The sequence below is a fragment of the Saccharothrix sp. BKS2 genome (assembly GCF_047689505.1).
Taxonomy (GTDB): Bacteria; Actinomycetota; Actinomycetes; order Mycobacteriales; family Pseudonocardiaceae; genus Actinosynnema; species Actinosynnema lopnurensis.
In genome coordinates, this window is record NZ_JAUQOL010000005.1 from 461,372 (window position 1) to 519,042 (window position 57,671).

45 protein-coding genes, 4 pseudogenes and 1 riboswitch (2 of these 50 running past the window's edge) are annotated in these 57,671 nt (G+C 71.7%); of the genes and pseudogenes, 26 read left to right on the top strand and 23 right to left on the bottom strand.

The window, feature by feature from the left end:
- The 4 genes in view from Q5530_RS13140 to Q5530_RS13155 are tightly spaced (each overlapping or abutting the next) and all read left to right on the top strand, a layout consistent with a single transcriptional unit that may run on beyond the window.
- A protein-coding gene (locus tag Q5530_RS13140) for an inositol monophosphatase family protein (protein ID WP_415362466.1) crosses the window boundary here: on the top strand, positions 1-586 show its 3' portion. Its footprint begins 140 nt before the window's first position; only the last 586 of its 726 coding nucleotides appear in the window; the start codon falls outside the window, past its left edge; it ends in the stop codon at positions 584-586.
- Positions 583-1,653, top strand: a complete 1,071-nt coding sequence (locus Q5530_RS13145) for a glycosyltransferase (RefSeq protein ID WP_415362467.1) — start codon at positions 583-585, stop codon at positions 1,651-1,653. The genes Q5530_RS13140 and Q5530_RS13145 overlap by 4 nt, the downstream gene beginning before the upstream one ends.
- Complete coding sequence (locus Q5530_RS13150) at positions 1,650-2,699, top strand: glycosyltransferase family 2 protein (RefSeq protein WP_415362468.1); 1,050 nt, start codon at positions 1,650-1,652, stop codon at positions 2,697-2,699. The genes Q5530_RS13145 and Q5530_RS13150 overlap by 4 nt, the downstream gene beginning before the upstream one ends.
- Positions 2,696-3,922 (top strand): MFS transporter, encoded by a 1,227-nt coding sequence (locus tag Q5530_RS13155; RefSeq protein WP_415362469.1) that lies wholly within the window; start codon positions 2,696-2,698, stop codon positions 3,920-3,922. Before Q5530_RS13150 ends, Q5530_RS13155 begins: the two co-directional genes overlap by 4 nt.
- 991 nt (positions 3,923-4,913) lie before the next feature.
- On the opposite strand, the gene Q5530_RS13160 is transcribed toward Q5530_RS13155, so the two are convergent.
- The 4 genes from Q5530_RS13160 to Q5530_RS13175 all read right to left on the bottom strand — a co-directional run bounded on the left by Q5530_RS13160 (position 4,914) and on the right by Q5530_RS13175 (position 6,718).
- Entirely contained in the window at positions 4,914-5,048 is a 135-nt protein-coding gene (locus tag Q5530_RS13160) for a hypothetical protein (protein ID WP_415362470.1), read from the bottom strand.
- Between the two features lie 156 nt (positions 5,049-5,204).
- Positions 5,205-5,354, bottom strand: coding sequence for a hypothetical protein (locus tag Q5530_RS13165; protein WP_415362471.1), 150 nt, complete (start codon positions 5,352-5,354; stop codon positions 5,205-5,207).
- A complete protein-coding gene (locus Q5530_RS13170; protein ID WP_415362472.1) occupies positions 5,351-5,524 on the bottom strand; it encodes a hypothetical protein in 174 nt (57 codons plus the stop codon). Before Q5530_RS13170 ends, Q5530_RS13165 begins: the two co-directional genes overlap by 4 nt.
- Before the next feature lie 237 nt (positions 5,525-5,761).
- Positions 5,762-6,718, bottom strand: a complete 957-nt coding sequence (locus Q5530_RS13175; RefSeq protein ID WP_415362473.1) for a helix-turn-helix domain-containing protein — start codon at positions 6,716-6,718, stop codon at positions 5,762-5,764.
- A 190-nt stretch (positions 6,719-6,908) separates the two neighbouring features.
- On the opposite strand from Q5530_RS13175, the gene Q5530_RS13180 reads away from it, so the two are divergent.
- Positions 6,909-7,289, top strand: coding sequence for a hypothetical protein (locus tag Q5530_RS13180; RefSeq protein ID WP_415362474.1), 381 nt, complete (start codon positions 6,909-6,911; stop codon positions 7,287-7,289).
- Positions 7,290-7,365: 76 nt separating this feature from the next.
- Here Q5530_RS13180 and Q5530_RS13185 read toward each other — a convergent pair whose 3' ends face one another.
- The 5 genes from Q5530_RS13185 to Q5530_RS13205 all read right to left on the bottom strand — a co-directional run bounded on the left by Q5530_RS13185 (position 7,366) and on the right by Q5530_RS13205 (position 15,468).
- Positions 7,366-7,902, bottom strand: coding sequence for a hypothetical protein (locus Q5530_RS13185; protein WP_415362475.1), 537 nt, complete (start codon positions 7,900-7,902; stop codon positions 7,366-7,368).
- 118 nt (positions 7,903-8,020) lie between these two features.
- Positions 8,021-8,551: a transporter substrate-binding domain-containing protein gene (locus tag Q5530_RS13190; RefSeq protein WP_415362476.1), complete on the bottom strand. Its 531-nt coding sequence runs from the start codon at positions 8,549-8,551 to the stop codon at positions 8,021-8,023.
- 483 nt (positions 8,552-9,034) lie between these two features.
- Entirely contained in the window at positions 9,035-9,871 is an 837-nt protein-coding gene (locus Q5530_RS13195) for a MerR family transcriptional regulator (RefSeq protein ID WP_415362477.1), read from the bottom strand.
- Positions 9,872-10,056: 185 nt separating this feature from the next.
- Complete coding sequence (gene ileS / locus Q5530_RS13200) at positions 10,057-13,203, bottom strand: isoleucine--tRNA ligase (RefSeq protein WP_415362478.1); 3,147 nt, start codon at positions 13,201-13,203, stop codon at positions 10,057-10,059.
- A 513-nt stretch (positions 13,204-13,716) separates the two neighbouring features.
- Positions 13,717-15,468, bottom strand: coding sequence for a S8 family peptidase (locus Q5530_RS13205; RefSeq protein ID WP_415362479.1), 1,752 nt, complete (start codon positions 15,466-15,468; stop codon positions 13,717-13,719).
- Positions 15,469-15,633: 165 nt separating this feature from the next.
- On the opposite strand from Q5530_RS13205, the gene Q5530_RS13210 reads away from it, so the two are divergent.
- From Q5530_RS13210 to Q5530_RS13220, 3 genes are all read left to right on the top strand, one after another.
- Complete coding sequence (locus Q5530_RS13210) at positions 15,634-16,593, top strand: helix-turn-helix transcriptional regulator (RefSeq protein ID WP_415362481.1); 960 nt, start codon at positions 15,634-15,636, stop codon at positions 16,591-16,593.
- A 173-nt stretch (positions 16,594-16,766) separates the two neighbouring features.
- The gene (locus Q5530_RS13215; protein WP_415362482.1) at positions 16,767-17,096 is read left to right on the top strand and encodes a helix-turn-helix domain-containing protein; all 330 of its coding nucleotides are present in this window, start codon (positions 16,767-16,769) and stop codon (positions 17,094-17,096) included.
- Complete coding sequence (locus Q5530_RS13220; RefSeq protein WP_415362483.1) at positions 16,982-17,500, top strand: helix-turn-helix domain-containing protein; 519 nt, start codon at positions 16,982-16,984, stop codon at positions 17,498-17,500. The genes Q5530_RS13215 and Q5530_RS13220 overlap by 115 nt, the downstream gene beginning before the upstream one ends.
- Before the next feature lie 37 nt (positions 17,501-17,537).
- Here the strand turns inward: Q5530_RS13220 and Q5530_RS13225 are convergent, their stop codons facing one another.
- Complete coding sequence (locus Q5530_RS13225; RefSeq protein ID WP_415362484.1) at positions 17,538-18,692, bottom strand: hypothetical protein; 1,155 nt, start codon at positions 18,690-18,692, stop codon at positions 17,538-17,540.
- A gap of 495 nt (positions 18,693-19,187) precedes the next feature.
- Here Q5530_RS13225 and Q5530_RS13230 point away from each other — a divergent pair, with 495 nt between their 5' ends.
- Positions 19,188-22,187 carry a tetratricopeptide repeat protein gene (locus Q5530_RS13230; protein ID WP_415362485.1) on the top strand — a complete coding sequence of 1,000 codons (3,000 nt, stop codon included), beginning with the start codon at positions 19,188-19,190 and terminating at the stop codon, positions 22,185-22,187.
- 556 nt (positions 22,188-22,743) lie between these two features.
- On the opposite strand, the gene Q5530_RS13235 is transcribed toward Q5530_RS13230, so the two are convergent.
- Both Q5530_RS13235 and Q5530_RS13240 read right to left on the bottom strand, forming a co-directional pair.
- A complete protein-coding gene (locus Q5530_RS13235) occupies positions 22,744-23,235 on the bottom strand; it encodes an RICIN domain-containing protein (protein ID WP_415362486.1) in 492 nt (163 codons plus the stop codon).
- 211 nt (positions 23,236-23,446) lie between these two features.
- Complete coding sequence (locus tag Q5530_RS13240) at positions 23,447-23,926, bottom strand: hypothetical protein (protein WP_415362487.1); 480 nt, start codon at positions 23,924-23,926, stop codon at positions 23,447-23,449.
- Positions 23,927-23,985: 59 nt separating this feature from the next.
- Between Q5530_RS13240 and Q5530_RS13245 the strand changes: the two genes are divergently transcribed.
- Positions 23,986-24,462: a hypothetical protein gene (locus Q5530_RS13245; protein ID WP_415362488.1), complete on the top strand. Its 477-nt coding sequence runs from the start codon at positions 23,986-23,988 to the stop codon at positions 24,460-24,462.
- A 27-nt stretch (positions 24,463-24,489) separates the two neighbouring features.
- On the opposite strand, the pseudogene Q5530_RS13250 reads toward Q5530_RS13245, so the two are convergent.
- Positions 24,490-24,546: pseudogene (locus Q5530_RS13250) on the bottom strand (FAD-linked oxidase C-terminal domain-containing protein); the annotation flags it as partial.
- Between the two features lie 62 nt (positions 24,547-24,608).
- Here Q5530_RS13250 and Q5530_RS13255 point away from each other — a divergent pair.
- From Q5530_RS13255 to Q5530_RS13280, 6 genes and pseudogenes are all read left to right on the top strand, one after another.
- Positions 24,609-24,947 (top strand): annotated as a pseudogene (locus tag Q5530_RS13255) (helix-turn-helix domain-containing protein); the annotation flags it as partial.
- A gap of 547 nt (positions 24,948-25,494) precedes the next feature.
- A complete protein-coding gene (locus Q5530_RS13260) occupies positions 25,495-25,926 on the top strand; it encodes a hypothetical protein (protein ID WP_415362489.1) in 432 nt (143 codons plus the stop codon).
- Between the two features lie 603 nt (positions 25,927-26,529).
- Positions 26,530-28,086: a glycoside hydrolase family 76 protein gene (locus Q5530_RS13265; RefSeq protein WP_415362490.1), complete on the top strand. Its 1,557-nt coding sequence runs from the start codon at positions 26,530-26,532 to the stop codon at positions 28,084-28,086.
- A gap of 413 nt (positions 28,087-28,499) precedes the next feature.
- Positions 28,500-30,878: pseudogene (locus Q5530_RS13270) on the top strand (ricin-type beta-trefoil lectin domain protein); the annotation flags it as partial.
- 150 nt (positions 30,879-31,028) lie between these two features.
- Positions 31,029-33,803, top strand: coding sequence for a carbohydrate-binding protein (locus Q5530_RS13275; RefSeq protein WP_415362491.1), 2,775 nt, complete (start codon positions 31,029-31,031; stop codon positions 33,801-33,803).
- A 31-nt stretch (positions 33,804-33,834) separates the two neighbouring features.
- Entirely contained in the window at positions 33,835-35,535 is a 1,701-nt protein-coding gene (locus Q5530_RS13280) for a ThuA domain-containing protein (RefSeq protein WP_415362492.1), read from the top strand.
- Positions 35,536-35,635: 100 nt separating this feature from the next.
- Here the strand turns inward: Q5530_RS13280 and Q5530_RS13285 are convergent.
- Positions 35,636-35,746, bottom strand: a pseudogene (locus Q5530_RS13285) (VOC family protein); the annotation flags it as partial.
- A gap of 216 nt (positions 35,747-35,962) precedes the next feature.
- A riboswitch (cobalamin riboswitch) is annotated at positions 35,963-36,090 on the top strand.
- Between the two features lie 109 nt (positions 36,091-36,199).
- Between Q5530_RS13285 and Q5530_RS13290 the strand changes: the two are divergent.
- Entirely contained in the window at positions 36,200-36,574 is a 375-nt protein-coding gene (locus Q5530_RS13290; protein ID WP_415362493.1) for a hypothetical protein, read from the top strand.
- Between the two features lie 49 nt (positions 36,575-36,623).
- Here Q5530_RS13290 and Q5530_RS13295 read toward each other — a convergent pair whose 3' ends face one another.
- The 3 genes from Q5530_RS13295 to Q5530_RS13305 form a co-directional block, all read right to left on the bottom strand.
- Positions 36,624-37,541, bottom strand: coding sequence for a choice-of-anchor P family protein (locus Q5530_RS13295; RefSeq protein WP_415362494.1), 918 nt, complete (start codon positions 37,539-37,541; stop codon positions 36,624-36,626).
- Entirely contained in the window at positions 37,507-37,899 is a 393-nt protein-coding gene (locus Q5530_RS13300) for a hypothetical protein (RefSeq protein WP_415362495.1), read from the bottom strand. Before Q5530_RS13300 ends, Q5530_RS13295 begins: the two co-directional genes overlap by 35 nt.
- A gap of 274 nt (positions 37,900-38,173) precedes the next feature.
- Positions 38,174-38,923 (bottom strand): SDR family NAD(P)-dependent oxidoreductase, encoded by a 750-nt coding sequence (locus tag Q5530_RS13305; RefSeq protein ID WP_415362496.1) that lies wholly within the window; start codon positions 38,921-38,923, stop codon positions 38,174-38,176.
- Positions 38,924-39,024: 101 nt separating this feature from the next.
- Between Q5530_RS13305 and Q5530_RS13310 the strand changes: the two genes are divergently transcribed.
- Together Q5530_RS13310 and Q5530_RS13315 are read left to right on the top strand one after the other, a co-directional pair.
- Positions 39,025-39,648 carry a TetR/AcrR family transcriptional regulator gene (locus Q5530_RS13310; protein ID WP_415362497.1) on the top strand — a complete coding sequence of 208 codons (624 nt, stop codon included), beginning with the start codon at positions 39,025-39,027 and terminating at the stop codon, positions 39,646-39,648.
- A 235-nt stretch (positions 39,649-39,883) separates the two neighbouring features.
- On the top strand, positions 39,884-40,159 hold the full coding sequence (locus tag Q5530_RS13315) for a hypothetical protein (RefSeq protein ID WP_415362498.1): 276 nt from the start codon (positions 39,884-39,886) through the stop codon (positions 40,157-40,159).
- A 98-nt stretch (positions 40,160-40,257) separates the two neighbouring features.
- On the opposite strand, the gene Q5530_RS13320 is transcribed toward Q5530_RS13315, so the two are convergent.
- On the bottom strand, positions 40,258-41,802 hold the full coding sequence (locus Q5530_RS13320; protein ID WP_415362499.1) for a flavin-containing monooxygenase: 1,545 nt from the start codon (positions 41,800-41,802) through the stop codon (positions 40,258-40,260).
- 91 nt (positions 41,803-41,893) lie between these two features.
- Entirely contained in the window at positions 41,894-42,649 is a 756-nt protein-coding gene (locus tag Q5530_RS13325) for a ZIP family metal transporter (protein WP_415362500.1), read from the bottom strand.
- 172 nt (positions 42,650-42,821) lie between these two features.
- Here Q5530_RS13325 and Q5530_RS13330 point away from each other — a divergent pair, with 172 nt between their 5' ends.
- Positions 42,822-46,535 (top strand): hypothetical protein, encoded by a 3,714-nt coding sequence (locus Q5530_RS13330; RefSeq protein ID WP_415362501.1) that lies wholly within the window; start codon positions 42,822-42,824, stop codon positions 46,533-46,535.
- Positions 46,536-46,578: 43 nt separating this feature from the next.
- On the opposite strand, the gene argG is transcribed toward Q5530_RS13330, so the two are convergent.
- Both argG and Q5530_RS13340 read right to left on the bottom strand, forming a co-directional pair.
- On the bottom strand, positions 46,579-48,021 hold the full coding sequence (argG, locus tag Q5530_RS13335; RefSeq protein WP_415362502.1) for an argininosuccinate synthase: 1,443 nt from the start codon (positions 48,019-48,021) through the stop codon (positions 46,579-46,581).
- Positions 48,022-48,171: 150 nt separating this feature from the next.
- Positions 48,172-48,570: a MerR family transcriptional regulator gene (locus tag Q5530_RS13340; RefSeq protein ID WP_380642467.1), complete on the bottom strand. Its 399-nt coding sequence runs from the start codon at positions 48,568-48,570 to the stop codon at positions 48,172-48,174.
- Positions 48,571-48,727: 157 nt separating this feature from the next.
- On the opposite strand from Q5530_RS13340, the gene Q5530_RS13345 reads away from it, so the two are divergent.
- Genes Q5530_RS13345 through Q5530_RS13355 form a run of 3 tightly spaced genes read left to right on the top strand, consistent with a single transcriptional unit; the run spans position 48,728 to position 52,246 of the window.
- Complete coding sequence (locus Q5530_RS13345) at positions 48,728-50,080, top strand: hemolysin family protein (protein ID WP_415362503.1); 1,353 nt, start codon at positions 48,728-48,730, stop codon at positions 50,078-50,080.
- The gene (locus Q5530_RS13350; protein ID WP_415362504.1) at positions 50,077-51,123 is read left to right on the top strand and encodes a hemolysin family protein; all 1,047 of its coding nucleotides are present in this window, start codon (positions 50,077-50,079) and stop codon (positions 51,121-51,123) included. Before Q5530_RS13345 ends, Q5530_RS13350 begins: the two co-directional genes overlap by 4 nt.
- A gap of 31 nt (positions 51,124-51,154) precedes the next feature.
- Entirely contained in the window at positions 51,155-52,246 is a 1,092-nt protein-coding gene (locus Q5530_RS13355; protein WP_415362505.1) for a sporulation protein, read from the top strand.
- Positions 52,247-52,403: 157 nt separating this feature from the next.
- On the opposite strand, the gene Q5530_RS13360 is transcribed toward Q5530_RS13355, so the two are convergent.
- Positions 52,404-52,754, bottom strand: coding sequence for an ArsR/SmtB family transcription factor (locus Q5530_RS13360; protein WP_415362506.1), 351 nt, complete (start codon positions 52,752-52,754; stop codon positions 52,404-52,406).
- 57 nt (positions 52,755-52,811) lie between these two features.
- Here Q5530_RS13360 and Q5530_RS13365 point away from each other — a divergent pair, with 57 nt between their 5' ends.
- The gene (locus Q5530_RS13365; protein WP_415362540.1) at positions 52,812-54,968 is read left to right on the top strand and encodes a heavy metal translocating P-type ATPase; all 2,157 of its coding nucleotides are present in this window, start codon (positions 52,812-52,814) and stop codon (positions 54,966-54,968) included.
- On the opposite strand, the gene Q5530_RS13370 is transcribed toward Q5530_RS13365, so the two are convergent.
- Entirely contained in the window at positions 54,857-55,291 is a 435-nt protein-coding gene (locus Q5530_RS13370; RefSeq protein WP_415362507.1) for an STAS domain-containing protein, read from the bottom strand. The two genes, Q5530_RS13365 and Q5530_RS13370, sit on opposite strands and share 112 nt — an antisense overlap.
- 241 nt (positions 55,292-55,532) lie before the next feature.
- On the opposite strand from Q5530_RS13370, the gene Q5530_RS13375 reads away from it, so the two are divergent.
- A complete protein-coding gene (locus Q5530_RS13375; RefSeq protein WP_415362508.1) occupies positions 55,533-56,006 on the top strand; it encodes a hypothetical protein in 474 nt (157 codons plus the stop codon).
- 194 nt (positions 56,007-56,200) lie between these two features.
- Positions 56,201-57,671, top strand: the 5' portion of a protein-coding gene (gene dacB / locus Q5530_RS13380; protein WP_415362509.1) for a D-alanyl-D-alanine carboxypeptidase/D-alanyl-D-alanine-endopeptidase. 104 nt of this gene lie beyond the right edge of the window; 1,471 of the gene's 1,575 nt are visible here — the first part of the coding sequence; the start codon lies at positions 56,201-56,203; its stop codon lies beyond the right edge, outside the window.

Sequence of the window (57,671 nt, forward strand, 5' to 3'; positions counted from 1 at the left end):
AGCGATTTCGGAAGAGGACGCGCAACCGAGCGAGGTAGGCCCGCTCTCGGCTGATCTGCGGCTTTATGTCGACCCCATTGACGGCAGCCGGAACTGGGAGACCGGAAGCGGCCCCTTCGGTCCGAGCGTGTGCCTGCTGGACTCGGGAGGTCCACTGTGGAGTGCGGTGTACGACCTCGATGCCGGCCGGCTGGTGACGGCGGAACGCGGTCGTGGTGTCACCACCCGGTCGACGCTGCCGCACCATGACGTCGAACGCCGTCCACCGGTGGTATTGGGTGGACCTTCGTGGGCCCCGTACGAACCCGGTCTGCGGCATGCGGTCAACGGCGCCACGGCGCACGACCTATGCGCACTGGCCCTGGGTGAGTACGAGATCTACCTCGACACCACGAACACCGTTCGCCCGTGGGACTACCTGGGCGGTCTGCTCGTCCTGCGGGAGGCAGGCGGCTACTGCGCCGATCTAGACGGTCGTGTGCTCGTTCCGGATGCGGAAGAGCGCTTCACCCGCAGGCTCGTTGCCTTATCTCCGGCCATGACGAGGATGGTCCGCACGTCGAGTACGGGGAGGACCTCAACGTGAGAGTCGGTGTCATCGCGCCACCGTGGCTCGTTCCTGCCACGTCCTACGGCGGTGTCGAAAACGCGATCGATACGGTGTGCAGGGGCTTGGCGATGCTCGGCAACGACGTGTTCCTGTGGGCGGCTGAAGGATCGACGTGTCCTGTGAACACAAGCGGGTCGCAGGCCGCGACGGACAACGCGGCCGCGTGGCACTCGGCCCCGGAGGAGGCGGACCACGTCCTGAAGGGATATGAATGGCTGGACGGACATGCTGTCGACGTCGTGGAGGACCACACCTACCTCGGCCCGCTGATCGGGTCCCTGCTGACTCGCGCGCCCGTCGTCGCGGTGAACTCGTTGCCTTTCACTTCACCGCATCGAAAGGGATCGCATCCCGATTTGTCGCGCATCTATGCCGAAGCGGCTCGGCGCGCTCACGTGGTGGCGATTAGCGCCGACCAGGCGACAGGCGCGACTGCTCCGGTCGCGGCCGTCCTCCACCACGGGACTGGATTCGTCGAGGAGACCGCTCGGTTGCAAGCCAGGTCACCTGACCCCGACAGTTATGCGGCGGTGCTCGGGCGCATGTCACCGGACAAGGGAATCGTCGAATCAATCAGGGCAGGTCTGTACGCCGGACTCGGCGTTCGCATCGCGGCCCGGATGGAGGAACCCAGGGAGTTCGCCTACTTCCACGATCAGGTGGCGCCGCTAGTGGACGGGGACCGCGTCACCTATCTCGGCTGCCTGGGGCGTGCGAAGCGCGATTCCTTCCTCGCAGAAGCCGCCTGTTTGATCAACCTGGCGCAGTGGCCGGAGCCGTTCGGTCTGGTGACCATCGAGTCGATGGCCGTTGGGACCCCCGTCGTGGCAACTCGCGTGGGAGCGGCTCCGGAGCTCATCACGCCGGGGGTAACCGGTTTTCTCGTCGAATCCGAACTCGACGCGGCCGAAGCCGTGGCCGAGTGCGAATCTCTCGACCGGTCTGCGGTCTATCACGAGGCGCGGAGGCAGTTCAGCGCGACGGCGTGCGCACGCCGACGAATGACCTTCTACTCGGAAATCCTGAAGGGTGCCCATTCGTGACCGATGAATCCTCGGAGAGGGACACGGCGCAGGATGTGGCGGTCTCGATCCTCATCGTCAACTGGAACTCCGCCAGCGAGACCGCGAGCTGCGTCAAGTCCGTGCGCAGCCGTGGTCCGGCCGACCAGATCGAGTTCATCGTCGTCGACAACGCGTCGAGCACGTCGCTCGGACCGATCGAGCAGGTGCTCGGGCCTGCCGACGAATTGATCGTGTCGCCGGTGAACCTCGGCTTCGGTGCGGCCTGCAACCTCGCCGCCACCATCGCACGTGGACAGAAGCTGTTGCTGCTGAACCCCGATGCCCGGGTGGATGCAGGTGCCGTGATACGGATGGCGGATGCGCTGGATGCCGATCCAACGGTGGGTTGCGTCGGGATTCGCCACGTGTTCGAGGACGGTTCCCTCCAGTGGAGCACGGATGACGCGCCCAGCGTCGGTCGGGAGATCTTCTTCCTGACGCCCTTGGCCGATTGGAAGCCAGCCCGCCTACTGATCGGTTCTCCACGTCGGTGGTCCGATCACACCGAAGACCTCGACGTGGACTGGGTCAACGGTGCCTGTATGATGATCACGAGGAATGCCTGGGACGACGTGCACGGATTCGATGAGCGGTTCTTCCTGTTCGCGGAGGAACTCGACTTCTGTCGCCGAATTCGGGCTTCAAACCGAAGGGTGCGGTTTCTGTCCGATCCTACCGTGGTCCATCGCCTCGGTGGCAGCTTTTCTCACGGCAATGCCCGAGAACTGAGACTGGCGCTGCTGAACCAAGGCATGCTCCGCTACTTCCACAAACACCACTCATGGCCGACTTATATCGTGTTCGACATCGGCTTGAGATTCGTAGCGCTCGCCGGCATCACGTGGTCCGGCGCGGCGGCCTTCTGTGAGCGGTGGCGTGGACAGAAGCTGCCCTCCGAGGTGTGGGCCCGCCTGTGCCAGGGCGAGCCGGGAATATCCGGACGGGCTTGCATTCGAGCTTGGTGGCGAGTGCTTACCGTCCGCCGGGACGCCGTTCTCCGACCGTCATCGGAGTCCGCTGGATGATCACACTGGGACTGTACCGCTACGTCCGGCTCGCCCGCCTGGACGGCGCGAAGCCCCTGATGGTGTTCAGCGCGCTGGCTCGACTCGGTGCGGCGATGATTGGTGTCGGTGTGATCTCGATGATCGCGTTCCGGGACAATGGTTTCGACACCGCCGGCATCGTCACCGCAGCGGGCCTCGCATCGCTGGGCGTCTGTGGTCCGTTCGTCGGGCGGTTCATGGATCGCGTCCGCGGCGGAGCGTGGGTCTTCGCGGCCTGCGCGGCGTCGATGGCGAGCCTGCTGTTGGTGACGTGGCTGTCGTTCACGCACGCGCCGGCGTACGTGCTCGCCATCGCCTACCTCCCGTTCGGCGTGCAGCCCCAACTCGGCGGGCTGGTGCGGGCTCGATGGGTGGAACAACTCGGCTCGGACCGCAAAGCCGTGCACACCGCCAACGCTTACGAACAGATCGTCGAGGAGAGCTGCTACCTCATCGGACCGGCGTTAAGCGGAGGTCTGGCCGCCTGGTTCTTCCCCGAGGCTGGCACCCTTGTAGCAGCCGCGTTGTTCCTCATCGGGGCCGCGGGGTTCGCGTTTCTGGTCAACCACGAGCGCAGGCCGGACGACGACCACGTCCGAGATCCGAACCGCTCGGCTCGCAGGCCGCTGTCGGACATACGGCTGCTCGGCTTGGCCGTGTCGACAGGGTTGCTCGGTGGCGTCTTCGGGTCCTATGACGTTCTCGCAGTGGCATACGGTGACCAGGCTGGTGCGCGTGGGGTCGGAGGCATGCTCATCGCCGTGTTCGCCGTGGGCTCACTGGTCGGAGGCATAGTGAACGGCGCGTACGCCTCGGCACGACATCCATCGCGCCGACTGGTCGGGTGCCTGTTCGGGTTGTGTGTATCGCTCGCGTTCGCACCCTTCACGCAAACGATCCCTCTACAGTGCATTGTGGCGTTCGGTGCCGGTTTGTTCGTGGCGCCGTCGCTCGCGGCGTCAATGACGTGGGCTCAACAGATCGTGCGCCGAGACAGCTTGGTCGAAGGGATGGCAATCGTCACGACCGCAATCATGTTCGGCGTGTCGGTCTCGGCCTGGATTGCCGGTTTGGCCGCAACCGCGCTGTCGATGCCGTACGCCTTTCTTCTGTCGTTGGGGTTCGCCGTCCTGTCGCTGTCAGGCTGCTTGGTATGCCGCCACCTGAGCTCCCCCGATAAACCGAGGCGGTTGTTGAATTGAAAGTGATCGGTTGCCTGTAGATTCGTGCACTCGGCACGGTTTAACCCCGCAACGTCCGGCCTGTCGTGCCTATGAGCAGCAGCCCGCCGCAGTGCGGACCTGCCCGGACGGGAACTGTCCGGCGATCGAGGCACGCGCGAAGGCGAAGGGCGCGGCGATCGAGTGGGTCGACCAGTGCGGATTGCGCTCGGACACAGCCGCTCAGTCGTTCCTGGGAGCCGAGAGTGCCACGTCGATCGTTGCAGGTTACAGGGAACGGCTGCCGGGCGTCGTTAGATTCAATAGCTACATCGTCGATGTTCCCGTGAAGTCTCCGGAAGTCCGATGTCGAGCAGCATCCGGTTCTCGGTCGTGTCGACGCATGGGCCCGCAGTGAAGCGCCCCGGTCCGATGCCAGCAGGTCGGATGCGCATACACATCGCGCTGTTGTCGCCCATCGACCGGGCCCGGACGGCGGTCGCCGAACTGCCCACCACCCGTCGGCAGCCTGCTGGCGTCGTGTGGAGTCCGGTTCCCGAAGTCTCATCGATCCTCGCCGGGACTTCCGGTACCCCGCGCCGCCCTCAAAGGCACCCGGGAGTGGCCGCACCCGAGTAAAGCGGCGACGCCTGGAGGAACCCTCCAGGACACGCACTCAGCTCTTGCCCACCCCGCGCCAGGCCTGATCGGGAGTCGACGTGGTGTCGGGCAACAACTCGACCAAGGCCGCCTCGTGCGCGACGAATCCCACCCCCGAGTCAACGCCGCCCCGGGCAGGTCCGACAGACCTCGCGCGGGACCCGGTGTTGAACCGGTTGAGCGGTTGAGTCGGGTGGGTGGGGATTCACCGCCGCGGGGGGGAGGTGGCGCACCGACGCCCACCCGACCGGGTGGCGCGGCCCGTCAGCCGCTCCGCCTGCCGCAGCGCCTGGCGGACCACGGCGTTGCCGCGGTAGGGCCGGAGACGGCCGTGGAAGGAGTGCAGGGCCGAGCACATGCGCCCCGAGCGCACCTACGAGCACTCGTCGAGGAAGTACCGCCAGGTCGTGCACGCCTGTTCCGGGTCACCCCCGCGCAGTTGCAGCTCGGTCAGCTGGTGCGCGGTCAGCAGGCGCGAACGGCGCTCGGCCGCCAGCCGGTGCCGCAACGACCCCCGTAGCGAAACCTCGGCCTGCCGATGGTCGCCCAGGAACGCCGGCGCTTGAGCCCCAGGTGCCCCACGTCGGCGCGGGCGATGCCCCGGTGGGCCGCGGGGCTCCGTCGTCGGTCGTCTCCAGCCGCCTCTCCGCCTCGGTCAGCCGGCTCAGGGCCGCCCGCCAATCGGCGAGCGCGGCGTGCGCGACGGCCGCCTGCCCGAGCAGGACGGCGCGCACGTGCCGACGCGGTCCACGGCGGCGTCGGTCAGGCGCGCGGCCTGGCGGTAGTGGCCCAGGAAGCACGCCTGCGCGCTCATGCCGCGCAGCACCAGGAGTGGCCGATGCCGTCACCCACCTCGTCGACCAGGTGCAGCACCACCCGGAAGTAGCACTGGGCCAGGTGGTGGTGCAGGTCGTCGAAGCACATGAAGCCGATCAGGTGGGTCGGCGCGGACGCGGCGCTGACCAGCTGCCCACCGCCGAGCACAGCCGGTTCAGGACGCCGGCCAGGTCGGCTTCTTTCCGCTCCTCCACCGTCCTGGCTTCGAGCTGGGCGGCCACGTCGCGCTGACCGGTCCCGATACGGTCGGCGTACGACAACACCCCCTGATCCACCACCCACACGTCCGCGACCGCACCGGCTCGACCGGTCTCGCCCTCGACCTACGCGCCAACCTGCCCGCCCTGGTGGAATCCCGAGCCCTCGTCACGCGGGTGGGGTGGGTCAGGTGTTGTTGCGGTAGTCGCGAGGCGGGGTGCCGGTGTGGCGCCGGAAGGCGCGGCTGAAGTCGGCCGGACGGGAGAAGCCCCAGCGTCGGCCGATGGTGGCGATGGTGAGGTGGTCGAGACGGCGATCGGCCAGGTCGTGGCGGGCTCGGTCCAGGCGGCGAACGCGGATGTGAGCGTTGACGCTGACGGGGTGGTGCTGCTGGAAGATGCGGTGCAGGTAGCGCAGGGAGATCCGGTGGGCGACGGCGATCGTGGTGGGATGCAGCTCCGGGTGGTGCAGGTTCTCCTCGATGAAGGCGATGATGCGCAGGTAGAGGGTATGCGTGGGTGAGCGCAGCGGCGGGTTCTCCCGCTCCAGGTGGTGGGCGAGCACCGCGGTGGTCAGGTCCACCACGATGGCCTGGAGGCGCAGCGCGTCGCGTTCGGTGCAGTCGGTACCGCCGTCGGCCAGGGAGGCGAGAAACGCGGTGAGGAGGCGGCCGATGCCCTTGGTTCCGGGCAGCGAGGTGGCGCAGAGGCCGGCCACCTGGCGGGCGGGCAAGGGCAGCATCCTCCTGGGGAACTGGAGGAGGACCGTCTCCGCCGGCGAGGTCCCGCTGACGATCGCCTCGAACGGCCGGGAGCTGTCGTAGATCACGAGTTCGCCGCGGCGGAGCGTGGCGCCAGCGTCGTTCTGCGCTATGTCCTGCCGACCCGCCCGGATGAGGCCGACCTGGTAGTACTCCGGGTCGGACCTGCGGATCTCCTTCGGTGACCGCCTCGACGACAACGACGTGTAGACCATCGAGGTGACCTGCGCGTCTCCGAGCGGCACGGCACGGAGGCGAGCGGTGAACGCCTCCGGGTCCGGGCTGTCGAGCGCAGTCGGTATCAGCGAGGCGGCGGTGATGTCCCGCCACGCCTCCAGGCGTTCCGGTGCGGCGATCGTGGCGCTGTCGAACACAGTGAGCACGGCTCCCCCGCCTCCCCCGACGTGGTTCCACGGTGCCCGGCCGCAGCGGGACCTGTCAACGTGCGCTGTGTGCGTATGACTGTGCGCTCTGCGGCAACGACAAAGGTGCGCCTTCCGGCTAGAACTGGGACACGAGACAAGACCGAACCGCGCCGACGCACCTTCCCGGCCGCGAAAAGGAGCATCATTCATGAGAGAAATTGCAGTCTTCGGTTTGACGAGCGCGTTGACCACGGCCACGTTTGTCGTCGCGGCCCAAAGCCCGGCGGCCGCCGCTGCGACCGACATCGGCACGATGGCCTCGGTGAGCTGCCACGTCGTTACCAGCCACTGCCAGAGCTCCACCATCGCCGCAGGCTCCAACCACACGATCTCGTACTCTGTCGGCGCCGGTGGTACGTGGAACGGGTGCAGCTGGCGCGTGAAGGACATCAACACCGGAGTCTCGATCGCGAGCGGCCGGACCGGTGCCGCCGGGCAGGACAGCGGCTGGAGGGACAACCTGCACGGAACTTATCGGATCGAGTTGTGGAACTGTTCATTCGGTGCCGTCGGTGCTCTCTACAGCTGAACCTCGTCAGCCGTGCCCGAGGCGGGGCCGAGACCGCCCCGCTCACGCCGGTGGTGGGGCGGGGTGGTCGGGTCGGTCACCCGAAGTCCTTCCGGGAACGGGTCCTGTCCGCCGTGGCGCGCGGGAAACCGGGCGACACAGCGCGGGCGGCCGCCGCGGTGGTGTGCCGCACCGCGTGCAGGACGGCGCTCGCGGAGGGCAACCACCGGCGGTCCGGGTCGGGTGCGACGAGCCAGGACTTCGACGGTCTCGGTGACGGGAGGGGCAGTGCGGCGCCCATCCGCGGGCACCTGACCCCGAGCGGCATATCCGCCTGGGCGAACACGATGTCGTCGACGTCGCAGAGGAAGGCTACCCGGTCGTTGTCCGTGCCGGTGCGCAGGACCGGGCCGACGGCGCCGAGGTCGCTCAGGCGCCTGAGGACTCCTCCGGCCAGGTGGGCGGGCACCTCGAAAGCGGCCAGGCCGCCGGTGAGGATGAGGTGGACACCGCCGCCCGCGATGTCCACCGGCCAGCCGAGGTTGTGCCGGTACCACTCGGCGGCCCCGGTCGCGCCGCGCCGCGGCTGGCGGATCGCGGTCGCCGTCTCGGTCCGGTGTGCCTGGATCGTCATGGTGGGCCTCTTCTCGGGAAGGTCGGTCCCAGCTGACCACGCCATCGCCGTCGCGGGAGGTCGTCGGGGTCGGCTGTGCCCGCCTGGGTCGGGTTGCCTGCCCGGACGCCCCGGCGCGCTACCCATCGGCCACCTGCGGTGGTTCCGGGAGGTCCATACCGGACGGTCCCAGGTTGCACTCCAGTGCGGCGCGCCACTCCCCGGAGCCGATCATCTCCTCCAGGGCCGCGTTGACGTCCGCCAGGCCAGCGGTGTCCTCCTTGGCCAGGCCCATGCCGTACCGCTCGGTGGTGAACGGCTCGCCGACGAGCTTGAGCAGTTCCGGGTTGGCGGCCACGTACCCGGCGAGGATGACCTCGTCCGTGGTGACCGCGTCGACCTTCCCCGCCAGCAGCGCGGTGACGCAGTCCGAGTAGTCGCCGTACTCGACCAGCCGCACGCCGCGCGCGGAGCCGTCCCTGACCTTCTGCGCCGACGTCGACCTGGTCACGGAGCACAGCCCCTTGCCGTCGAGCGCCGCCGGGCCGGTGATGTCGGTGTCGGTGAGGCGCACCAGCAGGCCCTGCCCGGTCTCGAAGTAGGGTCCCCCGAACGCGACCCGCTCCCGGCGCTCCTCGGTGATGGAGTAAGCGGCGACGACGAAGTCCACCGAACCGTCCTCGATCAGCGCTTCCCGGTCCGAGGGGCGAGCCTCGCCAGGTGATGTCCTCCTCCGCCGCACCGAGCGCGGCGGCGACGTACCGGGCCACGTCCATGTCGAAGCCCACGTACTTGCCGTCGGCGAGGCGCTGCCCCAGGCGACGTGGTCAGTCGCGGTGGACCACTGGACGGCATCCGGCACCGCACGTCCACCTGCTCGCCGGCGGGCGGCGCCCCTGTCGCCCGTCACGCACAACCGCGCGTCCGCGGACCACGGTGGCGGCTTGCGCTCGTGACCAGTGCGGCGCCGGAAGATCAGTTGTGCCGCGGTCCGCCTGGCCACCACGCTGGTTCACCTAGGACAGGATCGGGGGACATCCGGTGGGTCGCGGTAGTCCGCGGACGAAGGCCGCGGTGTGGCGGCGACCGCACCAGGCCGTGGGTCACGCGGATGGGCCCGGCAGCCGGTCCACTGCGGTGCCCCGCACGGGCGTCAGCTGTCCGCGAGGTCCTGGCCCAGGAGTTGTCCCGCGCGTTCGATGCAGCGCATCCGGGCGGGAGAGAAGTCGTACGGCATTTTGGTGAACGCCGCGAAGGCGCTCATCTGCGTTTCGTGCTCCTCGTCGAGGTTGTCGTAGATCTCGAAGAGCTCCTCCTCGGCCCTGTCCAGCCCGGTGGCCTCGACGGCCTCTTCCACGGCCTTGAGGTGGGTGTACCGCTGTCTGGCGAGTTCTTCGACACGCGGGTCATCGGGCTCGACGCTGTCGTCGAGTGCGGCCTCGGCCGCGTCGAGACGGTCTTCCTCGGCCCGCAGGTCGGGGTGGGTGGCCAGCACGATGAACGAGCTGGCCTGGACAGCGGCACCCAGCGGGCCGAAGATCCGTTCCGTGACCAGCAGGGCGTCCACATCGGAGGGACGCAGCGCGCCGGGAGGCAGGTGGCCGAGCCGGTCCGTCACCAGGTCCGACAGCAGCCCCAGTGGACTGCCCACGGCCCGCAGGCGCTGAACGGCCACGCGTTGACGTCTGATCTCGGCCTCCTGGGCGGCCAGGGCCTCCTCCAGTCCAGCCAGGTTTTCCTCGATGTCCCGGGTTTCGTCGAACGCCGCCCGCATGTCGTCGAGCCTGATGCCGGCCTCCGCCATCCTGCGGATCCACAGCAGGCGGATCATGTCGTCGTAGCCGTAGCGGCGGCGGCCGTCCCCTCCGCGCTCGGGCTCACGAAGCAGACCGATCTGGTGGTAGTGGCGGATGGCGCGCGGGGTCGTTCCGGCGAAGGCGGCGGCATCACCGATCTTGACCTGGCGGGGAGACGTGAAGGAGAGGTGCATCGCGGACGGAGCCTTTCGTGCCGTGGTGCCTCCAAGAACAGCACATGCCGCTGCGGCAGGTGCAACACGGCGCTCAGGTCCCACCGGCAGCGACACCGCGTACCCGGTGCGAGGGCCGGTCCAGCGCCGGTGGAGGACAGAGCAGTTGCCACACGGGCAGGGTTCCGCAAAACCCTGCCCGGGAATCACGTCCTGGCAACCGCCACGGTGATCCCCACGGCGTTGCCCACCGTGCCGGGGAAGCCGGCGTCCAGGTCGTCCACCAGGGTCAACGAGCTCGCCAGGGTGTCGTGCGTGACGAACTCCCGGTGGGCGCGGACGGCCTCCTGGACCTCCCGCGGCGCCCCGACCACCAGGGCGATCCGGTCGGACACCTCCAGGTCGGCGTCGCGTCGGGCCTGCTGGACCACGCGGACCACGTCCCGGGCGATGCCCTCCGCCTCCAGCTCCGGGGTGCTCGCGGTGTCGAGGGCGATGGTCACGCCGCGCTGCGACTCCACGACCCAGCCCGTGCGGGGCACCTCGGTCACCACCACGTCCCCGGCGCCGAGCGCGAGGGCCTCGCCGTCCAGGGACACCGTGAACGACCCGGTGTCGCGCAGGCTCGCCACCACCGCCCCCGGGTCCTCGGCGGTGATCACGTCGGCCACCCGCTGGGTCCGCTTGCCGAACCGCTTGCCCAACTCGCGGAAGTTCGCCTTGACCCGCACGTCCACGACCTCGCTCGCCGCGTCGAGCGGCTGGATGACCTTGACGTTCAGCTCGTCGCCGACGTCGTCGAGTAGGTCCTGGGTCACCGCGACGCCCGGCGGCAGGCCGACCAGCGCGCGGGCCAGCGGCCGGCGCACCCGGATGCCGGACGCCTTGCGGGCCGCGCGGCCGGCCTCGGCCAACGCGCGCGCGGTCGCGACCGCCCCGGGCAGGGCCGGGTCGATCAGCTCCCCGTCCGACCCCGGCCAGGGGGCCAGGTGCACCGAGTCGGCCGCCGCCGGGTTGCCGGGGCGGACGACCCGCTGCCACACCTCCTCGGTGATGAACGGCACGATCGGTGCGAGCAGCCTGGTCAGGACGTCGAGGCTCTCGTGGAGGGTGACCAGGGCGTCCTGGTCGCCCTCCCAGAACCGCTGCCGCGACCGGCGCACGTACCAGTTCGACAGGTCGTCGACGAAGTCGGCGAGCAGCCGGCCCGCGCGCGCGGTGTCGTAGGCGTCCATCCGCTCCCCCACCTCGGCGACCAGCGCGTGCGCCTCCGACAGGATCCAGCGGTCCAGGACGGGTCGCTCGGCGACCGGGCGGGCCGTCTCCGGCGCCCACGTCGTGCCCGCCGCGTAGAGCGAGAAGAACGACGCGGTGTTCCAGTAGGTCAGCAGGACCTTCCGCACGATCTCGTCCAGCGGCGCCGGCCCCACCCGGCGCGACGACCACGGCGAACCGGAGCACGCCATGAACCAGCGCAGCGCGTCCGCGCCGTGCGCGTCCATCAGCGGGATCGGCTCCAGGATGTTGCCGAGGTGCTTGCTCATCTTGCGGCCGTCCTCGGCCAGGATGTGGCCGAGGCAGACCACGTTCTCGTAGGCGGACCTGCCGAACACCAGCGTGCCGATCGCCATCAGCGTGTAGAACCACCCGCGGGTCTGGTCGATCGCCTCGCAGATGTACTGCGCGGGGTAGGTCTTCCCGAACGCCTCGACGCTCCCGGGCAGGTGCGGGTAGCCCAGCGACGCGAACGGCATGGCGCCCGAGTCGTACCAGGCGTCGACGACCTCGGGGACGCGGGTCGCGGTTCCGCCGCACGCCGGGCAGGCGAAGGTGATCGCGTCCACGTACGGGCGGTGCGGGTCCAGCCCGGAGAGGTCCCGGCCGGCCAGGCGCCCCAGCTCGGCACGCGAGTCGACCGCCGTGACGTGGCCGCCGGGGCAGCGCCACAGCGGCAGCGGGGTCCCCCAGTAGCGGGACCGCGACAGCGCCCAGTCGACGTTGTTCTCCAGCCAGTCGCCGTAGCGGCCGTGCTTGATGTGCCCGGGGAACCAGTTCGTCCGCTCGTTCTCCCGCAGGAGTTCCCCGCGCACGTCCGTGGTGCGGATGTACCACGACGGCTGCGCGTAGTGGATCAGCGGCGTGTGGCAGCGCCAGCAGTGCGGGTACGGGTGCTCGAACTCCTCGTAGCGGAACAGGGTCCCGTTCCCCTTCAGCTCCTCGACCAGGATCGGGTCGGCCGCCTTGAAGAACACGCCGCCCACCAGCGGCACGTCGTCGAGGAACCGGCCGTCGGGCGCGATGGGGTTGACCAGCGGCAGCCCGTTCGCCCGGCACACCGCGAGGTCGTCCGCGCCGAAAGCGGGGGCCTGGTGCACCAGGCCGGTGCCGTCGGTGGTGGTGACGTAGTCGGCCGGCACCACGACGTGCGCGTCCGGGATCTCGACCAGGTCGAACGGCCGCCGGTAGCGCAGGCCGGCCAACTCCGCGCCGGCCGCGGTGGCGAGCACCTCCGCGTCCGCGCCGAGCACGGCCTCGAGGCGCGCCCCGGCGACCACGAAGGTCCCCTCGGCGGTCCGGGCGACGGCGTAGGGGACCTCGGGGTGCACCGCGACCGCGGTGTTGGACACCAGCGTCCACGGCGTGGTGGTCCAGATCAGCAGTTCGGCGCCCTCGACTCCCGCGACCGGCGCGTCCAGCGGGAAGCGCACGTACACCGAGGGGTCGGTGACCGTCTCGTAGCCCTGCGCGACCTCGTGGTCGGACAGGGTCGTGCCGTCCTTGGCGCAGTAGGGGGCGACGCGGAAGTCCTCGACCAGCCTGCCCGCCTCGTGGATGCGCTTGAGCGACCACCAGACGCTGTCGACGTACTCGGGCGACATCGTCTCGTACGGGTGCGAGAGGTCGATCCAGTAGCCCATGCGCTCGGTGAGCCGCTCGAACTCGCCGACGTGGCGCAGCACCGACTCGCGGCAGCGGTCGTTGAACCCGGCGATCCCGATCTTCTCGATGTCGGGTTTGCCGGACAGCCCCAGTTCCTTCTCCACCGCCAGCTCGACGGGCAGGCCGTGGCAGTCCCAGCCGGCCCGGCGCGGCACCGAGCAACCCCTCATCGTCCGGTAGCGCGGGAAGACGTCCTTGAAGACGCGCGCTTCGACGTGGTGGGTGCCGGGTCGGCCGTTGGCGGTGGGCGGGCCCTCGTAGAACACCCACGCCGGACCGCCGGCGGTCTGCGCCAGGCTGCGGGCGAAGACGTCGTTGTCCCGCCACCACGTGATGACCCGGCGATCCAGCTCACCGAGGTCGATCCTGGTGGGCAGGGCGGTGAACGGGGACGCCGGAACGTGCTCACCCATGTCCGCGGGCTCCTCGCCTCGTCGTGTGCCGGGTGGTCGGTGCGACCACCCGCACGGGGACGAAGCGCCCGGGTGCCCGGAACTCCGCGGTACCACCCCGCTTGCGCCCGGCGGGCCGGGTGCCTCTCGGTTCAGCCGCGTGACGTGCGGACGACGTCCGGTTCTACTGGGGCGGGGTCGCCCGTTCTTCCGGAGGCTCCCCGGTGATGCCGGATCCACGCCTGTGCCGCGGACTCTAACGCGTCGAGGATCGCGGCGGTTCCCGGACGCGCCGGGCGAGCCCATCCGGTACCGGTTGCCCCCGCGCGAGCAGGGGCGGTCCTTCGTGCGCACCGCTGTGCGCACCGCGAGTCCGCCCGGCGCCGTGGTCGGCGGCCCCCCGGCGCAGGGACCGGAAGGCCGCCTCTCACGGCCGGGCACCGTGCGCGAGTGCCGGTGCCCGGTACCCGCGGCCCGGCCGACCGGAACTCAGGGCGTCGTGATGGGAGAGTTCGGTCGACCGGGCCGCGGGGGTCACGGTGCGGTGTAGCCCAGGGTGTAGTCGCCGCTGCCGGCGTAGGCGAGGATCCGGTAGGTGTAGAGCCCCGCGCCACCGGTGTGGGTGATGGTCTCGGAATTGCCGGGCGTGGTGCCCTGCGCGACCGTCACCCACGTGACGTTGTTCCACCTGAGCAGGTAGACGTCGAAGTCCGTGCCCGCGGGGCCGCACAGCGTCGCCCGGTGCGTGCCCGCGCCCGCCGAGAAGTACGTGCCGTTGGGCTCGTAGGTGCTGCCCCCGCTGGTCAGCCTGCCCGTCTCGGTGTTCGGGTGGGTGCCGCAGCCACCGCCGCCGTCCTGGGTGACCACCCACCGGAAGGACGCCGAGTCTGACTTGCCCGCGGCGTCGGTCGCGGTGACGACGACGTTGCTCGTCGCGGCGGCGGTCGGGGTGCCGCTGACCAGGCCGGTGGAGGCGTCGAGCGACAGGCCGGCGGGCAGGCCCTGGGCCGACCACCGGTAGGGCGACGTGCCGCCGGAGGCCCGCAGTTGCAGGTTCACCGCGGTGCCGACCCCGGTCGTCTGGTCACCCGGCTCGGCAACCACGGGTTCGTTCGGCGTGCTGTCGTTGAGGTAGCCGGTGTAGAGGAGCAGGTTCGGCGACCCGGTGCCGATCCCGGACAGCTTGCCGCTGCTCGCGTTGTTCACCAGCGCGTCCCGGACCTGCTGCGGCGTGGCGCCCGGGGTCGCGCCCAGGTGCAGGGCCGCGGCGCCCGCGACGTGCGGGGAGGCCATCGACGTCCCGGTGATGGTGTTGGTGGCCGTGTCACCGGTGTGCCAGGCGGACAGGATGTTGGTGCCCGGCGCCCAGATGTCCAGGCAGCGGCCGAAGTTGCTCGTGCCGGACTTGGTGTCGGAGTTGGTGCTGTTGCCGACCGTGATGGCCTCCGGCGTGCGGGCGGGGGTGAAGCCGCAGGCGTCGGAGTTGTCGTTGCCACCCGCCAGGACGTAGGTCACGCCGGAGGAGATCGACCTGCGGACCGCGTTCTCCAGGGTCGTCTGGGTGCCGCTGCCGCCGAGGCTCATGTTGACCACGGCGGGCTTGGCGGCGTTCGCCGTGACCCAGTCGATGGCCCGGATGACGGTGTCCCACGGGCCGCTGCCCTGGCAGTCCAGCACGCGGACCGGGACGATCCGCGCCTTCTTGGCCACGCCGTAGGTCGTGCCCGCCGCCGAACCGGCGACGTGCGTGCCGTGGCCGTTGCAGTCAGCGGGGTTGCTGTCGTTGTCGATGTAGTCCGGGCCCGCGCTGATCCGGCCGCTGAAGTCGCGGTGGGTCATGCGCGCGCCGGTGTCGAGGACGTAGACGGTCACGCCCTCGCCGCCGCCGGCGGGGTAGGTGAAGGACTGGTTGAGCGGCCGGTCCCGCTGGTCGGTGCGGTCCAGGCCCCACGGCGGGTTGGTCTGGGTGTCCGCGATGCGGGCCGTGGTGACCTGCTCGACGTAGTCCACCCGCGGGTCGGCGGCCAGCCTGCGGGCCTGCCGCTGACCCATCACCACCGAGAAACCGCGCAGGACGTGCTCGTAGGTGTGCTTGACCTCGCCACCGTAGGTGTTGACCAGGCCGGTCGCGCTCGCGGAGACCGCGCCGGTCTGGTCCTTGAGCTTGACGATGTAGCGATCGGCGACGGCGCCGGGACCGCCTTCACCGAGGATGGCGACCTCGGCCGCGGTGGCGGACGAGGCGGTCGCGGTCAGACCGGCGATGGTCAGCGCGGCCAGCGCCACGCCGAGGCATCTGCCCCGGCGTGAGGATGCAGGGTTCATTCTCATGTTCTCCGTTGAACTGAAGACAACGCCCGCCGAGGACGATAACCCCGTTCCCGCGGATACCAGTGGCTACTTCCCGCCATCGGCGACAACTGGCCAAAGCAGTGCTAACGTCCCCCGGCCATGGACACCCTGCTGGAGCCGCTCGGTCTCGGGCCCGTCGAGAGCGCGCTCTACCTCGTGCTGATCGACAACCCGCAGACCTCGGTGACCGAGCTGGCGGCGCTGACCGGGGACTCGGCGGCACGGCTGCGCCGCCCGCTGGCGCGGCTGATCGACAGCGGACTGGTCACCCGCCTGGCGGGCACCCCGGCCCGCTACCTGCCCGCGCCGCCCGAGGTCGCGGTGGACGCGCTCGTCCTGCGGCGCAGGCAGGACCTGGAGGCCCTGCGCGCCGCCGCACGCGACCTCGGCAAGCGCCTCGACATCGCACCCACCGGCCGCACGTCCGAGCTGATCGAACTGGTGGACGGCCAGGCCGCTATCCGCCGCCAGCTTGCCCGGATCCAGCTCGGCGCGGAATCCGAGGTGTGCATCGTCGACTGCCCGCCGTACATGAGCGGGCACCCCGAGGTGAACCCGCCGGAGATGCAGGCACTGGCCCGCGGCGTCCGCTACCGCGCGATCTACCACGCGCCCTCGATCGCCGAGCACCACCGCTCCGAGGAGATCCTGCGCTCCATCGCGGAGGGCGAGCAGGCCCGCGCCCTGCCGGACATCCGGATGAAGATGATCATCGCGGACGGCCGGGTGGCGATGCTCCCGCTCAGCTTCAGGGAAGCCGAGACCGGCGTCCGCATCCTCGTCCACCCGTCACCGCTGCTGAGCACCATCACCGCCTGCTTCGACATGCTGTGGGAGCGCGCGACCCCCATCGGTCCGGAGCCCGACGCCGACCTGAGCGACCTCGACCGGCAGATCCTGCTGATGCTCGCCTCGGGCATGAAGGACAAGGCGATTTCCCGCGCCCTGGACCTCGCCGACCGGACCCTGACCCGCAGGCTCACCAGCCTGATGACCGCGCTCAACGCGACGACCCGCTTCCAGGCCGCCCTCCAAGCCTCCCGGCGCGGCTGGATCTGACCGGTGCACCCGAGGACGCGCCAGGCCGGCCTGCAGCCCGTGCTGCCCGCCACGAGTCGACCGCAGTACAACCGCAGCACATACAGAGGTTGAATGGCCAGGATTGATCGCGCTGTCCGCGACGAGTGCCCGCAATCACCATGGCCGGGGTTGGGGTTGGGTATCCCGGAGTCATGAGGTACGCCGATGGCGGTGTGCTGTCCGAACGGGGCAGGGCCACACGTGAGCAGGTCCGGTTGCGGGCGGCGGAGTGGTTCGCCCAGGACGTCCCGGTCGGGGAGATCGCCCGTCGGCCGGGGGTGTCGGCCAACGCGGTCTACACCTGGCGGCGTCGGTGGCGTGTCGAGGGCGAGGCCGGGTTGGCGTCGAAGGGGCTGGGAGGGTCGTCGTGCCGGCTCGATCGGCGGCGGTTGGACCGGCTGGCGAAGCGTTGGAGCGGGGTCCCGCCGCGCACGGGTTCCGCGACGGTCAACGCCGACCCCTGGCCCGGGTCTCCGATCTGATCGCCCGGCTGTTCCACGTCCGCTACACGCCGCTCGGCGTGTCGTACCCGTTGCACTGCACGGGGTTCTCGCCGCAGGTGCCCGCGCACCGGTCGATCGAACGCGATGAGGAGGCGGTCCTCGCCTGGCGGCGGGAGACGTGGCCTGCGGGAAAACGGCAGCGGCGGAGCAGAGTGCTGGTTGTGCTTCGAGGACGAGGCCGGTCAGACGCCGGGTCCGCCCAAGACGCGGACCCGGGGTCGACGCGGGTACGCCCCGTCGGTGTCGGTGTCGGTGTCGGTGTCGGTGTCGGTGTCGGTGTCGGGCAAGGGCTCGGGCCGGGTCTCCATCGTCGGCCTGGTAAGCGGATGCAGGGCCGACGACATCCGCGTCCAGGTCGGCCACGCCTTGCCGGAGAACGGTGACAAGCATGCCGTCGGCCCTACCACTGCCGCATCGGGACTAGCCCTGCCAGTGGTGGTACAGCTCGCGGTTGTGTCCTATGGTGAAGACGTCCAATCGACGCGGACCCCAGGACGCCGAGCTGAAACCTCCCGGCCAGGATCCATCCAGTGACTCATTCTGGAACGGTGCGTCTTCCTGCCAGTGGTGATTAAGGTTGAACGTGCCCCCAAGGCAGCTGGCCTGATATACGGTGAAGTAGTCCAGTCGTTGCTGACCCCATGTGGCGGCGTCCATTTCTACCCGGCACACCGCCGCCGGGAGCGTCGTGCCTTCTCGTCCCCATCCTCCTGAGCCAGGGTTCTGCCAAAAGTGATCGATAGAGATGGCGTTCGCGGCTGCGTAGAAGGTAGGAGCAAAAACGTCGAGCCTTCCCGGGTACCCTGAAACCGCAACGACAGACAGCTGTCCACCGCCGTAGTTTGGCAGCAAGCATTCCACGTGGAATGGCTCGCCAGAGTTCTGCCAGTAGTGCCGCACGCAACCAGTCGGCAGTGACACAAATACATCCAAACGATCAGGCCAAGTCGTGGCAGAAATGGCGCTCGCCGAAGCCCCTAGATGGCCGAGGTATTCAAGGCCAGCCGTTGGACCGCTTGGTTCGTGGTGCGGGTACCAGTAGTGGTACAGATGAGAACCATAATCAATCTGCTCCACAAAAACGTCCCATCGGCCTGCCCCCCAGGAGACCGCCTCGACAGGGCTTGTTTCACTCCAAGGCCCACCACCGAGTACTTCGTGTCGAAAGTACGCCTCTCCAGGGCGCTGCCAGTAGTGGTGTAGCCGCTTGTCGGTACCGACCGCAAAGACGTCACGATAACCGTCGGCCCCACTCGTGGCACTCACTCCCGCATAGGAAGAGAACGAACCCCCCAGCGACTCCAGGCGGAACGACTGCCCCGGCCCCTGCCAATAGTGATAGAGTTGTTGATCGAATCCTTTCATGAAGATGTCAAGCCTGCCGTTTTTTGCAATAACGGCAGGCTTTTGCCCTGGCCAAACCCCGCCCAGAGATTCCACGCTGAAGGTGGATGTCAGACTTGGCGACTCGCCCGTCCATGCCAGCGATTTCGCCGAAGCGGGCGCGAGGGACGACAACAAGAAAAGGATGGCAACAGCCAGAGCGATCGCCCTGTTTTTCACACTGCAAAACATTGTTAATCCTTTGCCGAATGGATGAGTCGAGCAGATCGCACCCCCGGTTGCGACCCATTGCGTCGTCTGTCGTAATTTATAAGTCAATCATTCCGACTGCGGGAACGTCATCTAGTCGCGTAATGACCTTGCTCGGAGAGCCGGGATGATCCTCCAGTGTGCAGATCTCCAACTGATCACAATTGACCTGCCGACCGACATCCACCGCCGGCACCAGCACTGCTTGCCTTGGCCGACGCCGGGTCAGTTCCTCCGCTGAACAGGTGTGCCATGTCTCAAGACCGGCACTGGAACGGCGCCCGGAGCCGCCGCCACCTTGACGCGTCCGTCCTGCTTTCGGAATATGATCACAAGGTTCTCCGAACGCTCGTCGGCACGGCCGTGCATACCGCCGTACGGACACTCTCCCACCAACCTGCAGTCGGATTGTTAACGCATTGCTGACGACTGCCGATAGTCGGAGCGCAACAGTCGTGCGACAGAGGTGGGCCTGCCATGGACATCCGGCTGCTCGGCGCGGTGCAACTGGTCACCGCCGACAGCGTTGTCGAGGTCGGGCCACCGCAACGGTGTCTCGTGCTTGCGGCCCTGGCGGTGGCGGCCGGAAAGCCTGTGGCCACAGAGGTCCTGTTGTCGCGGGTGTGGGGCGACGACCGGCCGGAGCAGGCCAGACGGACCCTGCACGTGCACATCAGCGTCCTGCGCGGGCTGCTCGCGCGGCATTCCGGTGACGCAGTGGCGATCGTGAGCCGAGCCGGGGGCTATGTCCTCGATCTGGACGCAGACCACGTCGATCTCTTCCGTCTCCGTCGAATCGTCCAACAGGCCCGCACGGACGCGGGCCGGCGCTTGGCGCTGCTGCGGGAAGCGGTAGGTATGTGGCGCGGGGAGCCGCTGGCGGGACTGCGGTCCGCGTGGGCGGTCGGGGTGCGACGGACATTGCGGCACGAACACAAGGAGACTGTGATCGCCTGGTCGGTGGCCGAGCTCTCCGCCGGGAACGCCGTGGCCGTCGTCGAGCCGCTCACTGATTTGGCCGGCACCGACCTCAGCGACCAGCGGCTGGTGGCGACACTCATGCGAGCGCTCCACGCGGTCGGCGACACCCAGGAGGCGCTGGCCCTGTACCAGTCCGCCTACGAACGGATCGTCCGCGACGACGGGCTGACCGTGGGACCTGAGCTGACCCGGGTGCAGCTTGGCATTCTCCGGGGCGACATGGACTCCGGCACGAGCATACCCACGGCACACCGCAGCAACTCTCCGGTGCAGGTGGGGACGATTCCGCCCCGCGCGGACAGCTTCCAGGAGCGGGCTATCGCCAAGGCGCTGAGCCAGGCGGCAACGCCGGGGCGGACAACTGTGCTCACCCAGGTCGTCGCCGGTCTCGGCGGGGTCGGCAAAACTCAGCTCGCGGCAGAGTTCGCTCGCCGGCTGCTGGATGGAGGGGACGCCGACCTGGTCTTGTGGATCTCGGCGGTGAGCCGTGACTCGGTGGTGTCCGGCTACGTGCAGGCGGGAACAGACCTCGAGCTGGGGCCTGGCGACGAGGAACCAGAGCGGACCGCGGGCAGGCTGCTCGCCTGGCTCGCCACGACGTCTCGGCGATGGCTGGTGGTCCTGGACGACCTGGCCGGTCCTGCGGACATCCGCGACCTGTGGCCGCCCGACCGGCCGACCGGACGGACGGTCGTCACCACCCGGCGCCGGGACGCGGACCTGCTCGCGGGCCGGGTTCTCATGGAGGTCAACGTTTTCACCGAGGCCGAGGCGGTCGGGTATGTGACCAGGAAGCTGAAGTCCCGGCCGCATCTGGCCGACGATGTGCGCGGGGTGGTGGCCGACTTGGACGCGCTGCCGCTGGCTCTGGGGCACGCCGCCGCGTACATGATCGACCTGGAGTTGCCGTGCAGCGCCTACCGGGTCCGGTTCGCCGACCGCAGGCGCGGACTGGCCGAGCTTTTCCCGCACCCGGACACGCTTTACGAGGGCAACTCGCGCACGGTCGCCACGACCTGGACCCTGTCGATTGACGCCGCCGACCAGTTGCCGCCAGCGGGGATAGCCCGGCCACTACTCGCGATCATCAGTGCGCTCAACCCGAACGGCATCCCAGAGGCGGTACTCACGGCGCCGAGCGCGGAGGCCTACCTCGCTGCGCAGTGTGGAAGGATGCCGAGCCACACCGATATCCGTGACGGGCTGCGCGGACTGCACCGGTTCCACCTTGTGACTCATGAGAACGGGGTAATCCGCATTCACGCCCTCGTACAGCGGGCAGTCCGGGAGAGCCTCAGCGAGGTCCAGTCGACGGCGGTGGCTCGGGCGTCCGCCGACGCCATTCTGGAGATCTGGCCCACGATCGACACGCTCGACGGCCAGCTCCTGCGCGCGAACGCGATGGCGCTGCAGCACAACTGGTCCGCCGCGATCTGGGATCCGCAGCGCGGCATCCACCCCGTCATGACACGGACGATGACCAGTCTCGGCGCGGCCGTGCAGCTCGACGAGGCGATCCGACTGTGCAAGCAGCTGAACCGACATGCCCTCGAGTACATCGGCCCGCAGCACCCCGACACTCTCGCACTGCGCAACCAGCTCGCGACGTGGCTGGGCGACGCAGGACATACCCAGGAGGCAGTGGTCGCCCTCAGCGAGCTCGTGCCGGACATCATCTCCGCACTAGGCCGGGACCACCCGACTGCCATCACAGCCCGGTGCAACCTCGGTTACCAGTGGGGCCAGGCCGGCTATCCGGAAAAGGCCGTGACCGTGCTGACCGAGGCACTCGCCGACCAGGAACGTGTGCTGGGCCCCGGCACCCTCCCCGTCCTGCACACTCGCCACCAGATCGTGTATTGGCGATCCAAGACTGAGAACACCGCGAAGCTGGTCGGTCAGCTCGAGGAGTTGCTTCGGCTCACAACCCCGATCCTCGGTCCCGAGCACCGCGAGATATTCGAGCTGCGGGGCACGCTCGCTTCCTTCCGTGCGGAGATCGTCGGGCACGCGCAGTCGGCGGCCGAGATGCGCGAGGTACTCGACGACATGCGCCGCGCACTCGGACCGACCCACCGTGACGTCTCGGTGCTCCGCCTCAACCTTGCCGACCGCCAGCGTTTGGCAGGAGACCTGACTACGGCTTTGGCGGGACTGCAGGAGCTGCTCACGGAGCGCATCAGGTCCCACGGCCCCTATCACCGGGACACCATCGCCACCCACCATTGCCTCAGCCACGTACTGACTGACCTGGGTGACTATCCGCAGGCGGCGACTGAGCTGGCGGAAGTAGTGGAAGGGATGCGTCGGATGGTCGGCCCGCTCCACCAGGACACCCTGCGCCGCCGCTACGAGTTGGGGCTGCTGTGGGCCCGGACGGGAGAGCACCGCGCCGCAGCCGACCTCCTGGTTGAAGTCCTTGCGGCCCAACGAAATGTTCTCGGAGATGCCCACCCCGACGTTGCCGCGACCCGGGAGGCTTTGACCCAGCTGTAGCAAGAGCGTGCACGCGGCATCATAATGCACACTGCGGCTGGGCTTGACTGGTCCTCGCCCCGTTTGGCGGAGTCGGGTTGCCGGATTTCAGGCTACTGGTGGGCCTGACCCGTTCTGACGGACATCCGAGATCAGGGGTTGTCGTGCCCGATCCCCGCGGTCGGTTCCACCGCGGGTGCCCCGTGCTGCCGCCTGACCGTCTCCCACCAGCCCACTCGACGAACCAGGCGGTATCCCACCGACGTCACCGACGCCCAGTGGGCCGAGCTCGACCCGCCTGTTGCGGCGCCTGCGCGCCACCGCCGTCGCGTGCGCGACCACGAGCGCCTACGCCACCACCACGAGGCCATGGTCCGCTGGTCCATGATCCGCATCACCAGCCGCCGACTCACTCAACCCCAGCAGCTCGAAAGCAGCTGCTCAGTGGCGCCGCAGCGTCCGCACGTGCCCTTGCGCTCACGCGCGTCGCAGGTCCCGCCTCTCGGCCCTGCCTGCCCGGGAAGTCCTGTCGCGGGCCCCACCGACGTGTCGTGAGCCGTCGCCAGTGGGATGGAGCTCAGGGGACGGCGATCCACGCGGTGTTGTAGGGCACCGTCCCGCAGCCCCACTGCCGGAGGTCGGTCGGGGCGTAGATGTCGGTCGCCGTCACGCACATCCGGGCCATCCGGTCCATCCGGGTGCGCAGGAAGGCGTTCTGCTGCCAGAACTTCTGCGGGTTGCCGCCGTTGCACGCGTACTGCTGGACGACCGCGTCGTACGAGTGGCTGCCGCCCCGGACTTCCATGCACTTGCCGGTCGCCACGTTCCGGTACTCGCCCCACGTGCCGGTCGAGTCCGGGGTGAAGGTCCAGCGCTGGTTGGCCGCCGCCGTGCACGAGGCCGTGTAGAGCGCGACGTTGTTGGCCGTGGAGCCGTTCGGGACCTCGATGCACCAGGCGTGGTTGTACATCCTGATCGAGAAGTCGCCCGACGCGGCCGGCGCGGCCGGCGCGTTCACGACGACCAGCAGGCCCAGCACGCCCACGAGTGTCGCGAAGAGGGAAGTCACACGAGCGAACAGCGATCGTTCCTCGCCCACGGGTTCCTCCTGACGGGCCAGAAAACCTCGGGCACCGATACTGGCAGGGGTTTTCAGCGAGCGGGACCGCCGCGCGGGCCAACGACCAGCGCAAACTTTCCGCGGTCGTCGATCCTGCGCGGGGGTTCCGTCATCCGGCCGAACTCCGGTCGACCACCCGGGGAGAGACGGTCCTCCCCCCTTACCCGGGTGGTCCGGCGGGAGGCGGTCCGTCCACGCCGCCGCCCGCCGGTTCGAGGACCGAGTGGACCAGGTGGCCGACGACGCGGTCGGCGAGCCCGCGCGCGAGCACCTCGGCGACGACCGCCCGGGTGGCCTCGGTGGCGTACCCGCGCCCCACGAGCCCGGCGCGATCCAGCAGCCGAGTCCGACCGCCGGCACACCCGCGCCCGACTCCTCCGCCGACCGGAGGTTCAACGACACCAGCCCGACGAACGCCCCCAGAGCCATCGTGCGGCCCGAGCCACCCGAAGCCCGCCGAGCGCCAGTGCTCCGGCGCGGCCTCGTGCTTGCCGCGCACGGTCGGCCCGTTCCACGGCGAGCTGGCGCCCACGTACCGCACCACCTCGGGCACCGCGGCGAGGGCGCGCGGCTCCCCGAGGTTCGACGGCAGCCACGGGCGCAGCTCCAATAGCTCGGTGATCGGGTTGTTCGAGGTCACGGCACCATCGACGCACACCGTCCGCGTTTGGTTCGGCGGCGGTCGGGTACCGGGAACCCGTGGCCACGACAACGGAACGACGCGGCGCCCTGCTCAGGGCCGCCGCCCTCGGCGCCGCGAGCGGCGCCCGCAGCACCGCCGGACTCACCTCGATCGCGCTGACGTCGTCGCGCGCCGACACCGGCATCGCCCGGTCGCTCGGCGGCCGGACCGGTTCGCTCGTGACGGGCCTGGCGGCAGTGGGCGAACTGCTGGCCGACAAGCACCCGTCCACCCCGTCACGCCTCGGCCTGCCCGGCCTGCTGCCCCGGCTGGTGCTGGGCGCCACGGCCGGGGCCGGGCTGGCGCGCCGCGAGGGCCGGTCGGTCGTGCCCGCCGCAGTCGCGGCGGCGGCGGCCGCGGCGGCGTGGTCCGTGCTCGGCAACCGCCTGCGGACGCGCCTGGGCGACCGGTTCGGCTCCGACCTGCCGGGCGCGCTGGCCGAGGACGCCGCCGCCTTCGGGCTCGCCTGGTTCGGCGGCCGCCGCGGGCGCTGACCCCCGGCCCGACCAGGGGGTGACCACCTTGCCGGGGTTGAAGATGCCGCGCGGGTCGAGCGCCCGCTTGACCGCGTGGTTGAGGGCTGAGGGATGTCACGTAACTCGATGATCGGTCGCCGGGCTGGATCGGGGATCATGATCGGGTGCAGGTGATCTCGGCGTCCCGGTCTGAGTGGACCGCACCGTTCACGGGTTTGCAGCCCGGTCAGTTTCGCAAGTTGGTGCGGGTGGTGGCCGAGCGAGGCGGGGACGCGATCGCGGACGGGCGCCCCGGCAGGCAGTAGCGCCTGGACTTGGCCGACCGGGTGCTGCTGGTGGCCACCTACTGGCGCACCGACCTCACCATGCGCCGGCTCGGGCCGCTGTTCGGGATGTCATACGCCGCGGCGCACCGGGTCATCGACACCGTCGGCCCACTGCTCGCCCTGGCCCGCATGAAGAACCGGACCATCCCGCGCGACCACCGCCGCGCCGCCCACACCCTGCGCGACACCGCCGCCATCGGCACGCTTGCCTCCGACGGGGTCCGTCTTGCTCTGTTCGGACGAGGATGACGGTGTTCGGGGTCAGTTGACGGAGGTGGTGGCGGAGTTCGGGGCAAGGTGGCGGGGCGGTGAACAGCGCCTGGGACGGGGTCGGCGGAATGCGTCGTCGAGCCGACGCTTGATCATCCCTTCGGCGGTGTACCGGTGGTGCCGGCCGAGCGGGCAGAACTCGCGCGCGCCGGCGGGCGCGGCCCCTCCCGCAAAGGCCGGCGCCACGTCAACGGCCACCAGTGGACGTCCACGGCCGGCACATCGGTGGGCCATGAGTCTGGACAGGGCACGACGCCTCGGTCAGAGCGGTGCACAACCACCTCGTCGAGATGAAGCGTTCCGTGCACGCAGGTCACCTACGCGGTGAAGAACCGACTGCCCGCGCCCTCATTCGGGTGAAACCACCCCACGGGCGACAACACGGCCTTCACAACCGGCATCGTGGGTGCGGGCCCGATCCCGGGTACCGAGTTGACCATGAAGGGGGATTGCCTTGTTCTCCGTGCCGAGGTCTGCGCCAACGACCGCGAGCCGCACCCGACGCCGACGCACAGCCGTCGGGGCCTGCGCAGCCGCTGTCGGGATCGTCCTCGCGAGCACGCCCGCGGCCACGGCCGCGCCGGAGTCCGTTGTCCGAGACTTCTACGTCGACTACGGGGCCAGCTATGCCTCAGGCACCGCCACCTTCACCAACCGGTGGGTGATCCTGGAGGGCACCCTGCACGCCGTCGGATGCGGCCGAGCCGTTTACGGCGACGCCTACGCGGGGGCCAACCACCTCGGCAGCGCGAGTTCGACTCCGCGCTGCGACGGCAACTGGCCGATCGACATCCCGGTCCCGGCGAACGTGGTGGGCGGCGCCGACCGCGTCCTGATCACGTTGGTCGCCCCGGACGGCTCCGACGCCGTGTGGGTTTACCGCTGATCGGAGTCCGATCGCTCTGCGGTGCGGATCGACGTCGCACGGGGAGTGCTGCGGCTCCGCCGCCGAATCCGCCGAGCAGGGGCGAACAACTCAGCCGTCAGGTGTTCACCCCTGCTCGGCGGACCACAGGTCCGGCGCTGGTGCCACCGCCAACTCCATCACCTCCGCCATCCCGGTCGCGTCTCAGCGGACGACGACTCCACATCCGGGGGTTCGCCTGCTGATCGGGTCACTGCCCGGCCAACGATCCGGTCGGGAGCGGAAGCCTGGTAGGCAGGGGAAGTGGTGGTCGCCGGCCATCAGTGGTGTGGTTCCGCGGTCGTGATGGCTGTCGCACCGCGGCGGGTTCGGCCTCCAGCAGGGCCGGCAACACCGCCACGTCCTGCACGGCAGCAGCGGGCGTACGCGGTCTGCTGTCGGCGGCTTGTGCGGGAAGAGCGAGCGGCCCGTCGGCCGCGGTTCAGGTCGGCCGCCCCAGGGGCGTGACCTGACACAAATCTGTCCGGTCGGCTGTGTTGACGCTTCGTCGCGGACGATCCTAGCCTCGGTGTGAGAGCGTTCTCACGCTCGTCCCGGCCGCCCATCCCCTGCTTGGGAGGTCCCATGCTGAGCACCGTTGTCCAAGCGTCCCTGCTGCTGTCGCTCGTGGTCGTCCCCTCCGCACCGGCCACCGCGCCACCGGAACCGGCCGCCGTGCCGTCGCCTCCGCCGGCGGTCACGGTCTGCGACGGCTACTGCGACGACCGGGATCCCGCGCTGCCGCCCAGCGCGCACCGGTCCCGCACACGACCGTCGACGACGGCCGCGCCGCCCGCCGCCCTCGCCCCGGTCTGCAACACCCACTGCGACGGGCGTGATCCCGCGCTCTCGGCGGGAGAGCGGGTCGCCCAGTCCGTGCCCGCCGGAACCCGCCGGGTCGCGCTGCACTTCGACAGCACCGAGACCATGGGCTGGGCGGTGATCAGCGGCGGCGGCCAGGGCGACTCGGTCTGGCTGGACCGCTCCTACGACGCCGGGGCAACGTGGCAGCCGAAGGTCGGCTCGACCACGACCCCGGCGGGTTACGGCGGCTGGCGCACGCTCATGCACAACGTGGACGACTGGGCCGGCCTGCGCGTCGGGCTGCTGCGCGCCTGCGGCCAGCCCGCCGGGTCGTCGACCATCGCCTGCACGAGCTGGTACCGCACCACGTGGAACGCCTGGGACCGCCGCACCGCCGCGGCCACCGCCCTGATGCAGCGGTACAACCCGGGTACCGGCCTGTTCGACACCACGGGCTGGTGGAACTCCGCCAACGCGCTCAACGCGATCATCGACAACGCGCGGGTGAGCGGCATGGGTTCCTACCGCTACGCCATCGCCCGCACCTTCGACCTCAACCGCACCGCCTGGGACGGCAACTTCATCAACGAGTACAACGACGACGTCGCGTGGTGGGGGCTGACGTGGATCGCCGCCTACGACCTGACCGGCGACCGCCGCTACCTCGACACCGCCCGCACCGGCGCCGACCACATCCACCGCTACTGGGACCAGACCTGCGGCGGCGGCATCTGGTGGACCTCCAGCCGGACCTACAAGAACGCCATCGCCAACTCGCTGTACGTCCAGCTCAACGCCGCCCTGCACAACCGGCTGCCCGGTGACACGACCTTCGTGCAGCGCGCCCGGAACGGCTGGCAGTGGTTCGAGGGCACCGGGATGATCAACAGCTCGAACCTGGTCAACGACGGTCTCGTCACGTCGACGTGCCGCAACAACGGCCAGACGCCGTGGAGCTACAACCAGGGCGTGCCGCTGGCCGCGCTGACCGAGCTGCACCGCGCCACCGGCGACCAGGCGTACCTCGCGCGGGCGCGCACGCTGGCCAACGCCTCGACCACCAGTCCCGCGCTCAACCCGGGTGGGATCGTGTTCGACAACGGCGGCGGCGGTGACGTCCCGTCCTTCAAGGGCGCCTTCGTGCGCGGACTCGGCCAGCTGAACCGGGCGCTGCCGGACCGCCCGTACACCACCTACCTCACCCGGCAGGCGGACACGGCCCACGCGCGCGACCGGTCCAGCAGCGACTCCTACGACCAGCCGTGGGCCGGGCCGTTCCAGCGCAGCGACGCGGCGCGCCAGCACAGCGCGGTGGACCTGATGAACGCCGCCGGCTGACCGGTCCACCCTCGCCGGACGGACCACCGGCAGGCGCGGCCTCCCCCATCGGGCCGCGCCTGCCGGCAGCACGCCCACCGGTGTGCCGTTCTCCAGGCCGGGACCTGCGGAGTTCGTTCGGTTTGCGGGATTTCCCGGTGTGCGCCCGGTGCATCAGCCATGGGTAACGGGCAGCTCCGGTGACGCCGAGGTGACGAAGGATCCGCGGCCGAATGCCGCCGCTTTTGCCGTCAATTGACGCACTTTTGTCTATCTTGAGCAGTCTTTCGTTGACCGTGTACAAAAGTCGCCTTACCGTCGCCTGGCTGGTGTGACCAGTGCGACAGCACCAGTGCGCGGGGCCACGCGCCCACCGAACCCCTTGCCGAGTCGAGTTCCCCTGCTCACCGGCTTAGCCCAAGGGAGCGCCGCCGATGTCCTCCACCGCCCGCCACACCCGATGGCTGCGAGCCGCCGGGGCACTCGCCTCGACAGCCCTGGCCACAGCGGCATCGCTGTCCACCACGTCGTCCGCGCAAGCGGCGCCACCCCCGCCCCAGGAGCCGGGGGTGACACTGCGGGTCTTCGACCTGCAGACCGAGCTCAGCAGGCTCTGCACGCTCAAGGCCGCCCAGACGCCCAACATCGACAAGCTGATGCCGTCGATCAACTGGACGACCGACGCGGACTTCGGCATCGGCGACCGGTTCATGTCCGAAGTCACGGGCAACATCGACATCGCCACCGCGGGCAACCACGATTTCCGCCTCACCAGCGATGACGGCGCACGGCTGCGGATCGACAACACGCTGGTCATCGACCACGACGGCCTGCACGGAGCCCTGCCGGAGGACGGCTCGACCCAGCTCGGGACCGGCTACCACCCGCTGCGCATCGACCACTTCGACAACGTGGGCGGGCAGCAGATCACCCTGGAGTGGCGGCCACCCGGCGCGTCCGGGTTCAGCGTCGTGCCGAACTCCGTGCTCAGCACCGACGCGGGCGTGGTCCGGGTGACCGCCCCGGGCCGCAAGGATTGCGAGGGGGGCGCCGACTCGCCGGGCGACGGCCTGCCGCTGACCGGCGTGCACCCGGCCCACACGCTGACCAACCTGCGCCCGTCCGGGTTCGAGCCGCAGGTCAGCGGCATGGACTGGCTGCCGGACGGTCGTCTCGCGATCGCCACCTGGGGTGGCTCGAACACCAAGCTGGGCGAGGTGCACCTGGTCAGCGGCGTCACCGGCGTCACCGATCCCACGAAGGTCCGCACGCAGCGGATCGCCTCCGGGCTCCAGGAGCCGATGGGGATCAAGTACGTCGACGGCAAGCTGTACGTGTCGGAGAAGGCCGGGCTGACCGAGCTGAACGACACCAACGGCGACTGGGTCACCGACAACCACCGCCGCGTCGCGACCTGGCCGTACGGCGGCAACTTCCACGAGTTCGCGTTCGGGATGCTGTACCGGGACGGCGCGTTCTACCTGAACCTGTCGGTGTCGATCAACCTCGGCGGCGCCACGACCGATCCCCAGCCCGCGCCCAACCGCGGCACGACGATCAAGGTGGACAAGGCGACCGGCGCCGTCACCTACGTCGCCGGCGGGCTGCGCACGCCCCACGGCATCGGCTGGGGCCCCGAAGGCGGCATCTTCGCCACCGACAACCAGGGCGGCTGGCTGCCGTCGTCGAAGCTGGTGCACATCAAGCAGGACCGCTTCTTCAACCACTACACCAACCCCACCGGTCCGTTCGACAACCGCGCGATCACCGCGCCGGTGCTGTGGTTGCCGCAGAACGAGATCGCGAACTCGCCGAGCAACCCGGTGCAGCTGACCACCGGCCCGTTCGCGGGCCAGATGATCTTCGGTGACGTCACCTACGGCGGCCTGCAACGCGGTTTCCTGGAGAAGGTCGACGGCGAGTACCAGGGCGCGGTGTTCCGCATGACCCAGGGCCTCGAATCAGGCGTGAACCGCATCAGCCTCGGCCCGGACGGCGCGATCTACACCGGCGGCATCGGCGCGGGCGGCAACTGGGGGCAGAACGGCAAGCTGAACTTCGGCCTGCAGAAGCTGACGCCCAACGGCGCGGAGGCGTTCGACGTCGTCGCCATGCGCGCGATCGCCGGCGGGTTCGAGCTGGAGTACACCCAACCGCTGTCCGCCCAGACGGTGCAGGACCTCGCCGCCAAGTACCGGGCGACGCAGTGGCGCTACCAGGCGACCGCGGCCTACGGCGGCCCGAAGCTGGACCAGCAGGCGCTGACCGTGCGGTCGGCGACGCCGTCCGCGGACCGCAAGAAGGTCACCGTCATGCTCTCCGGCCTGCGCAACGGCCACGTGGTGCACCTGCGCTCGCCCCGGCCGTTCACGTCCGAGTCCGGCAAGTCGCTGTGGAGCACCGAGGCCTGGTACACGCTCAACGTCGTGCCGGGCACCGGCGCCCGCACCGGGAAGATCACCGGCCTCGCCGGGAAGTGCGTCGACATCGACAACTCGGGCACCGCGGACGGCACGAAGGTCCAGCTGTGGACCTGCAACAACACGGCCGCGCAGCAGTGGACGGTGTCCACCGACGGGACGGTCCGCGCGCTCGGCAAGTGCTTGGACGTGAGCGCCGGCGGCACGGCCAACGGCACGGTGACGCAGCTGTGGACGTGCAACGGCACCGGCGCCCAGCAGTGGGTCGCGCAGCCCGACAACTCGCTGAGGAACACGAGGTCGGGCCGCTGCCTGGACGCGGCGGGGAACAACTCCGCCGACGGCACCGCGCTGCACATCTGGGACTGCCTCGACGTCGGCAACCAGAAGTGGGTTCTTCCCTGATCGCGGTGACCCGCGGGTTCGCCGGTCGCCCCGCCGGCCGGCGACCCCCTTCGCTCCCGTTCGGACAGTGACGTCTGGAAGGACGACACCACGATGGCCAGCTCTCCGCGAAACCGAACCAGCCTCGGTGCCGCCACCTTGCTCCTGGTAGCCGCCGCGGTCCAGACCGCCGTTCCCGCCACCGCCCAGCCGCCCTCGCCGCCGATCCAGGGCGCGGCGCCCTCGTTCCAGCAGGTCACCCTCGCCAAGGGCGCGGCCGAGATGGGCGAGCCGATCTCGATGACCGTGCTGCCCGACCGGTCGGTCCTGCACACCTCCCGGGACGGCACGGTCCGGCTCACCGACGCCGCCGGCAACACCAAGGTCGCCGGCAAGCTCACCGTCTACGCGCACGACGAGGAGGGCTTGCAGGGCATCGGCGCCGACCCGAACTTCGCCGCCAACCGCCACGTCTACACCTACTACGCGCCCCCGCTGTCCACGCCGGCCGGCGACGCGCCGTCCGACGGCACGAACTTCACCGCCTGGAACGGCGTCAACCGGCTGTCCCGGTTCGTGCTCAAGACCGACGGCACCCTCGACAGCGCCAGCGAGAAGGTGGTCCTGGACGTGCCGGCCAGCCGCGGCACGTGCTGCCACGTCGGCGGCGACATCGACTTCGACGCGGCGGGCAACCTCTACCTGTCCACCGGCGACGACACCAACCCGTTCGCCTCCGACGGCTACAGCCCGCTCGACGAGCGCGCCAACCGCAACCCGGCCTTCGACGCCCAGCGCTCGTCGGCCAACACCAACGACCTGCGCGGCAAGCTGCTGCGGATCAAGGTCAACGCCGACGGCGGCTACTCCGTCCCGGCGGGCAACATGTTCGCGCCGGGCACGGCGGGCACGCGCCCGGAGATCTACGCCATGGGCTTCCGCAACCCGTTCCGCTTCAACGTGGACAAGGCGACCGGCGTCGTCTACCTCGGCGACTACGGCCCGGACGCGGGCTCGACGAACTCCTCCCGCGGTCCCGCGGGCCAGGTCGAGTTCAACCGCGTCACCGGCCCCGGCTTCTACGGCTGGCCCTACTGCACCGGGTCGAACACCACCGAGGAGACCTACAACGACCACGACTTCGCCACCGGCACCCCCGGGGCCAAGTTCAACTGCGCGGGCGGGCCGACGAACAACTCCCCGCGCAACACCGGCCTGCAGTCGCTGCCCACGGCGAAGGCGGCCTGGATCAAGTACGACGGCTGCTCCGTGGCCGCCCTCGGCTGCGGCAGCGAGTCGCCCATGGGCGGTCCGGTCTACCGCTACAACCCGAACCTCAACTCCCCGGTGAAGTTCCCGCAGTCCTACGACGGGCACTTCTTCGCCGCGGAGTTCGGCCGGCGGTGGATCAAGGACATCGCGGTCAACGCCGACGGCACGCCGGGCGCGATCACCTCGTTCCCGTGGACCGGCACGCAGGTGATGGACTCCGCGTTCGGCCCGGACGGCGCGCTGTACGTGCTGGACTACGGCACGGGCTGGTTCGCCGGCGACGCCAACTCGGCGCTGTACCGCATCGAACACGTGACCGGCGGCCTCGCGCCGATCGCGAAGGCCACCGCGGACAAGACCTCCGGGCAGGCGCCGCTGGTGGTCGACTTCTCGTCCGCGGGCTCGTCGGACCCCGATGGCGACGCCATCACCCACGGGTGGAAGTTCGGCGACGGCAACACGTCGACGGCGGCCAACCCGCAGCACACCTACTCGGCCAACGGCGTCTACACCGCCACCCTGACCGTCACCGACAGCACCGGTCGGACCGCCACTGCGAGCGTGCAGATCACCGTCGGCAACACCGCGCCGATCGTCACGCTCACCCTGCCGCAGAACGGGCAACTGTTCGACTTCGGCGCCGCGGTGCCGTTCCGGATCACCGTCAGCGACCCCGAGGACGGTGCGGTCGACTGCACCAAGGTCAAGATCAGCTACATCCTCGGTCACGACTCGCACGGCCACAAGCTGACCGAGGCGACCGGGTGCTCGGGCACCGTCCAGACACCCCAGGACGGCGAACACGACCCCAACGCCAACATCTTCGGTGTCTGGGACGCGGAGTACACCGACAGCAGCGGCGTCACCACGCACGCCCAGCACGTCACCCAGCCGAAGACCCGCCAAGCCGAGCACTACGGCTCGTCCAACGGCGTCGCGGTCTACAACAAGGCCACGGCGCACGGCGGCAAGACGGTCGGCGACCTCCACAACGGCGACTGGATCGCGTTCCAGCCCTACGTGCTGTCCGACGCGACGTCGATCAGCGCGAGGGTGTCCTCGGCCGGGGCGGGCGGCACCATCGAGGTGCGGGCCGGATCACCCACCGGCGCGTTGCTCGGCACGGCGACCGTGCCGGTGACCGGGGGCTGGGAGACGTTCACCGACGTCACCGCGGGCCTGTCCAACCGGCCCGGCGGCACCACCACTCTGCACCTGGTGTTCAAGGGCGGCGCGGGCGCGTTGTTCGACGTCGACGAGTTCGCCTTCACCACCGGCTCCCGCACCGGGCCGATCACGGGCCTCGGCGGCAAGTGCGTGGACGTCAACGGCGGGAACACCGCCGACGGCACGAAGGTCCAGCTGTGGACCTGCAACAACAGCAGCGCGCAGCAGTGGACCGCGTCCGCCGACGGGTCGCTGCGCGCTGTGGGCAAGTGCCTGGACGTGAGGTCCGGCGGCACGGCCAACGGCACGGTGACGCAGCTGTGGACCTGCAACGACTCCGGCGCGCAGCAGTGGGTCGCCCACTCGGACGGCACCCTGCGCAACCCGCAGTCGGGCCGCTGCCTGGACGCGTCGAACAACAGCAGCGCCGACGGAACGGTCCTGCACATCTGGGACTGCCTCGGCGCCGCCAACCAGAAGTGGACCGCGCCCTGATCGCCACCCGCAACCCAACGAGGAGCTACTGATGTCTCGACTGCGAACAGCGCTGTCGGCGATCGCCGCATCGGCGGTGATGATCTTCGCCGTGGTCCCGGTCCCGGCGCCCGCGGCCGACCCCTCCTACAAGGTGCTGGTCTTCTCCAAGACCGCGGGGTTCCGGCACTCGTCCATCCCGAACGGCATCCAGGCCATCCGCGACCTGGGCGCGGCCAACAACTTCACGGTCGACGCCACCGAGAACGGCGCGGTCTTCACCAGCGCCAACCTGGTCCAGTACCGGGCGGTGGTCTTCCTGTCGACCACCGGTGACGTCCTCGACGCCGGCCAGCAGACCGCCTTCGAGTCCTACGTGCGGGCCGGCGGCGGCTACGTCGGCGTGCACGCCGCGTCCGACACCGAGTACCAGTGGCCGTTCTACGGCGGCCTGGTGGGCGGGTACTTCCACTCCCACCCGTCGATCCAGCAGGCGACGGTGCGGGTGGAGGACCGGGCGCACGCCTCGTCGTCCCACCTCGGCGGCGACTGGGTCCGCACCGACGAGTGGTACAACTTCCAGGCCAACCCCAGGTCGAACGTGCACGTGCTGGCGCGCCTGGACGAGGGCACGTACTCCGGCGGCAACATGGGCGACCACCCGATCGCCTGGTGCCAGACCTACCAGGGCGGCCGGTCCTGGTACACCGGTGGCGGGCACACCGAGCAGAGCTTCGCCGAGCCCGCGTTCCGCGCGCACCTGCTCGGCGGTATCCGCTACGCGGCCGGCACGACCGACGCCGACTGCCGACCCGAGAACAGCTACACGTCGCTGTTCAACGGCTCCAACACCAACGGCTGGAGCCAGGCGGGTCCCGGCGGCTTCACCCTCGCCGACGGCACCCTGACCTCGCACGGCGGCCTGGGGATGCTCTGGCACTCGGCCAAGGAGTTCCGGTCGTACTCGCTGAAGCTCGACTGGAAGCTGGCCGGTGACGACAACACCGGTGTGTTCATCGGGTTCCCGGCGAGCAGCGACCCGTGGTCGGCGGTCAACAACGGCTACGAGATCCAGATCGACGCCACCGACGCGGCCGACCGGACCACCGGCGCCGTGTACGGGTTCAAGTCGGCCGACGTCGCCGCCCGGGACGGGGCGCTCAACCCGGTCGGCGAGTGGAACACGTTCGAACTGCTCGTCGAGGGCGAACGGCTCCAGGTGTTCCTCAACGGCGTGAAGATCAACGACTTCACCAACACCGACCCGGTCCGCAGCCTGCAACAGGGCCACATCGGCATCCAGAACCACGGTGACGGCGACGAGGCGTCGTTCCGCAACATCCGGGTGAAGGAGCTCTCCGGCAGCGGCACCCGGACCGGGCAGATCACCGGCCTCGCCGGCAAGTGCGTCGACGTCGACAACTCGGGCACGGCCGACGGGACGAAGGTCCAGCTGTGGACCTGCAACAACACGGCCGCGCAGCAGTGGACGGTGTCCACCGACGGGACGGTCCGCGCGCTCGGCAAGTGCCTCGACGTGCGGTCCGGCGGCACGGCCAACGGCACGGTGACGCAGCTGTGGACCTGCAACGGCACCGGCGCCCAGCAGTGGGCCGCGCAGTCCGGTGGCGGACTGCGCAACCCCCAGTCGGGCCGCTGCCTCGACGCGGCGGGCAACAGCTCCGCCGACGGCACCGCGCTGCACATCTGGGACTGCCTGAACGTCGCCAACCAGAAGTGGACCCTGCCGTGACCGGGTGACGCCCGGTAGTCCGTCGAGGGGTCCGGCCGCGTGCTCCCGCGCGGCGGGACCCCTTCGGGGTTGCGCGACGAGGTCGGCGCAGCAGGCAGAACTCGTCGCCCTCCGGGTCCGCCATCCGCACCCTGCCCTCGAACTCCCGCACGGCCACCGCGCCGAGGCCGACGAGGCGGGCCACCTCGACATCGGCGACCGGACCACCCATGCCCCGCGCCGCCAAGAGCTCATCCACTCAGGTCGACCACCCGGCACCACCAGCACCGAGAATGCCGAGCTGGTCGCCGCGCGTCGACGGATCGCCGAACACACCGACCGCGGTCCGGGCGCTTCGGGTCCGGACCTCCTTTCGTGAGACCGGTCACCCCGGCGTGGACCGCGGGTGGTTCGTTGCCACAATCCGGACGACCACAGGCGACGGCGGACGAGGAAGCCGGTGACATTCCGGCACGGTCCCGCCACTGTGACCGGGGAGCAGATCCCGCCGCGGCCACCGTCCCCAGCGGGGGTGGGAAGGCCGGGACGAGCGTCGATCCGGGAGTCAGGAGACTCACGCCGTCGCCTCCTCACCCACCGGGGCGGATCTCCCCGAGAGAGGGCGGCTCCACCATGCGCCTGACGTCGTCAACACCACCACTGCCCATCACGCGGGCGGTGGACCGTGCCTGAGGACCGCCCGCGCGTCACCGTCTGCCGGGGGTGCTGCTGCGGCACCACCCGCAAGCACCCGCAGGTCGACCACGACGGGCAGGTGCGCGTGCTGCGCGAAGCGCTCGACGGCACCGCCGAGGTCCGCCTGTCCGACTGCCTCGACGCCTGCGCGCACTCCAACCTGCTGGTCGTCCACCCCTCGCCCGCCGCCCGCGCCGCCGGCGCCAAACCCCTGTGGCTGGGGCGGGTCCTCGACGACCGGGCACTGCGCGAGGTGATCGACTGGATCAGCGGCGGCGGCCCCGGTGTCGTGCCACCACCGGCCTCGCTCCGGGACAGGGTGGTGACACCGCCGAACGCGCGCACCCCACCGCGCACGACCTGAACGACGTCGCCGGGTGGGGCGGTGGTGTCCACCGCCCCACCCGGTGGCATCAGCTGGTCGGGCAGGGGGCGCCGGGACGGGTCAGGGTGACCCTCGCGTGGCTGATCACGAGTTCGGTGCCGGTGAGCAGGCGGACGCGCGGGGCGTTGACGGCGACGCCGGCGCCACCCGCCAGGGACCGCTGCTCGTTGACCACGACCGTGGCGACGAGCGGGACGGTGATGGTCAGGTCGACCGCGGGGTTGACCACGGGCACGCCGTTGACGCGCAGGTTGACCAGCTCGACGCCGCCCGCGGTGGTGACCGCGCCGGTGGCGTCCTCGGCGGCGGCGGCCCTGGCGCGGATCTCGTCGGCGGTGACCAGGCCGCCCAGCAGGGCGACGCCGGCGGTGCGGGCGTGCGCGGTGGCGGTGCGCTCGCCGTCGCCGTCGACCACGCCGCGCGCCTCGGTGTCGACGACGCCCAGCGAGCCGATCCCCGGCAGGACCGCGCCGAGCAGCTGGTCCACGTCGAGGCCGGGCTGGGTGGTGCAGCTCAGGTCGGACGGCGCGAGGGGGCCGACGCCGACCAGCGGTGCGGTCAGCCTGCCGCCGTGGGCGTGGGCGTCGAACACCAGCACCGGCGGGGTGAAGCGCACCGAGGCGCACCCCGGCGCGTCGAGGCCGACCCGGGCGGTGCCGCCGATGACGGTCGAGGGGTTGGCGCAGGGCTCGATCGGGGTGGTGGAGGTGGGGATGGCGGTGGACCCGTCGACCAGGTAGAACTCGAACAGCGCGTGGTTGGCGAAGCAGTTCCGCTCGGCCGCGTCCACCGAGAAGGTCAGGAACCGGTCGGGCGCCGCCGGCGGGATGGGCTGCTCCGTGCGCAACTGCACCTTGCCCGCGCCCGGGTTGCCCGCGGTGTAGGCGGTGACGGCGTGGTTGGCGACCGGGTCACCGCCCGCCCACTGCCCCAGGGCTCCGGCCATGGTCCGGACCGCCCTGCCAGTCACCGCTGCCGCAACTGCTGCCGGGCGGAGTCGTGGTGGCCTGCTGGAGCGAGGCGAGCCAGCCGTTGCAGGCGGTCAGCCAGGCGGGATCGGCGTCGTAGGTCTGGTTGACCGGGGGTAAGCCGGTGTAGGCGGTGAGCAGGGCGGGCGTGGTGCCCTGACCGTTCTCGAAGTCCTCCGCGAACACCACCACCGGCGCCTGCGGCACACCGGGCTCCGCCGTCGCGGTGACGGGGTGGACGGCGGTGAGGGCCACCGACAGCGGCACGGCCGTCAGTGCCGCGGTGATGGCCGGCAGGAGCCTGCGCCGGTGGCGATGGGGTGATGGGGTGGTCACCGATGAACTCCCTTGTTGGGTGCGGAACGTCGAGCACCGGTTCCGTCGTCGCCGTGCGGGAGTGCATCAGCGCGGCGAGCGGGTCGGCACCCACTTGGCCGCGTGTGCTCACCTGATCGCCCCAAGCCCGGTGTCGGTCGATCACCCGGGTGACCGCTGTTGTACTCGGGGCCCTGGTCGGCAGAGGTGAGGAATGCCTTGTCACGTCGAATTTCGCCGGCCGGGCTGTTCCCCGAACCGCACGCCACCGCGCCGGCAATCCCGGTCGCGCTCGTCAGACGCTCGTGTACCCGCCGTCGACGAACCACTCGGCGCCGTTGACGTACGTGGCGGTGTCCGAGGCCAGGAGCAGGGCCGCCGACGCGACCTCGTCCGGGTCGCCGAGCCGTCCCGCCGGGAGCACGGTCTCGAACATCGTGACGAAGTCGTCCCGCCGGTCCTCGGGGACGACGCCGAGCAGGCCGGGGGTCCGGATCGGCCCCGGGCTCAGCACGTTGACCCGGAAACCGTTCTCCCGCGCGTTGAGCGTCCAGCTGCGGGCGAAGTTGCGCAGCGCCGCCTTGGTCGCGCCGTAGACCTCCATGCCCCGGTCGGGGCGCGAGGACGTGCTCGACCCGATGAGGATCACCGAGGCCCCCTTCGACAGGAGGGGCATCGCCTTCTGCACCCCGAACACCGCGCCCTTCACGTTCGTGGCGAACATGCTGTCGAACTGCTCCTCGGTGATGTCCCCGAGGACGGCCGGCACCGCGCCGCCCGCGTTGGCCACCAGGACGTCGATCCGGCCCGACCGCTGTGCGACGACCTCGTAGAGGGCGTCGAGTTCGGCCAGGTTCCCCACGTCGCACCGCACCGCGACGGCCCGCGGTCCGAGCTCCGCGGCCGCCGCGTCGATCCGGTCCTGCCGGCGGCCGGTGACGAAGACCTGCGCGCCCTCGGCGACGAACCGCCGGGCGATGGCCAGCCCGATCCCGCTCGTCCCACCGGTGACCACGGCCACCTTGCCGTCCAGGAGTCCACTCATCGCCTGAATTCCCCACTCTCGTCGAAAACCTGTTCTTGACCGGATCGTCCACAACGTAGAGCGTTGTGGACGATCCAGTCAAGAACGCTTAGACTGCGGGGGTGCCGAGGCCGAGGGAGTTCGACGAGGAGAGCGTGCTGAACACGGCACGCGACCAGTTCTGGACGACCGGCTTCGCCGGCACCAGCATGGACGCGATCGCGGCGGCCACCGGGCTGGGCAAGGGCAGCCTGTACGGGGCGTTCGGCGGCAAGCGCCAACTCTTCCACCGGGTGTTCGACGACCACTGCAACGCGGCGATCTCCTCGGCGAACCGCCGGCTGGGCGGTGACGACGAGCAGGCGTTCGAGCGGCTCACCGCCTATTTCCTGGACCACGCGACCGCCTGCGCCGAGCCCGGCCACCGCGGCTGCCTGCTGGCCAAGGGCACTGCGGAGCTGGCCGAGCACGACGAGGTGGTGGCGGCTCGCTCGCTGAAGACCTTCGAGAGCATCCACCAGGCCATCACCGCCGACCTCGAGGCGTGCCGGCGCAACGGCGACCTCGACCCCGCCGCCGACCCGCGGCAACTCGCCGGCCTGCTGCTGGCCGTTCACCGCGGCATCGAGGCCCTCGGCAAGGCCGGGACCGACGAGGACACCCTGCGGGGCATCGCGGAGACGGCCCTGGCCCACCTCCCGCGTCCACCCCGACAGCGTCCACCCCGACAGCGTCCACGCCGGTAGCGCACGCCGCGGACGGAGGGCGGGCGTACGTCGCGAACGGGTGTGCGTGGTCACCAGTGCGCTGTGCGCGACACGGCGAGCGCCCATTGCGGTGACGCGACCCGGTGTCGGGTCCGGGTGGTGCCACACTCGACGGCATGGATGTCGTCGCGCCGTGCCCCGTGGGAGAAGCAGGGGTGCACGTGCCCTCGCCCGCGCCGAACCGGAACCGGTGCCGGTTGTGCGGAGCACAGCTGTGAGCGCCGTCCAGCTGCCCCGGGACATCCGGGGTGAGGCGCTGTGCCGGCACGCCCGGCCAGGGTCCTGCACCTGGTGGTGCTCCTACCGGCGGGCGGTGTGCTCGATCGGCTCGGTGGCGGGGCTGGTGCTGGCGGGCTGGGCGTCGATGTGGCTGTGGGGCGACGCGCAGGCCCGGGAGCGGGCGCTGGAGGCGGTGGGGGCGGTGGGACTGGTGGTGGCGGTCGGCGTGGTCGCGGTGCTGCTGACCGATCGGGTCAGCGATCGCCTCTGACGAACTCGCCGACGAGCGCCCCGACCGCCGCCGTGCCGCGCGCCACCACGGTGCGCCGGACGCGGTTCGCCGCCCCGGACCGGGGCGGGGCGGGTGGTTCAGCGCGGCGCGGACCGCGTGCCCGGCACCGACCGCGAAGGCGCCTCCGGAGCGCTGCCCCGCCTGCGGCTGAACCGCAGGTGCTCGTCGTCCACCGGGCGGTCGCGCAGCAGCTTCACGTCACCGTGGTAGCTCATCGACATCAGCCACGGGGCCCGCTCCCCCTGGCGCGGCAACTGGTCGAGCGAACGACGGACGTAACCGGCGGCGAAGTCCAGCAGCGGCCGGGTCGTCATCGGGCCCTCGCCGGTGTCCGGGCGGCACGTGTCGTACCCGTGCGCGTCCATGTGCGCCAGCAGGCGGCAGAAGTGCTCGCACAGCAGGCCGACCTTGAGCGTCCAGGACGCGTTGGTGTAGCCGATGGCGAAGGAGAAGTTCGGCACGCCGCTGAGCATCATGCCGCGGAAGGCCACGGTGTCGGGCAGGGCCACGGGCGCGCCGTCCACGGTGAGGGTGATGCCGCCCATGGCCCGCAGCTTCAGGCCGGTGGCGGTGACGATGACGTCGGCTTCCAGTTCGCGGCCCGACGCGAGTCGCACGCCCCGCTCGGTGAAGGTCTCGACCCGGTCGGTCACCACCGAGGCCCGGCCGCCGCGGATGGCCCGGAACAGGTCGCCGTCCGGGACCGCGCACAGCCGCTGGTCCCACGGGTCGTAGGTGGGGCGGAAGTGCTCGTCGACCGGGTAGCCCTCGGGGAGCTGCCTGGTGTTGACGCGGCGGATCAGGCGGCGGGCGGCCTTGGGGAAGCGTTGGCAGAACAGCCAGACGGCGCGCTGTTGGGCGATGTTCTTGCGCCTGATGACCGGGTAGGCGCGGTGGGTGCCGAGCACCTTGCGCAGCAGTCCGGCGACGGGGTCCACCGACGGCACGGGCATGACGTAGGTGGGTGAGCGCTGGAGCATCGTCACGTGGGCCGCGGTGTCGGCCAGGGCCGGGACGAGGGTGATCGCGGTGGCGCCGCTGCCGATGACGACCACGCGCTTGCCGGCGTGGTCGAGGTCCTCGGGCCAGTGCTGCGGGTGGATGATCGTGCCGCGGAAGTCCTCGCGGCCCTCGAACCCCGGGGTGAAGCCCTCGTCGTAGTCGTAGTAGCCGCTCGCGCAGAACAGCCAGCCGCAGGTCAGGCTCAGCCGCTCGCCGGTGTCGGTGCGCTCGACCTCCACCAGCCAGCGCGCGTCCTCGGTCGACCAGGACGCGGCGAGCACCCGGTGGTGGGTGCGGACGTGCCGGTCGATGCCGTTCTCGGCCGCGGTCTCGCGCAGGTAGTCGAGGATCGTGGTGGCGTCGGCGATGGACTTCCGGCTGGTCCACGGCTTGAACTCGTAGCTGAAGGTGTAGAGGTCGGAGTCGGAGCGGATGCCCGGGTAGCGGAACAGGTCCCAGGTGCCGCCGATCGCGTCGCGGGCCTCCAGGATCGCCCAGGTCTTCCCCGGCAGCCTGGTGCGCAGGTAGTGGGCGGCGCCGATGCCGGAGATGCCCGCGCCGACGATCAGCACGTCGAGGTGCTCGAGGTCGCCGGGTTCGGGTGCCGCGGGGTGGGACATGGTGCTCCAGTGCTGCGCGCAGGGGTGCCGACGACCACCATCATCGCCTCACCGCGCCCCGGCGCAAAGGGACGGCCCGGCAGCCGGGCCGTCAGCTTTCGAGCTGGGACAGGCCGAAGGCGGTGAGGAAGCCCGCGACCGTGATCAGCCCGATCCACAGGTGCGCGTTCTCGAACGCCTCGGGGATCATGGTGTCGGCGACCATGGTCAGGATCGCGCCGCCGGCCAGCGCGGTGATCGCGGCCAGCACCGCCCCGGACGCCCCGCCCAGCACCCCGTACCCGAGCATCGCCGCCAGGCCGCTGATCACCGCGATGCCGGCCCAGAGCCCGAACACGTAACCGCGCCCGCGCCCGGCCTGCCTCATGCCCGAGGCGCTGGACAGGCCCTCGGGCACGTTGCTGATGAACACCGCGGCCACCGTGACGACGCTGACCGCGCCGCCGCCGAGCAGGCTGGTGCCGATCACGATGGACTCGGGCACGCCGTCGAGCAGCGCGCCCAGCGCGATGGCGGTGCCGGAACCGGACTGCTCCGACTCGGAGGGCTGCTGCCCGCCGGAGCGCTTGCGGTGCCGCGCGCCGCGCCGGGCCAGGGCGACGTTGGCCAGCGTGTAGATCAGCGCGCCTGCCACCGCGCCCAGCGCCGTCGGCAGCAGGCCGCCCTTGTCGTGGGCCTCGGCGATCAGCTCGAACGACACCGCGGAGAGCAGCACGCCGCTGCCGAAGGCCATCACGGCGGCCACCGCGCCGGCCGGGATCCGGACCAGGTAGCCGATCAGCGCGCCCACGACCAGCGCCGAGCCCGCCAGCAGCCCCCAGCCGCCCGCCACCAGCACACCCGGCACGGTGTCGTCCCCTCGTCGATCGTCCGGCCCGGAGCCCCGGCCGCTCTCGTGCTCGCGACTACCCGGGCCGTGGACGCGGAAACCCCCTGATCGGGGTGGTCGGGCCCGAAGCCGACGAGGTCCCGCCGCCGGGAAGCTGGACCGGCCCCCTCGGGGCGGGGAGAATGGCGGCGTGCCCGACGACGGCGGGGTGCCCGAGCACCAGAACCGGGTGACCGGTCCCGCGTTCCAGCCGGTCGTGCAGGCCCGCGACATCAGCGGCGGGGTGCACGTCGGGACCGGGTCGCCCGCCGCGCGCTCGCGCTACCGCGAGCAGGTGCGCCAGATCGCTCCCCCGGAGCTGGTCGGGCGGGAGGCGGAGCTCGCCGAGCTGGCGGCGTTCTGCCTCGACGACGACGCCGGGTCCTACCGCTGGTGGCGCGCGCCGAAGTGGGCGGGCAAGTCCGCGCTGATGTCCTGGTTCGTCCTGCACCCGCCGGACGGGGTGCGGGTGGTGTCGTTCTTCGTGACCGGTCGCCTGGCCGGCCAGGACCACCGGGGCGCGTTCGTCGAGGTCGTGCTCGAACAGCTCGCCGAGCTGCTGGCGGAGCCGCTGCCGGCGCTGCTGCCCGAGGCGACCCGGGAGGCGCACCTGGTCGGGATGCTGGCCGAGGCCGCCGAGCTGTGCCGGTCGCGCGGCGAACGGCTGGTGCTGCTCGTCGACGGCCTGGACGAGGACCGGGGCGCCGCCGCGCCCACCGGCGCGCACAGCATCGCGGCGCTGCTGCCCGCCCACCCGGCGGCCGGGATGCGGGTGGTGGTCTCCGGGCGGCCCAACCCGCCCGCGCCCGCCGACCTCAGCCCGCACCACCCGCTGCGCGACCCCCTGATCACCCGGGACCTGGCGGTGTCCGCGCGGGCCCGTGTCCTGCGCGACGACATGGAGCTGGAGCTGGACCGGCTGCTGCGGGGCGGCCGCGCCGGGCGGGACCTGCTGGGCCTGGTCGTCTCGGCGGCGGGTGGTCTCGGCGGGCCGGACCTGGCCGAGCTGACCGGCCGCGACGAGCACGAGGTGCGCCGGCAGCTGCGCACCGTGGCCGGGCGCGGCTTCGACGTCCGCCCCGGCCGCTGGCGGCCGGGCACGGTCTACCTGCTGGGCCACGAGGAGCTCCAGGCGACGGCCGAGGAGCGCCTGGGCCGCGCCGCGATCGCCGGGTACCGGGACCGCCTGCACCGCTGGGCCGACGGGTACCGCGACCGGGGCTGGCCCGAGGACACCCCCGAGTACCTGCTGCGCGGCTACCACCGGCTGCTGGTGGCCACCGGCGACACCGCCCGGCTGGTCTCCTGCGCGACCGACCCCGCCCGGCACGACCGGGTGCTGGACCTGTCCGGCGGCGACGGCGACGCGCTGGCCGAGATCGCCGCCGCCCAGGACCTGCTGCTCACCGCCGAGCACCCCGACCTGGCCGCCCTGGCACGGCTGGCCGTGCACCGCGACCGCCTGGTCAAGCGCGGTTCGGCGATCCCCGAGCGATTACCCGCGCTGTGGGCGGGACTGGGCAACGTCGCGCGCGCCGAGGCCCTGACCGACCCGGACCGCCGGCCGGCCACGGCGGTGCACCTGGCCGGCGCGCTCGCGGCGGGCGGCCACCTCGACCGCGCGGAGGAGCTGGCCTCGTCGATCACCGACCCGGACCGGCGGACCGAGGCGCAGCTCGCCCTGGTGGGGTCGATGATCGCGGCCGGGCACGTCGAGCGGGCGGGGGCGGTGACCCGGGGCCTGCTGGCGGCACAGGCGAGGATCGCCGCGCTGGTGCTGCTGGCGCGGGCCGCGGCTGGAGCGGGGGACGCGGCGGAGGCGCTGCGGCTGGCCGCGTCCGCACGGGAGGTCGCGGAGTCGCTGTCCGGCAGCGACCAGCGGGAGCACGCCCTCGTCTCGGCGGCGGAGGCCGCCATCGCGGCCGGGGACCTGCGCGGGGCGGAGGAGCTCTGCGGGGTGATCGCGGAACCTTCGCTCGAACTGCCGGTGCTGGCCCGCCTCGTGGTGGCGGCGGCGCGCTCCGGCGACCACGAGCGGGCGGGTCGGCTGGCGCTGCTGGTGGAGAACCGCGTCACCGCCGCTTCCCGGCAGGAGCGCGACCACCGCCCCCTGGTGGTCGCGCTGACCGCTACGCGGGACGCCGCCGAGGTCGGCGAGTACATCTCCTCGATCAAGCCGGCGCACGATCGGGTCGACGCCCTGGTGGCGTGGGCTGCGGAGACCGGGGACCCCGGGCCGCTGGAGGACGCGGTCGCGCTGCTGCCGGAGGTGGACCGGTTCACGGCGGCCGAGCGCGTCGTGGAGGCGTTCATGGTCCTCGGGGACGTGCGCCGCGCCGAGGAGGTGGCCGCCGAGCACGCACCGTGGCCGGCGGTGCTGGTGGCGATCGGCCAGGCCGCCCTGGCCCACGGGCAACCGGAGGTGGCCCGTCGCCTGGCCGTCGAGGCGGAGGTGGCGGCGAGGTCGAGGTCGGACGCGGCGGACCGGCCGGCGGCGCTGCTGTCGCTCGCGCTGGCCCACGCCGCCCGGGGCCACGCCGTCGAGGCGCGCCGCCTGGCCACCGCCCTGGGCGAGGTGGCGCCGGACCGCGACCGGCTGCTCGACCTCGTCCGGGTCGAGATCGCGATGGGCGGGTGGGGACGCGCGGAGGAACTGGCCGTCCACGCCGGGGACGACGTGCGGACGCGGGCGTTCCGGCTGCTCGTGGCCGCCGCTCGGGAACGCGGTGACCACCGCGGGGCCGAACGGCTGGCGTGGCTGGTGCCGGACTCGCCGGACCGGGTCGAACTGCTGGTGGAGCTGGCACGCGACCTCGCCGCCGCCGGGTCGCCCGACCGGGCCGAGCGGATCGCCGGGTCGATGCCCGACGGGTACTGGCGGGCCGAGGCGCTGATGGCCGCCCTGTCCGGCGACCCGCACTTCGCCGCCCGCGCGGCCGGGCACGCGGGGTCTCTCCCCCACCTGCCGTGGCGGGCCCGGTTGCTGACCGCCGCGGCCCGCGCGGGCCGCGACGACGCCCTGTTCGCGCGTGCCGAGGCGGTCGTGCGGCGGATGGCCAACCCCCTCGCGCGGGTCCGCGCGCTGCTCGACCTCGCGGACGCCGGGCGCGCCACCGGCAGGTACGACCTCGCGCGGTCCGCGCTCGCGCGGGCGCGGGCGGCGCTGCCGGACATCGCGCGGCCCGGCCACCGCGCGCGGGCCGCGTTGGCCCTGGTCGCCGCCCGCGCCCGGCTCGGCGACCACGACGGCGCGGCGGAGCTGGCCCGGTCGTTCGAGGAGGACGCCTACCAGGCGAAGGCGGAGACGCTGGTGGTGCGCGCGCTGGCGACCGCCGAGGACTTCGACCGCGCGGAGGAGGTCGTCGGCACCATCGTGGTCCCCCGGTACCGGGCGGAGGCCCGCCGGTTCCTGGTCAAGGCGTTGGCCACCGCCGGTCTGGTGGACCGGGCGCTCGACCTGGTCGAGGGGTTCCCCCGGGGTTGGCCGCGCTCCGGCGCGCTCGTGTCGGTGATCGGCGCGACGCCCGGGTCCGTCGAGCTGCCGCGCCACCGCGTGGACGCCCTGGTCGACGCGACGACCGGGCCGGAGCACCGGGCCGACGTCCTGGAGGCGCTGGCCCGCGACGCCCTGCGGCGCGGGGACCGGGCGCGGGCCGAGGCGGTCGTCCCCGCGATCCCGGTGGCCGCCCGGCGGGCCGCGCTGTGGCGGCTCCTGCTGGACGACCCGGAGCTGCGCGCCACCGGCCGCCCGGCCGCGCACCTGCTGACCACCCTGGAGTGGCCCCGGGCACTGGACGCGGTGGCCGCCGCGCACCCGGAGGTGCTCGACGTGGTGACCGCCGAGTTCGACCTGACCGGCCGGTGACGCGCGCGCCGCCCACGTGGAGCGACGCGCGCGGACCGCGGCCTCAGTCGTTGCCGGCCTCCAGGGCGGCGTGGTCGAGCAGCTCGTCGTCGGCGGTCTTGCCCCGCGAGGCGATGACCTCGGCCCCGCCCTCGGGCATCTCGCCGATCAGCTCGGTCGGCGCGGTGGGCGCGGCGTTGATCAGGGTCGACTGGCTGCCGATCATGCCCAGGACCGCGTACTGCTCCAGCTTGGCGCGGGAGTCGGCGATGTCCAGGTTGCGCATGGTCAGCTGGCCGATGCGGTCGACCGGGCCGAACGCGGAGTCCGCGGTGCGCTCCATGGACAGCTTGTCCGGGTGGTAGCTGAACGAGGGGCCGGTGGTGTCCAGGACGGAGTAGTCCTCGCCGCGGCGCAGGCGCAGCGTGACCTCGCCGGTGACGGCGGTGCCGACCCAGCGCTGGAGCGACTCGCGCACCATCAGCGCCTGCGGGTCCAGCCAGCGGCCCTCGTAGAGCAGCCGGCCCAGCTTGCGGCCCTCGCTGTGGTAGGCCGCGAGGGTGTCCTCGTTGTGGATGGCGTTGACCAGCCGCTCGTAGGCGGCGTGCAGCAGCGCCATGCCCGGGGCCTCGTAGATGCCGCGGCTCTTGGCCTCGATGACCCGGTTCTCGATCTGGTCGGACATGCCCAGGCCGTGCCGGCCGCCGATGGCGTTGGCCTCCAGCACGAGGTCGACGGAGTCGCCGAACTCCTTGCCGTTGATCGTCACGGGGCGGCCCTGCTCGAAGCCGACGGTGACGTCCTCGGGGGCGATCTCGACCTCGGCGTCCCAGAACCGCACGCCCATGATCGGTTCGACGATCTCGATGCCCGCGCCGAGGTGTTCGAGCGCCTTGGCCTCGTGCGTCGCGCCCCAGATGTTGGCGTCGGTGGAGTACGCCTTCTCGGTGCTGGCCCGGTAGGGCAGGTCGCGGGCGAGCAGCCACTCGGACATCTCGGTGCGGCCGCCCAGCTCGCGGACGAAGTCGGCGTCCAGCCACGGCTTGTAGATCCGCAGGGAGGGGTTGGCGAGCAGGCCGTAGCGGTAGAACCGCTCGATGTCGTTGCCCTTGTAGGTGGAGCCGTCGCCCCAGATCTGCACGTCGTCGTCGAGCATGGCGCGCACCAGCATGGTGCCGGTGACGGCCCGGCCGAGCGGGGTGGTGTTGAAGTACGTGCGGCCGCCGGACCGGATGTGGAACGCCCCGCAGGCCAGGGCCGCGAGGCCCTCCTCGACGAGGGCGGCCCGGCAGTCGACCAGGCGGGCGAGCTCCGCGCCGTAGGTCGAGGCCCGGCCCGGCACGGAGGCGATGTCGGGTTCGTCGTACTGACCGATGTCGGCGGTGTACGTGCACGGCACCGCCCCCTTCTCACGCATCCACGCGACCGCCACCGAGGTGTCGAGGCCACCGGAGAAGGCGATGCCGACGCGTTCGCCGGCGGGGAGGGAAGTGAGCACCTTGGACACGGTTCAGAAGTATGCACGACGATGAATGATCATTCATAGCCGGGGTCGGTGAAGGGTCGTCCGGGGGTCCCGCGGGCACGGGGCAGCCGCCGTGGGCGAGGCAGGACAGCAGGGGCGCACGGTCGTCCCGCGCCTCTCCGGACCCCGGAGTCAGGGCGCCAGCATGTCCGGCGGGATCTGGAGCGCGACGGTGATCAGCGAGTGGACCCGGGTGGCGATGGCCGCCAGCAGCCCGTGGACCTCCGGGGACGCGGTCTCGGTCGCGGCCTGGAGGGTGCGCAGGTCCTCGTTGATGCGGTCGAGGATGGCGCTGACGTCGACGTGCGAGGTGCCCAGCGCGCCGGCGATCTGCTCCAGCGGCAGGCCCTCCACCTCCAGTCGCTGGACGAGGTGGATCCGGTCGACGTCGGACGGGTGGTACAGCCGGAAGTTGCCCGCGGTGCGCTTGGTCGGGGACAGCAGCCCCAGGGTGGTGTAGTAGTCGACGGTGCGGGAGCTGACCCCCGCGCGGGCGGCCAGTTCACCGATCTTGAGCAGGACCTCCGTCACCGCCGGTTTCCCCTCTCCGCCGCACCACGTCAACCGTACAGTGCCACGTGCTAGTGTTGAGTATGCCTGATGAACCTGACGAAACAGACGTGGACGGCTGCAGTACTCGGCCGGGCAGGACCCGGCTGAACTGCGGAACCAACCTGGCGAGCCTACCGTGTTGATCTTTTCCGGCCTGCTCGCGATCGTGGCCCTCACCGCGGCCACCGGGTACTTCGTCGCCCAGGAGTTCGCCTACATGGCGGTCGACCGGGGCAAGCTCCAGCACCTCGCCGAGAACGGCGACAAGGCCGCGGGCCGCGCGTACGCGGTCACGCAGCGCCTGTCCTTCATGCTCTCCGGCGCCCAGTTCGGCATCACGGTCACCGCGCTGCTGGTGGGTTACGTGGCCGAACCGCTGCTCGGCACCGGCCTCACCGGCGTGGTGGGGCTGACCGGCCTGCCCGAGGGCGCGACCACCTCGATCTCCATGGCCGTCGCGCTGGTGTTCGCCACCGCGGTGCAGATGGTGCTGGGCGAGCTGTTCCCCAAGAACCTCGCCATCGCGGAACCCGAGGCGCTGGCCAAGGCGCTGAGCGGGTCGACGGTGGTGTACCTGAAGATCGCCGGCCCGGTGATCCGGCTGTTCGACGCGGCGGCCAACCGGCTGCTGCGCGCGGTCGGCATCGAGCCGGTGGAGGAACTGCCCCAGGGCGCGACCCCCGAGGACCTCAAGCAGATCATCGGTGACGCGGGCGCCGAGGGGCACCTGGACCCCGAGCTGTCCCGGCTGCTCGACCGCGGCCTGGACTTCCGCGGGCTGGTCGCCGAGCAGGCCATGACGCCCCGCGTGGTGGTGCACACCATCGGCGCGGCCGAGCCGGTGGCGCGCGTGGTCGAGCTGCTCGACACCGGCCACTCGCGCTTCCCCGTCGTCGGCGACGGCCTGGACGACCTGCGCGGCGTGATCGGGCTGGCCGAGGTGCTGACCGTCGAGCCCGAGGCGCGCGGCACCACCCCGGTCGGCGACGTGGCCTCGCCCGCGCTGGTCGTGCCCACGACGCTGCCGCTGCCCGCCGTGCTGGAGCGGCTGCGCGCCGAGCACCGCCAGCTGGCGTGCGTGGTGGACGAGTTCGGCGGGTTCGCGGGCGTGGTCTCGCTGGAGGACCTGGCCGAGGAGCTGGTGGGCGAGATCCACGACGAGGACGACATCGTCGAGGAGGCGATCGAGCCGATCGGCCCCGGCGCGTGGCGGGTGCCCGGCCGGATGCGCGTGGACGAGATCGCCGACGCCACCGGGGTCGAGCTGCCCGAGCACGACAGCTACGACACCGTCTCCGGCCTGCTGCTGCACCTGCTGGGGCGCACCGCGCGGGTCGGTGACCGGGTCGAGTTCGACGGCATCTCCCTGCACGTGACCGAGGTCAACCGCAACGTGCCCGGCAGCGTCGTGCTCAGCCGCGCCGCCGGCGCGCCGGCGGACGACGCCGGGGACCGCGACACCGCCGAGGACCGGGAGGGCGTCCGATGAGCACCACCTGGGCCCTGGTGGTCTCCCTGTTCCTGCTGGTGGCCAACGCGTTCTTCGTCGCCGCGGAGTTCGCCCTCATCGCCGCCAAGCGGCACCGGCTGGAGCAGGACGCCGAGACCAGCCGCGCGGCACGTGCCGCCGTGGCCGGTGTCCGCGAGCTGTCGCTGATGCTGGCGGGCGCGCAGCTGGGCATCACGCTGTGCACGCTGGGCCTGGGCGCGCTGGCCAAGCCCGCCGTGGCCGACCTGCTCGACCCGCTGCTGGTGGGCGTGGGCCTGCCCGACGCGGTGGCCTACGCGATCGCGTTCACGCTGTCGCTGTTCGTGGTGGTGTTCCTGCACATGGTCGTGGGCGAGATGGCCCCGAAGTCATGGGCGATCACCCACCCGGAGCGCTCCGCGACGCTGCTGGCCATCCCGTTCCGGGCGTTCGCCCACGTGGTCCGCCTGCTGCTCAGCGGCCTCAACGGGATCACCAACGCGCTGCTGCGGGCGTTCAAGGTCGAGCCGCAGGACGAGCTGGCGCAGGCGCACCGGCCGGAGGAGCTGCGGATGCTGGTGCGGCAGTCCGGCGAGCACGGCCTGATCCCCGAGGGCCAGCAGCGCCTGCTGACCCGGATGCTCCAGCTCCAGAAGACGACCGTCGCGCAGATCATGGTGCCGATCGAGGACACGGTCAGCGTCACCGAGGACACCGGCGCGCGGGCGATCGAGCACCGCAGCCGCGAGTCCGGGCGCTCCCGCTTCCCGGTCCGGGACGCGGGCGGCGGTTTCGTCGGGCTGGTGCACATCCGCGAGGCGGTGCGCGCCACCGCCGCGGGCAGGGACGTGCCGGCCCGCGAGCTGATGTCCCGGCCGCTGACCCTGCGCGCCGGGATGCCGGTGGCGAGCGCGGTGACCGCGATGCGCGAGGACCGGGCGCAGCTGGCGCTGGTGGCCGGTCCGGACGACCGCGTGGTCGGCATCGCCACCCTGGAAGACCTCCTCGAAGAGCTGATCGGCGATTTCGAGGACGAGACAGACACCCCGCTCCGCAAGAGCTGACCCGCCCACCACCTCCGGAGGAAGAAACCCGATGTTCAAACGGATGCTCAGCGCCTTCGGCGTCGGCGGACCGTCCGTCGACACCGTCCTGGACACCCCGCACGCCCAGCCCGGCCAGGTCGTCAGCGGCCAGGTGCGCATCCAGGGCGGCAGCAACGAGGCCGTCATCGACCAGATCGTGCTGTCCCTGGTCACCCGCGTCGAGGTGGAGCACGGCGACCACGAGTTCAACAGCGTCTCGGAGTTCCTGCGCGTCTCGGTCGCCCAGGGGGTGCGCGTGGCGGCCGGGCAGCCGGTGTCGGTGCCGTTCCGGCTGACGCTCCCGTGGGAGACCCCGATCACCGCGGTCGGCGGGCAGCCGCTGCCCGGCATGACCGTGGGCGTGCGGACCGAGCTGGTCATCTCCGGCGCGCCCGACAAGGGCGACCTGGACCCGGTGCTGGTGGGCCCGCTGCCCTCGCAGGACCGCGTGCTGGAGGCGTTCGGGCAGCTGGGCTTCCAGTTCCGGTCCGCCGACGTGGAGGCGGGCCGCATCCACGGCGTCCACCAGGAGCTCGGCTTCTACCAGGAGATCGAGTTCTTCCCGCCGAGCCAGTTCGCGGGTCGGATCAACCAGGTCGAGCTGACCTTCGTGACCAGCCCGCACGAGCTGGTCGTGGTGCTGGAGGCCGACAAGCGCGGGGGCATGTTCTCCTCCGGCTCCGACGCCTTCGGCCGCTTCCACGCCACCCACGACGACGCGGCGCGCACCGACTGGGCGGCGGCCATCGGGCAGTGGCTGGCGCAGATCTCCGAGCGCGGCGGGCACGCGGCGTTCGGGCAGCCGGGCTACCCGGCGCACGGCAACCCCGCGTTCGGCGGCCAGCCGGGGTACGGACAGCCGGGCTACGGGCAGCCGGGGTACGGCCAACCGGGTTACGGCCAGCCGGGCTATGGACAGCCCGGGTACGGTCAGCCGGGTTACGGTCAGCACGGGCACCACGGCCACCACCGCGGTCCCGGTGTGGGCGGCGTGGTCGCGGGCGCGGCGGCGGGCGTGGTCGGTGGCATGATCATCGGCGAGGCCCTGGACGACGCGTTCGAGGACGACGGCGGCGGCGAGGACTTCGCCTCCGAGGAGTGATCCGAGCGGGTGCCGGGGCCGTCACCGGCGTCGACACCCGTCCCCCTGATCCGGTGCGGCGAGCGGCCCACCCCCCGGTCGCGCCGCACCACCACCGGCTCCCGCGCCCCTCCCCCCTGGCGCGGGAGCCGGCCTCGTTCCCGGGGTTCTGGCCGGCTCAGCCGGTCGGCGCGGGGTCCTCCGAGGTGCCGCGGTCCACGTGGTCGGCGTGGAACAGGGCCTGCTTGAGCAGCCCGCGCACGTGGTCGTTGGCGGCGGAGTAGTAGACGAACGTGCCCTCCCGGCGGCCCTTGACCAGGCCGGCGAGCCGCAGCTTGGCCAGGTGCTGGCTGACCGCCGTGGGTGCCGCGCCGGCGAGTTCGGCGAGGCACGCGACCGACGACTCCCCCTGGAGCAGCGCCCACAGCACCTTGATCCGGGTCGGGTCCGCGAGCAGCCGGAACGACTCGGCGGCCAGGTGCACCTGCTCCTCGTTGGGCATGTCGAAGTCGGACAGCGAGGTGTGCATGCCCCCAGGGTACCCAGCTGTCCCTTTACTTGCGTATCTGCGTGACTGCGCATATACATTACCGCTGTGACAGCAGAACTCGAGGTCCCCCCGCGGGCGGAACCGCGCCGGACCGGGGTGCGCCGGCGGACCGGGACGTGGTCGCTGCCGGAGGTGCGGTGGGCGGTCGCGGCGACCGCCCTGTTCCTGCTGGGCCTGGCGACCCGGCTCGCCGGCGGCCCCGACCAGCTGTGGTGGGCGCTGCACCTGGCCTCCTGCGCCGCCGGCGGGTGGCAACCGGGCTGGTCCGGGCTGCGCGCGCTGCGGGACAGGACCCTGGACGTGGACCTGCTGATGGTCGTGGCGGCGATCGGCGCGGTCTCGATCGGCCAGGTCCTCGACGGCGCGCTGCTCATCGTCATCTTCGCCACGTCGGGGGCGCTGGAGGCGGTCGCGACCAAGCGCACCGAGGACTCGGTGCGCGGCCTGCTCGACCTCGCGCCCGAGCGGGCCACGCGGGTCACCGCGACCGGCGAGGAGACCGTGGAGGCCGCCCGGCTGCGGATCGGCGACCTCGTGCTGGTGCGGCCCGGGGAGCGCATCGGCGGTGACGGCGAGGTGGTCGAGGGCGCGAGCGAGGTCGACCAGGCCACCATCACCGGCGAGCCGCTGCCGGTGGACAAGCGGCCGGGGGACGAGGTGTTCGCCGGCACCATCAACGGCACCGGGGCGCTGCGGGTGCGGATCACCCGCTCCCCCGCCGACACCGCGATCGCCCGCATCGTCGCCATGGTCACCGAGGCGAGCGCGACCAAGTCCCGCGCCCACCTGTTCGTGGAGAGGGTCGAGCAGCGCTACTCGATCGGCATGGTCGCCGCGACGCTCGCGCTGTTCGTCGTGCCGCTGCTGTTCGGCGCGGAGCTGCGGCCGACGCTGCTGCGCGCGATGACGTTCATGATCGTGGCCTCGCCGTGCGCGGTGGTGCTGGCGACGATGCCGCCGCTGCTGTCCGCGATCGCCAACGCCGGCCGCCACGGCGTGCTGGTCAAGTCCGCCGTGGTGCTCGAACGGCTCGGTTCGGTGACGCGGGTGGCGTTCGACAAGACCGGCACGCTGACCGAGGGCGCGCCCCGGCTCGCGGCGGTGCGGCCCGTGCCGGGCGGCCGGTTCGACGAGACCGGACTGCTGGCCCTGGCCGCCGCCGCGGAGCACCCCTCGGAGCACCCGATCGCCCGCACGGTGGTCGCCGCCGCCCGCTCCGCCGGGCTCGTCGTCCGGGAGGCCGCGGGGTTCGCCTCGACGCCGGGTCGCGGTGTCACCGCCCGGGTCGGCGGGCACCTGGTCGAGGTGGGCAGCCCGACCGCCCTGCTCGACCGGGTGCCCGCCGGCACGGCCGGCGAGCTCGGCACCGAGTGGGGCACCGATGCCGCCGCCGGCACGGCCACCGAGCCCGACACCGATGCGGCCACCGTCCGCGACGTCGTGGCCGGGCTCGAACGCACCGGGCACACCGCGGTGGTCGTCCGCGTCGACGGCAGCCCGGCCGGGGTGCTCGGGCTCGCGGACCGGCTGCGCCCGGACGCCGCGGCCACCGTCGCCCGGATCACCGCCCTCACCGGCGCTCCGCCGGTCCTGCTCACCGGCGACAACCCCCGCGCCGCCGCGCGGCTGGCCGCCGAGGTCGGCATCACCGACGTCCGCGCCGGGCTGCGGCCGGAGGACAAGGTCGCGGCGGTGCGAGAGCTGGAAGCGGGCGGGGACAGGGTGGTCCTGGTCGGCGACGGCGTCAACGACGCGCCCGCGCTCGCCACCGCGCACGTCGGCGTCGCGATGGGGCGCGCCGGGTCCGACCTCGCGCTGGACACGGCGGACGCGGTGATCACCCGCGACGAGCTCGCCACCCTGCCCGCCGTGCTCGCCCTGGCCCGCCGCGCCCGGCGGCTGGTCCTGGCGAACCTCGTCATCGCCGGGGCCTCGATCGCGGTTCTGGTGGCGTGGGACCTGCTGGGCACCCTGCCGTTGCCGCTCGGGGTGGCCGGGCACGAGGGCTCGACCGTCGTGGTGGGCCTCAACGGGTTGCGCCTGCTGCGCGGCGCGGCCTGGCGGCGGGCGGGCCGGGACGGTCAGTCGACGGAAGGGGCGTGCGGGTGGTCCGCGCCCGGGTGCGCGGGAGGAAGCGCACCCCCGCCGGCCCCGTCCCGCAGCGCGGCCACGGCCCCCGCCAGGTCGGGGTAGACGGCGAACACCTCGTCCATGCGCGTGGCCCGGAACGGCCGCAGCACCGCGCGCTGGTCGGCGACGATGACGAACGAGACGCCGCGCCGGTCGGCGTGCCGCGCACCCTCGACCAGCACCGCCAACCCGCTGGAGGGCAGGAAGGTCACCCCGGTCAGGTCCACCGCCGACGTCGAGGTGACGGTGTCCAGCCAGGGGAGCAGTTCACGGCGCAGGGCCTCGCTGCCGCGCGTGTCGACCTCACCCGCCAGGCGCAGCACGGGCACGCCCCCGACCGCTAGGGTCTCCACCGACACCCCTTCGACCAGGCTCTCCTCGCTCATCGGTGCACCTCCTCCGCGGGCGCCCTCTGCGCCGATGGCCCCGAATCAACAGTAACCGCGCCCCCTCGCCGACACAGGCCGGCGACCCACCGGACCAGGGGCCGAGCCCCCGGGCGAACGCCGGGCGCCCGTGCGCGCCGACGTCCGGCACCGGGCTCCGTTGGTCTGATCGAGCCATAGTGACGGGCCGTGCGGGTGAACCGGTTGGGAAGGACGGCTCACGGGCGGGCACACTGCACCTGTGCGATCCGGAACACCTCGGTCGGAGCAGTCCGGTGGTCGGGCGACGGAGTCCGGGGGACGCGGGCTGGACGCGGTCCACGCCGCCGGGTCGGCCCGGCAGCGGAGTCGGTCGGCGGTCGCCCGGTCCGCCGCCGCCAAGCGGCACGGCGAGGACTGCACCCGCCGCGCCGAGGAAGCCTGGACGAGGATGCTGGGCGTGGTGTGCCGGCTGGAGGCCGCCCTGACCGACAAGCAGGCCGCGGCCGCCCACCTGGACGACCTGGCGCTGGACCAGCTGACCACGCCGTCGTGGCGGCGCAGCGCGGTGCTGCTGCGCTGGGTGCGGCAGCCCCGGCGCGACCCGGCCGCGCCGGCGGTCGAGCCGCCCGCGGGATCGGAGGGAGCGCCCGGACGGTCCGCGCACCCGGTCCGCCGTCCCGCCGGCCGGACCACTCGGTCACCTGATGAGGTGAGGCGCCCGGGTGACGGGTAACGCGCTGCGTCATCCGGACGAGACCCAGTTGTCCGCCGTGGCCCGTTCTGGGCAGTGGCCCGTTCAGGCGGTGGCCGCGGAGGTCTTGCGGCACGGGTGTCGACGCGGGCGCGCAACCGCGCCGACACCCGGCCGCACACCGGATTCCGCCGACCACGTCCACCGGACCCGCCGTCACCGGCACAATCCAGGGCATGACCAGTCGGCCACGATCGACCGTCCTGCTCGCCTCCCTGTCCCTCGTCCTCGGCCTCACCGCCGCGGCCGCCGCCGACACCGCCGACCCGCTCACGACGGACCTCGACCGCCTGCTCGGCGACCCCAGGCTGGCCTCGTCCGCGGTGGGCCTGGTGGTGCGCGACGCCGACACCGGCGACGCGCTCTACCGCCGCTCGGGCCACACCCGCTTCCAGCCCGGCTCGACCGCGAAGATCGTCACCAGCGCGGTCGCGCTCGACGGCCTCGGGCCCGACCACCGCTGGCGCACCGACCTGGCCACCACGGCGGTCGTGCAGGGCGACGAGCTGGCGGGCGACCTCTACCTGCGCGGCACCGGCGACCCGACCATGCTCGCCCAGGACTACGACGCCCTGGCCGCGCAGCTGGCCGCCACCGGCGTGCGGACCGTCAGGGGTGAACTCGTCGCGGACGACACCTGGTTCGACTCCGTCCCGCTGGCCACCGGCTGGGCGTGGGACGACGAGCCGCACTACTACAGCGCCCAGACCTCGGCGCTGACCTTCGCGCCGGACACCGACTACGACTCCGGCGCCGTGGCCGTCCGGGTCTCCCCCGGCGCCGCGGGCGGTCCCCCGCAGGTGACCGTCACCCCGCCGGTCGCCCTCGACATCCGCAACACCGCCACCACGACCGCCGGCGGCGGCGGTGTCCAGGTGAACCGCGAGCACGGCGGCAACGTCGTGCACGTCAGCGGCTCGATCGCGCCGGGCGCGGCGGCCCAGGCCGCCTACATCTCGGTCGACGACCCGACCAGGCTGGTCGCCGGGCTGTTCCGCGCGTCCCTGGCGGCCAAGGGGATCACCGTGACCGGCGGGACCGGGTTCCGCGCGACCCCGGCGGCGGCGCGGGTGCTGGCCACCCGCCAGTCGATGCCGCTGCGCGAGCTGCTGGTGCCGTTCCTCAAGCTGAGCAACAACATGCACGGCGAGGTGCTCATCAAGACGCTGGGGCGCAAGTTCCACGGCCAGGGATCCTGGCCGGCGGGCATCCGGGCGCTGGAGTCCCTGCTCCCCGGGCTGGGCGCGGACCCGCTGACGATGAACCTGTTCGACGGCTCGGGCCTGTCCAGGATGAACGTCCTGTCCCCCGACCTGATGACGCAGGTCCTGCGGTCGGCGCGCGCCAAGCCGTGGTTCCGGAGCTGGTACGACGCGCTGCCGGTGGCCGGCCGGTCGGACCGGATGGAGGGCGGCACCCTGCGCGGCCGGATGGCCGGCACCGCCGCGGCGGGCAACGTGCACGCCAAGACCGGCACGCTGACCGGGATCACCGGGCTGGCCGGCTACGTCACCAACGCCGACGGTCGCAAGCTGGTGTTCTCCCTGATGTTCAACAACTTCGTGTCGGGTGTGCCGCGCGACATCGAGGACGCCATCGCGGTGCGGCTCGCGTCCGACCGGGCCGGCCAGTCGCAGCCCGGGGCGC

Excerpts from the sequence above, each read along its gene's own strand:
- Q5530_RS13155 (WP_415362469.1), top strand. The coding sequence starts at position 2,696 with ATGATCACACTGGGACTGTACCGCTACGTCCGGCTCGCCCGCCTGGAC.
- Q5530_RS13165 (WP_415362471.1), bottom strand. The coding sequence starts at position 5,354 with ATGAGCGCGCAGGCGTGCTTCCTGGGCCACTACCGCCAGGCCGCGCGC.
- Q5530_RS13180 (WP_415362474.1), top strand. The coding sequence starts at position 6,909 with ATGAGAGAAATTGCAGTCTTCGGTTTGACGAGCGCGTTGACCACGGCC.
- Q5530_RS13185 (WP_415362475.1), bottom strand. The coding sequence starts at position 7,902 with ATGACGATCCAGGCACACCGGACCGAGACGGCGACCGCGATCCGCCAG.
- Q5530_RS13195 (WP_415362477.1), bottom strand. The coding sequence starts at position 9,871 with ATGCACCTCTCCTTCACGTCTCCCCGCCAGGTCAAGATCGGTGATGCC.
- ileS (WP_415362478.1), bottom strand. The coding sequence starts at position 13,203 with ATGGGTGAGCACGTTCCGGCGTCCCCGTTCACCGCCCTGCCCACCAGG.
- Q5530_RS13210 (WP_415362481.1), top strand. The coding sequence starts at position 15,634 with ATGGACACCCTGCTGGAGCCGCTCGGTCTCGGGCCCGTCGAGAGCGCG.
- Q5530_RS13215 (WP_415362482.1), top strand. The coding sequence starts at position 16,767 with ATGAGGTACGCCGATGGCGGTGTGCTGTCCGAACGGGGCAGGGCCACA.
- Q5530_RS13225 (WP_415362484.1), bottom strand. The coding sequence starts at position 18,692 with ATGTTTTGCAGTGTGAAAAACAGGGCGATCGCTCTGGCTGTTGCCATC.
- Q5530_RS13230 (WP_415362485.1), top strand. The coding sequence starts at position 19,188 with ATGGACATCCGGCTGCTCGGCGCGGTGCAACTGGTCACCGCCGACAGC.
- Q5530_RS13265 (WP_415362490.1), top strand. The coding sequence starts at position 26,530 with ATGCTGAGCACCGTTGTCCAAGCGTCCCTGCTGCTGTCGCTCGTGGTC.
- Q5530_RS13280 (WP_415362492.1), top strand. The coding sequence starts at position 33,835 with ATGTCTCGACTGCGAACAGCGCTGTCGGCGATCGCCGCATCGGCGGTG.
- Q5530_RS13295 (WP_415362494.1), bottom strand. The coding sequence starts at position 37,541 with ATGGCCGGAGCCCTGGGGCAGTGGGCGGGCGGTGACCCGGTCGCCAAC.
- Q5530_RS13305 (WP_415362496.1), bottom strand. The coding sequence starts at position 38,923 with ATGAGTGGACTCCTGGACGGCAAGGTGGCCGTGGTCACCGGTGGGACG.
- Q5530_RS13320 (WP_415362499.1), bottom strand. The coding sequence starts at position 41,802 with ATGTCCCACCCCGCGGCACCCGAACCCGGCGACCTCGAGCACCTCGAC.
- Q5530_RS13350 (WP_415362504.1), top strand. The coding sequence starts at position 50,077 with ATGAGCACCACCTGGGCCCTGGTGGTCTCCCTGTTCCTGCTGGTGGCC.
- Q5530_RS13355 (WP_415362505.1), top strand. The coding sequence starts at position 51,155 with ATGTTCAAACGGATGCTCAGCGCCTTCGGCGTCGGCGGACCGTCCGTC.
- Q5530_RS13360 (WP_415362506.1), bottom strand. The coding sequence starts at position 52,754 with ATGCACACCTCGCTGTCCGACTTCGACATGCCCAACGAGGAGCAGGTG.
- Q5530_RS13370 (WP_415362507.1), bottom strand. The coding sequence starts at position 55,291 with ATGAGCGAGGAGAGCCTGGTCGAAGGGGTGTCGGTGGAGACCCTAGCG.